Consider the following 56,601-nt stretch of genomic DNA (forward strand, 5'->3'; position numbering starts at 1 on the left):
CCGCTTTCCTGACATGCTACGGTCCCCTTTGTCTTTCGACTCCAGGTAAGTCATTCAGCCCAGGAATATTCTCCGAATTCCTCCCGGCTCAGCCGGGAATACATCAAGGCGCTTCCATGGCGCACTCCGCCCACACGGCTTTCCCCATGGGTCTGTCACTGACTCCCCACCGGCCGGCGCACAGAGTGTCGAGAATGAGCAAGCCGCGCCCGCGGCCGCGCAGCGCGGACTCGGGGCGTCTGCGCGGTCGGCGGCGGACCGGGTCGTGTACCTCGACACGCGTGCGGGCGTCGTCGGCATCGAGTACGAGGCGTACGAGATCAGCGGGTTCGGTAGCGGACCGAGTTGGTGACCAGTTCGGATGTGACCAGGAGACAGGTGTCGACGTGGTCGGCGCTCGCGGCTTGGACGTGCTTCTCCAGATGCTCGCGGACGAACTGGCGTGCAGCTCTGACGGATTGCGGCTCGCTCGCCAGAAGCAGCACGTGAGGAGACGCTGATGGCGACGCCGCCGGTGCCGGCAGGGCCCGCGGGCGTCGTTCGAGGCTCACCGCGTCCCCTCGGGCTGCGCGTCGGCGTGGCATCGGCGCTCATCGACGGCTGACAGGAACAGGGGTCCGCGGATTTCGCGCTGGTCGGTCATGGCCACCACCAGGCCACCTTTCGGGCTGAGAACGTTCGGGGTTCGCTGAAGAGGTAACCGCGGGGTCACCCTCCGCAGGTACCGTGGGAAGCCGGTGGAACCGTGAACGCCGTGAATGCCGTCGGGAGATGAGGCGTGACCACGAAGAAGCGCAAACCCAATCCCGCCCTCGCGGACCTGCTCGACCAGGCGGGACTGACGCGGACGCAGCTCGCACAGCGCGTGAACCGGCTCGGGGTGCAGGCGGGACTGGATCTCCACTACAGCCAGTCCAGCGTTTCGCACTGGATCGCCGGCGCGCGTCCGAAACCGCCGGTCAGATCCCTGATCATCGAGGTGCTCTCGGACCGGCTCGGCCGCCCCGTGACACACGCGGAAGCCGGACTCACCCCTGCCCCGTCCGTGCTGAGGCCCGATCCGGCCGACGCTGTCGAGGAGTTGGTGGATCTCGGAAGGGCGGACATGGACCCGTCACGGCGCGGCGTGCTCGCCGCGGGCGTGTTCTCGGCAGCGCTCGCCCTTCCCGGATTCTCCGGCCCCGCGCATGCCGGAGAACGGTCGGTGAGCCCCGGCAAAAGGACCATCCGGATCGGAGCCTCGCAGGTCCAGGCGGTGCGCACCATGACCGACCGGATCGCCGGGATCCTCGACGAACTGGGCGCGGGACACGCACGTCCCATGGCGGCCGCGTTTCTCGTCAACACCGTGGGGCCCTGGCTGCGCGCACAGGCGAGCGAAGCGGTACGCCTGGACATGCTGGCCGCCGCATCCGATCTCACGTATCTGACGGGGTGGATGGCCATGTACGAGAAGGCTCACGGTCTCGGCCAGACCTATTACGTCAAGGCGTTGAAGCTGGCGAACGAGGCGCAGGACCACGTGACCTACTGCCGGACGCTGCGCGGCATGAGTCTCCAGGCGTCCAACCTGCGATACGGCCGGAAGTCATTGGAGCTCGCCGACTCGGCGGCGGAAGCGGCGCCGGCGTCCGGGCCGAGGCTGGTCGCCTTTCTCCGGGGACAGCAGGCGCACGCGGCGAGCATGGTCGGTGACCGGCGCTTGGCGCACAACCGTCTGCGCGAGGCGGAGGCGGCGCTGTCCAGAGCGGACAGTCGGCGCGACGCGATCGGCGGGTACGACCGGACGGCGTGGCTGTTCCACGTTTCCCATGTGCTGTACGAGGAACGCGATCTCCCCGGCAGCATCAAGGCTCTGCGGCAGTCCATCAAGGTGCAGCCGGAGGTCGAACGGCAGGGGCGCGTGCACGCGTACGCACTACTGGCGCAGCGGCAGTACGAGTACGGGCATCTCGACGCGTCCTGTGCGTCGTGGGGACGGTTCCTCGACGACTACGAGCACGTCTCATCGGCCCGGGGCGACGACCATTTCGGGACGATGCTCAGCCAGTTGCGGAGGCACGCGAGCACCCGGCCGGCGCGAGACCTCGCGGGACGGGCGCGAGAGGTGGCGGCGCTGAAGAACTGAGTGGTGGATTCAACGGCCACAGTTGGCTTTGGAGTTCTATGCTGACGTTGTCATGGAACCTGTGAGTATTGGGGCCCGGCTCGCTTCGAGCATCGTGGCACCTCTGGTGAAGAAGCTGTTTGTGACCGACGGTCCGGGCGCAGGTCTGGTCGACAGGCCTGTACGCGTTTCGGATCTGGTGTCGTTCCGGGGTGAGAAGCGGACTCTCGGAAATGCGGAACTCCGCAAGATCGCGGAAGAGTTAGTGGAACGCGCGGCGCAGTCCACCGGCACGTCGGAGCGCCTTCCTGGTTTCGAGCAACATGCGGTGGTGAATGCGGTCGCGCACTCATTGGGTTCTCTGGGGCACCTGGACATGGACGACGTCCAAGCCGTCCAACTCGGCTATCTGGGGCTGTCTCGACACCTTCGGGCGGGTAATCAGGCAGCCACATTGGGGCTTTCGAGCGATGCCGTGCTGCTGCATGCGAATGTCATGGACACGGCCTGCCTGCATATTCTGCATTTCTTCACCACGAGATCCACGTTCGTGCCCCGTACGCTCGTCGAGCAGAGTCGCCGGATCGAGGAACTGTCCTCCAAGATCGACCTGCTGATCCTGCGGACACCCTCCCCGGCGGACGGCGGTTTCGAGGAGCGCTATGCGCGTTACATCTCGCGCAAGTACGGCAAGCTGACCATCTTTGGTCTTGATCTGCCCGAAGCCTCGGGGGTATGGCCTCTCGACGCCGCATATCTGAGCCTGGAGGCCACGAGCACCACGGCCGGGGACATGCCGGTGGTGCTTCCTGCCGAACAAGTTCTGTCCGGGCGTGACCGGGTTCTGTTACGAGGCGTGGCCGGCTCTGGCAAGACCACACTGGTGCAGTGGCTGGCCGTGAGCGCCGCTCGTAACGGTCTCGATGAAAGATTGCTCTACCTTCACGGTCTGGTGCCGTTCGTGCTCCCCATGCGGTCGCTGACCCGCGCCGGGGCGAGATTGCCCACCCCGGACGAATTCCTTGCGGCAGTCGGATGTCCGATCGCCCAAGCCCAGCCGACAGGCTGGTACGACCGGGTGCTGACCGCAGGGCGTGGATTGATGTTGATCGACGGGATCGATGAGATGCCCGAGGCGGAGCGTGAGGATGCCCGCAGTTGGCTGAGGGATCTTATCGACGCATATCCGAAGAACCGCTGGCTCGTCACTTCACGGCCCTCGGCCGTGCGGGAACACTGGCTGGCGTGCGAGGAATTCTCGGAACTGGACCTGGCTCCCATGAGCCGTGACGACGTTGCTGCGTTCATCAAACGCTGGCATCACGCGGCTGGCAGCGCAGACGTGTACGGCAAGGAACTGCTCTATGCCGTACGGGCCAAGCAGGAACTCGCCCGACTTGCCACCAATCCGCTCATGTGCGCATTGATTTGTGCGCTGCATCGCGACCGGAGGGGCTACCTTCCCGACGGACGCAAAGAGCTGTACGACGCCGCCCTGTCCATGCTCCTGTCCCGGAGAGACCGGGAGCGTGGCATTTACCGGACGGGTGACATGCGTATCGGCGAAACGCACCAGGTGCAGCTGATCCAGAAACTTGCGTACTGGCTGATCCGCAATGGCCGTTCGGAGATGGATGCGACGGATGTCCTGGACCTGCTGTCCCGAGCGCTGACGGCCATGCCACGCGTTGTCGAACAAGGCACGGTGGAGCAGATCTACCGGTATCTCCTGGTCCGCAGTGGACTGCTCCTCGAGCCTGTTGAAGGCACCATGCAGTTCATTCACCGGACCTTTCAGGACTACCTCGGAGCCAGGGCTGCCGTGGAGAGTCTCGATTTCGACTTCCTCGGCGGGAACGCTCACCTTGACCAGTGGGAGGACGTTATCCGGATGGCCGTGGCCCATGCCCGCCCTGCGGAACGGACACGGCTGCTCACCGGACTGATCACACACGGCGACGCTTCGAAAGACGCCCGTCACCGCCTCCATCTGCTGGCTGCAGCCTGCTTGGATGACGCAACCGAGCTCGATCCCGCCGTGCGAACCGAAGTCCAGCATCGTGCCGAGAAGCTCATTCCGCCCCGCTCGGTAGCCCAAGCCCGTGCCCTGGCAGACGTCGGCCCCGTGGTACTGGAGCTGCTGCAAGGTCCGGAGAACCTCACTCCCGATGAGGCATACTTCACGGTCCTCACCGCTGTCCGGGTCGGAACCGATGCCGCAATCCCAGTGCTCACTCGATTCCGGACCGTGAACGATCTTCGGGTGCGCACAGAGCTGGCTCTGGCCTGGAGCCGGTTCGACACCGACCGCTACGGCGAGGAGGTCATCGCGTATTTGGACGAGCAAGACCTCTATTTCGTCATTTCGAGCAGTCGAGAACTCTGTACTCTGCACCGTTTCGGTGGCAGGTCTTTCCTGAGGATCACATCCCCTCTCAGCCCGGAGGAGATCCAGCGCTTCTGCGTGCAGGACCGCCTCACGGGACTGTGCATCGCGGCAGATCTGCGTTGCTCCTGGGAGTGGCTTGCCTGGTTTTCCCGTCTCACCGAGCTAACCCTGGAGGCCCCGTCCCCCGAGGTCGATGTGAGTTCACTTCGGCGTGTGCTCTCCCTCCGCACGCTTCGGCTGCCCGCAGCAGCGAGGGTCGTCGGAGTGGAACAGTTGCCTCCGACGCTGAAAATCGTCCGCACAAGCTGACTGCGGCTGTTTCCACCCCGGCGATGAACCACTCCGGGGCTGATGGAGACTTCGACCAGCCCCGGGCTGCACAGGCTTCGGCATCTCCGGGGCCGAGTCTCCGCGCTGATCTCGAAGCCGTTCAGAGGTTGCGGTAGACGTCCCGTCGGTCGCCCACCTTGACGACGAGGATGAGAAGTTCCCCGTCGTTCACCTGGTAGGCGACCCGGTAGTTGCCGACATGGAGCCGGTAGAGGCCCGACGGGCCGGTGAGCTTCTTGACGTCGGCGCCCTCGCGGTACGGGTCGTCACCGAGCGCGGTCAGCGCGGTCAGGATGCGCATGGCGTCGGGTCGGCTGAGGGACCGGAGTTGCCGCTGTGCCGCCGAGGTGAACCGGAACGCGTACTTCACGCCGCGCCTTCACCGTGCTCGGTGAACAGATCCGCCAGCAGTTCGGCCATCGTCACGGTCGGACCGCCCTCGGCCAGGACGGCCTCGGCCTCCCGGGCCAGCATGACGTCGGCCGCATCCTCCAGGGCTTCGAAGTCTGCGATCGGCACCACGGCTGCCACCGGAGCACCGTTGCGAGTGATCACCGTCGGGGTGCCCTGCTCGGCCCGGTTGATGTGATCCGCAAGATGCGCGCGGGCTTCCCGTACGGTCACGGTGTTCTCCGTCATGGCCTCAGTGTACGCATCTTTGTGTACACAAGGGGAGGCTGGAGTGTGGCTTGGGGGTGTCTCGTAGTACGGCCCGGTCTCTCCGGGGGCCTCCCGTCCGCCGGCTCCCGCCACGGCTCTCGGCGGGCCCCGGCGAGCGCTCCCCGGGGCGGGGCGGCGGCCGGTTCGGGAGGGGGTCCGCGGCACTCCTGAGCAGGGCGGTCATCGGGTGAGCGGGGCCGGCGGGGCCTTGCGGGGGCCGAGCGCGACCTGGCGAAAAAGAGTTCGTGAAACTCTTCACATGAAAAAGTGGCGGTGGATGCGCCCGGAGGGCTGATAAACGCCGGATAAGGGCCCGCGAAGCCTCCGAGACGAAGGCGGGCGAGGCCGTGAAAGCGGGACGCCGGCGCCGGCCGGTCCCCGGCGGTTCGCTCGCCTCCGAGCGTACAACCGCAGCTCACCAGGGGTTTCGCCGCGGCCGGGCGGTGGGGCGGCCCGCCCGGAATGTCGGGACTCCTGCGGTGGGGCGCGGAGTGTAACACAGCACTGAGGAGTCCTTGTGAAGGGCCTCACGAGCACCCCCCTCCGGAGTGCTGGATACTCGAATCATGAGCACCACGGAGCGTCCACGGATCCTCGTAGTAGGCGGCGGTTACGTCGGCCTGTACGCGGCGCGCCGCATTCTCAAGAAGATGCGGTACGGCGAGGCGACAGTCACGGTCGTCGACCCGCGCTCGTACATGACGTACCAGCCCTTCCTCCCCGAAGCCGCAGCCGGCAGCATCTCCCCGCGCCACGTCGTGGTCCCGCTGCGGCGTGTGCTGCCCAAGGCGGAGGTCCTGACGGGCCGCGTCTCGTCCATCGACCAGGACCGCAAGACCGCCACGGTCACGCCGCTCGTCGGCGAGGCCTACGAGCTGCCCTTCGACTACCTGGTCGTGGCGCTCGGCGCCGTCTCCCGTACCTTCCCGATTCCCGGGCTGGCCGAGCAGGGCATCGGCATGAAGGGCGTGGAGGAGGCCATCGGCCTGCGCAACCACGTCCTGGAGCAGCTCGACAAGGCCGACTCCACGAACGATGAAGCCGTCCGCCGCAAGGCGCTGACCTTCGTGTTCGTCGGCGGCGGGTTCGCCGGCGCGGAGACGGTCGGCGAGGTCGAGGACATGGCCCGCGACGCGGCGAAGTACTACCCCAACGTCTCCCGCGAGGACATGCGGTTCGTGCTCGTCGACGCCGCCGACAAGATCCTCCCGGAGGTCGGTCCCGAGCTCGGCAAGTGGGGCCTGGAGCACCTGCAGAAGCGCGGTGTCGAGGTCTACCTCCAGACCTCCCTGGAGTCCTGCGTCGACGGCCACGTCGTGCTCAAGAACGGCCTGGAGGTCGACTCCGGCACCCTCGTCTGGACCGCGGGCGTCAAGCCCAACCCGGCGCTGGCCCGCTACGGCCTGCCGCTCGGCCCGCGCGGCCACGTCGACGCGGAGCCCACGCTCCAGGTCAAGGGCACCGACTACATCTGGGCCGCGGGCGACAACGCCCAGGTGCCGGACCTCGCCGCCCGTGAGGCGGGTGTCGAGAACGCCTGGTGCCCGCCGTCCGCGCAGCACGCGCTGCGCCAGGCCCGGGTCCTCGGCGACAACGTCATCTCCGCGCTGCGGGGCTTCCCGCAGAAGGAGTACAAGCACGCCAACAAGGGTGCGGTCGCCGGGCTCGGCCTGCAGAAGGGCGTCGCGGTGATCCGGCTGGGCAAGCGCGTGAAGATCAAGGTCAAGGGCCGTCCCGCCTGGTACTTCCACCGCACGTACCACGGCATGGCCGTGCCGACCTGGAACCGCAAGATCCGGGTGTTCGCCGACTGGACCCTGCAGATGTTCCTCAAGCGCGAGGTCGTGTCCCTCGGTGCGATGGAGAACCCCCGCGAGGAGTTCTACGAGGCCGCCCGCCCGGTGCCGGCTCCGGCCGACGCCCGGCCCGTGACGGCCGAGCGGTCGGAGAAGGCCAAGGCCTCCTGACCGTGCGGGGCCCGGCCCCGCGCACAGCAGCCCGAAGGGGCGTCCGCCGAATCCGTGGGGCGGGCGCCCCTTCGGCGTACCCGGCATGCGCCCCGGGGCCCAGCGGCCGGTGCCCGGCCCGCGGGTGCCCGGCCCGCGGGTGTTCGTGCGGCCGGCGACCGGCCCGGACCGCCGGCGCATCGGGCGCTGATCGCCCGGCACCCGATCACCGCCCCGTGACCAACCGCCCCGTGACCAACCGCCCCGTGATCACCCGGCCCGTGATCACCCGGCCCGTGATCACCCGGCCCGTGATCACCCGGCCCGGGTGTACGGGACCTCCGTCCCGGCGGCGCTGCCCCTCCCGTGTCCCGCAGGGGTCTGGGTTTCGGGCGGGACCGGTGCTTCCGTGGAGGCGTACGCGTTCACCGCTTCCCGCCCACGGAGGTGTACGAGATGGCTGACGCCGCGAGACGGCTCACCGCACTCGCCGAGGAACTGCTGGGCACCCCGTTCCCCCTGCGGATCCGGGCCTGGGACGGCAGCGAGGACGGCCCGCCCGGCGCGCCCGTCCTCTTCGTGCGCCACCGGCGGGCGCTGCGCCGGTTCCTCTGGCGGCCGGGCGAACTCGGCCTGGCCCGCGCCTGGGTGGCCGGTGAGCTGGACATCCTCGGTGATCTCTACGAAGGGCTGGACCGGCTGTCCGGGCTGTTCTGGGAGCGCGGGGCGGGCCCGGGGAGCGGCGGTGCCGGCGGCGTCCCGGCCGCGGTCGCGGCCTTGCGCGAGCCCCGCAAGCGCGCCGCCGTCCGCGAGTTGACCAGGCTGGCCGGTCCCGGGCTGCCCCCGCCGCCGCCCCGCGAGGAGGCGCGCCGCGTACGCGGCGGACCGCTGCACAGCCCGCGCCGCGACCGCCGGGCGGTGAGCCACCACTACGACGTCGGCAACGACTTCTACGCCCTCGTCCTGGGCCCCTCCATGGTCTACTCCTGCGCCTACTGGGCGGAGGGCGGCGATCTGGAGGCCGCCCAGCGCGACAAGCTCGACCTCGTCTGCCGCAAGCTGGCCCTGCGGCCCGGGGCGCGGCTGCTGGACGTCGGCTGTGGCTGGGGCGCGCTGGTGCGGCACGCGGCGCGCGAGTACGGGGTGCACGCCGTCGGGATCACCCTCTCCGCCGAGCAGGCCGCCCACGCCCGCAAGTGGATCGCCGAGGAGGGGCTGGCGGACCGGGTGGAGATCCGGGTGCGGGACTACCGCGAGGTCTCCGACGGCCCGTATGACGCCATCGCCTCGATCGGCATGGCCGAGCACGTCGGCTCGGCGCGCTACCGCGCGTACGCCGAGGTGCTCCACGGCCTGCTGCGTCCCGGCGGCCGGCTGCTCAACCACCAGATAGCCCGCCGCCCGGAGCCGCGGGAGGAGGCGTACCGCATCGACGCGTTCATCGACGCCTATGTCTTCCCGGACGGCGAGCTGGCCCCCGTCGGCTCCACCGTCTCCCGCCTGGAGGAGGCCGGCTTCGAGGTGCGGGACGTGGAGGCGCTCCGCGAGCACTACGCGCTGACGCTCCGTCAGTGGGTGGCGAACCTGGAACGGGAGTGGCCGCGTGCCGTGCGCCTGGTCTCGCCCGGCCGAGCCCGCGTCTGGCGGCTGTACATGGCCGCGTCCGCGCTCTCCTTCGAACGGAACCGGATCGGCGTCAACCAGATCCTCGCCGTCCGCACCCCGGAGGACGGTGCTTCCGGCCTCCCGCCGCGCCCCCGGGCGTGGACGGAGAGCTGACCGGCGTCGGCGGGTCCGGGCGCGCGCACACCGAGCCCCGGTCCGCGACGCATCGGTCGCGGACCGGGGCCCGGCGTTCGTTCCGGCCACCCGCCGGGGAGCCGGCCCGCCCCGGCTTCCCGTCCGGGAGGAGCCGGCCCGTCCCGGCCTACTCCGCCTTGATCGCCTCCAGCGCGTTGAGCCTGGCCGCCCGCCGCGCCGGCCAGAGCGCGGCCAGGACGCCGACCAGTCCGGCCAGGGCCAGGAAGGCCCCGATCCGCTCCCACGGGACGGTCATGGTGTACGTCGCCATCGAGTTGGCGATGGCCGTTCCGGCGGCCCAGGCGAGGAAGACCCCGAGCCCGATGCCGAGCACCGCGCCGAAGAGCGAGATCACGACCGACTCCAGCCGGATCATCCGCTTGACCCGCGAGCGGTCCATGCCGATCGCCCGCAACATCCCGATCTCGTGCTTCCGTTCGAAGACCGACATCGCCAGGGTGTTGATCACGCCGAGCACCGCGATGATCACGGCCATCGCCAGCAGCCCGTAGAGCATGTTCAGCAGCAGGCTGATCATCCCGCTGATCTCGTCGCTGATGGCCCGCTTGTCCTGGATCTTGATCGCGGGGTTCTTCCCGAGGGCCTCGGTGAGGGTCTGCTCGGCCTGTTCCGAGGGGCCGTCCTTCATCTTCACCATCACCTGGAAGTCCGTGATCTCCGCCAGATGGGGATCGACCACGTCCGTCGGGACGAAGATGCCGTCGATCATCTCGTTGCCGGTGTAGACACCGGCGACCTCCAGTTTCTCCTTCTTGCCGTCGTCGAACTCGAAGGTGAAGGTGTCACCGGTACGGAGCCCGGCCGCGTCGGCCGTCTCGTCGTCGACGACGGCGCCGTGGCCGCCGAGGCGGTCCAGTGAGCCGCTGGTGAAGTCCAGGGAGAGCACCTGGCCGACGGCCACGGGGTCCACGCCGGTCACCCCCGTCCACTCGCCGCCCACCGCGCCGTACGCGGCGCGCATCGGGCTGGTGGCCTCGACCTCCGGCAGGGCGTCCAGCTTCTTCCGGACGTCGGGGGAGAGGCCGGTGTAGCTCGCCATGCTCACCGCGTAGTCCGCCCTCATCAGGCCCACGGCCATCTTGTCGACGGCGCTCTGCACGGAGGTGGCGACCACCGTCAGACCGGTGACCAGGGTGAGCCCGATCATCAGCGCGGCGGCGGTGGAGGCGGTACGGCGCGGATTGCGCAGCGAGTTGAGGCGGGCCAGCTTGCCGGCCGTGCCGAAACGGTCCAGCAGGGGCGCGGCCGCGGTGATGACCGGACGGGACAGCAGCGGCGTCAGCACGATGACCCCGACCATCATCGCCCCGGCCCCCGCGGCGAGCAGCTGGTTCTTCTCCTGGGTGACGCCGAGGAAGAGCAACGCCCCGCCGAGGGCGGCGATGGCGGCGCCGATGCTGTTGCGGACCACCAGGCCGCGCGTCGTCGGAGTGGCGTGCACGCTGTTCATCGCGGCGACCGGCGGCACCTTCGCGGCCCGCCGGCCGGGCAGCCACGCCGCCAGCATGGTCACCACGACACCGATCACCAGAGCGGTCAGCGGGGTCTGCGGGGCGATGACGAGCGGGCCGTCCGGGATGGTCGCCCCCGCCGCGCTGATGCCGGCACGCATGCCGACTGCGATGCCGATACCGGCGCCGAAGCCGAGGACGGCGGCCACCAGTCCGACGAGGAACGCCTCGACGAGCACCGAGCGGGTCACCTGCCGGCGGGAGGCGCCGATGGCGCGCAGCAGTGCCACTTCCCGGGTCCGCTGGGCGACCAGCATGGTGAAGGTGTTGGCGATGATGAACACGCCGACGAAGAGCGCGATGGCCGCGAAGTAGAGCAGGACGTCGCCCATCTCCTTGGTCTCCGCGGTGATCTGCTCCGCCTGTTCGTCGGAGAGGACCTTGCCGGTGACGGCCTCGGTGCCCCGCGGCAGGATCTTCTCGACGGCCGCCTTGAGTTCGGTCTGGGAGGTGCCGGCCGCGGCCTGGACGGTGATCTCGTCGTACCCGTCGGAGCCACCGAAGAGTTCGAGGGCCGTGGTGTTGTCGAACAGCACCAGGGTGCCGCCGGCGGCGACGTTGCCGTCCGAGGTGTCGAAGACTCCGCTGACCCGCGGCGTCCGGACCGGGCCATTGACGGAGAGCCGTACGGTGTCGCCGGTGCGGTAGCCGGTGCGCTCGGCGGTGCGGCGGTCGAGGGCGACCTCGCCGGCCGTCTCGGGGGCGCGGCCGTCGGTGAAGGTGTAGCGGGGGTCCTTGCCGTCCGGGCCGGGCTGGTGGTTGCCGCCCTGGGTGGACCAGCCCTGGCCGACGAGTTTGCCGTCCTTGTCGGCGAGTGCGGCGAAGTCGGAGACGGCGCCCGTGGCCGACTCGGCGCCGGGCAGTTCCGCGGCCTTCTTCAGCAGGGCGTCGTCGAGCTTGGGCCCTTCCTCACCCTTCGGGACGCTGCCCCACCGGATGGCGACGGAGACATGGTCGAAGCTCTTGGCGGAGCTCTTCTTGAAGGCTTCACCGATGGTGTCGGTGAAGGCCAGGGTGCCGGAGACGAAGGCGACGCCGAGGAGGACGGCGAGCACGGTCATCAGCAGCCTGGCCTTGTGCGCGAGCACATTGCGCAGGGCGGTACGGAGCATGGTCCTGTCAATCCTGGTGAGGGGTGGGCGGGACGGCCGGGAGGCCGGGCCGGCGGGCGCGTACGGGACGGTCCGGCGCGGGGGTCGGGGTGGCGCGGGGCCGGGGTGGCGTGGTGCGCCCCGGGGCGCGCGGTGCGGGGCACGGGACGGGCGGTGATCCACTCTCGCCGCACCGGCGTTCGGGCCGTACCGGCACCGGGGAAGGGTTCGCGCGCCGTGCGCGGGGTGGTGCGGACGCCGTCGCACGCGGCGGGCCGCGCGCGGGCGCGGTTCAGGCGCCGGCGCCGGCTCCGGCCGCCCCGGTGGGCAGGGTGCGCATCCGGTCGAGGACGGCCTCGGCCGTCGGGTTCTCCAGCTCGTCGACGACGCGGCCGTCGGCGAGGAAGACGACGCGGTCGGCGTAGGCGGCGGCGACCGGGTCGTGGGTGACCATCACGATCGTCTGGCCCAGTTCGCGCACGGAGTTGCGGAGGAAGCCCAGCACCTCGGCGCCGGAACGGGAGTCGAGGTTGCCGGTCGGCTCGTCCGCGAAGATGATCTCGGGCCGCCCCGCGAGCGCGCGGGCGACGGCCACGCGCTGCTGCTGCCCGCCGGAGAGCTCGGTCGGCCGGTGCTTGAGCCGCCCCTCCAGGCCGACGGTCTTCACGACCCGGTCCAGCCACTCCGGTTCGGGTTTGCGGCCCGCGATGTCCATGGGGAGGGTGATGTTCTCCAGGGCGTTGAGCGTGGGCAGCAGGTTGAACGCCTGGAAGATGAAGCCGATCTTGTCCCGGCGCAGCTGCGTGAGCTGCTTGTCCTTGAGGGACGCCAGTTCGGTGTCGCCGATGCGGGCGGAGCCGGCGGATATCGAGTCCAGCCCGGCCACGCAGTGCATCAGCGTCGACTTGCCGGAGCCGGAGGGGCCCATGATCGCGGTGAACTCGCCCCGGCGGAAGTCGGCGGAGACCCCGTCCAGTGCGACGACCCGCGTCTCTCCCTGGCCGTAGACCTTGGTGAGGTCCGTGGCGCGGGCGGCGATCGCGGTGGGGCGGGTGGCGGTCCGGGCACCTGTGATGCTGGTGGTCACGGGGAACTGCTCCTGTCTGCACGCTGGCGGGCCATCGGCGGGGATGCCCGGGGACACCACCATCCTGGTGGCCGGAACACCCGGGGGAGTCAGCCCGCGCGCCCGTTTCCGTGGCCGCCCCGGGAGGTACCGCGAGGGGCTCATGTCATACCTGGGGATGACGGGAGCCCGGAGGGGGCCTCGGGGGCAGTCGAGATCGCGTCAATTCCGGGCACCGCGGACGCGGCCGTACGCGGGGCCCCGCGGGGACCAGCAGCACGTTCTCGCCATCCTGGTTCTGATGGACCTTCAGCTGCCCATAAAATCAGACAACCACCCTTCGGGAACGGGCTGTTCGGCATCGCGCACCCGGATAGGCTCGGAGGGCGCCATGGGGGGACCGCGAGCCGCTGGGAGCGGTCCCGCAAGCCTGACCAGCCCCATCGGCATCGTCATGGGGGATCCCGCCCGGATGGTGGAATGCAGACACGGTGAGCTTAAACCTCACTGGCCTAGAAGGCCGTGCCGGTTCAAGTCCGGCTCCGGGCACCCCCTGGCCCCCGGTCCGAGGCGGCAGGGGCAGCGCACCGTCCGTCGCTGAGTAGACCCCGCGCGGGAAGCCGGACCGAGCGCCCTCGCCGGACGGGCTTCCGGACGCCACCGCGCACGGCCGCCTCCGGCCTCCCGCCCCTCACCGCTGCTCTTCCGCTCCTCCTCCGCTTCCTCTTCCGGCGGCCGAGGCGGTGACGGGGCCTGCCCGGCGGAGAACCGGCGGGGCGGAAGGGCCCGGGAAGCGCGGACCGTGTCGGCCGGCCGCTTCCGGCGGGGGTGCGGGAGCGGGTCCCGGCGGAAAATCCCGGCGCTGTCCTGGTGCCGCCGGGCGCCGTCGCGGGAATGTGTAACCGGGCGATGCCGTTGACGGTGTCGCCTGCAAAGATCCTCCCTGAGCACTAGGGTGATTTTTTTGCTAACCCATTACTCTTGAGGCAAGGTCGCGCAGGGCGGCCACGGAGGAGTGAGATGAGGAGCAGCAACCCGGTCTTCTCGCGACGGGGATTCAGCCGCGACAACGGTTACGCGGGCTTCAACGCGGCACCGCAGGCCGGGGGCCCCGCCGCTGTCCAGACCGGCAACCCGTACGCGGGCACCAACCCCTACGCACAGCAGGCCCAGCCGCAGCAGACGTACGGCGCGCCGCCGCAGGCCGACCGGATGACGATGGACGACGTCGTCATGCGGACCGGCATGACGCTCGGCACCGTCGTCGTCGGTGCGGCCGTCGCCTGGCTCATGGAGATGCCGCTCGGCCTCGCCCTCGGCGCCGCGCTGATCGCGATGGTCTTCGGGCTGATCCAGGCGTTCAAGCGCAAGCCGTCCCCGCCGCTGATCCTGGCGTACGCGGCCTTCGAGGGACTCTTCCTCGGAGCGCTCAGCGGCTACATCAACCAGCGGTTCGACGGCGCTCCCATGCAGGCCGTGCTCGGCACGATGGCGGTCTTCGCCGGTGTGCTCATCGCCTACAAGACCCGGATCATCCGGGTGACGCAGCGGTTCTACCGCTTCGTGATGGCGGCCGCGATCGGCTTCGTGCTGCTGACCGCCGTCAACCTGCTGTTCATGGCCTTCGGCGGCGGTGACGGCCTCGGCTTCCGCAGCGGCGGCCTGGGCATCGTCTTCGGCATCGTCGGCATCGTTCTCGGTGCCGCCTTCCTCGCCCTGGACTTCAAGCAGGTCGAGGACGGCCTGGCGTACGGCGCTCCGCGCGAGGAGTCCTGGCTGGCCGCGTTCGGCCTCACGGTGACCCTGGTGTGGATCTACCTGGAGATGCTGCGACTGATCGCGATCCTGCGCGGAGACTGACGTCCCCGCGGCGGGCGGTGCGAACCGTCCCTTCGGTGATCCGCGTGACTCGACGAGGGGTCCGGAGGCGAGAGCCTCCGGACCCCTTTCGCGTCGTCGCGTCGGCGGCGCATCGCACGCCTCCCGTCGCGGCGGACGGAGACAGACCTCCCTCAGAGAAGCTTGCGCGCGGCGCGCCTCAGATCGTGTTCGTGAATGATCGCTTTGGCGTGGCCGTAGGCGAGATCGTGTTCGCCTCGCAGCCAGCTGACCTTCTCCTCGAAGCGGAAGAGAGCCGGGCCTTCGTCGACGGTGCGCAGCCAGTCGGAGATCTCGCGGCCGGTGCAATGAGGGATGCGGGAAAGCAGGTTCCGGTGGGTCTCTTCCGAGAAGACTTGGGACATCGGCGCCTCCGGGCGGTTCCAATGCTGGTCCTTCACGTCACCGTGCCTGAGCGTTCGCTCCTTGGCAATGGTCCGGAAGGCCCCATAGGCTCACCACGTGCTGGACACCACCCCTCTGGAGACCGCCGTCGACCGGCTCGCCGACCGCCTGCGCGCCGCCCCGCAGAGCAGGCTGCGCCGCGGTGCGGCGGCGCAGGGCCTGGAACTGGCCCGCGAGTTGGCGGTGCGCGCCCAGCGGATCGAGTTCCCGGAGCGGGAGCCGCTGGTGATGCCGGAGGCGGGGCTGTTCACGGTGGCCGACCAGGTCGCCGTCGCGGGACACGACCTGGCGGCGGCCCTGCGCGGCGCGGACGGCGGCCGCGGCGAGGCCGGTACGGGCGCCGGCGGCACGGCCGGCGAGGGCGGGACGGGCGCGGCCGGGCTGGCCGGGGCAGTGGCGCTTGTCCGGACGGCGGCGGAGCGCTGCGGCTGCTGAGCCGCGCGGGTCCCCGGTCGGCGTCGGCGCGTGCCGGGCTTCCTGCCCGGGCCCGGTGCCGTCAGAGGGAGGCGATGACCCGGTCCGCGAGGACGTAGATGCTCTCCTGGCCGCAGGCGAAGGTCAGGGCGTAGGCGCCGGAGACGCCCGAGCCACCGAGCAGGAAGGGGACGGTGCCCCGCTGCAGGGCGTCCACCAGGTGCTCGGCGGTCTCGCGGTGCCCCGGGGTCATGCAGACCGTGGTGCCGTCCGCGAAGACGTAGACATCGAGCGTGCCGAGCGGGCCGGGGCGGACGTCCACCAGGGGGATGCCGTCCTCGGCCAGTTCGGCGAGGAGCGCGATGGTGCGTTCGTGGTGGGCGGTGGCCGAGGTGTGCGGGGTGAAGTCGGGGTGGGAGGGGTGGCGGCGGCGGGCGGCGGCCAGCTCGGCGGACTCGGCCGGTTCCTCGATCTCCGCCTCCGCGTCCTCCTCCTCGCCGGAGTCGAGGGCGCTCAGGGCGTCCGCGGCGAGGAAGGACTCCAGGCCGGCGGGGTCGGGCTGGCGGGGGAGGAGGCCCGGGCCGTCCTCGCCGTATCCGGTGAGCCCGCTGAGCAGGGTGGCGTCGGCGGCGTCACGCGTCTCCTGGGCGGCCCAGAAGGCGCGGGCCTCGGCCAGTTCCCGTTCCCGCTCCTCGGCGAGGGCCTGGGCGACGGCCGCGCGTATCTCCTCGGCGGGGGTGGAGCGGGGGGCGGGCAACTGAGCGGTGCGGCCGGCGGCGGCCAGTTCGGTCCGCAGGGCGGCGATCTGCCGGCGCACACCGTGAGCGGCGTGCAGGGCCGCGGCCCCCGCGGCCGTGGCGGCGGACGCGGCGAGCAGCAGGGCGATGGACATGGCGCTCACTGACGTTCTCCCGGAATCGACGGCTCCCCAAGAATTCCTACCTCAGCTTGGTGGGGGTCCTGCCCGGACGTCAGTGCGGAACCTCACCAAACGGACCGCCCGGAGTGCCGATACGTTTCTGCTTCAACGGCCTGAGCTGCGCTAACGGTCTCTCACCGACGGCAGATCACATCCTGGGGGAGATTAGGTCACGACGGGGACAGCCGGGTGGCCGCGACCGCACCGTCCGTGACCGCGTTCCGCCGCGGCGGTGCGGCGGTCGTCGCGACGCGCGCGGCGGGGCCGGTCGTGCGGCTGTTACCCCGGGCCTCGCTCCCCGGTTCCCGTGCCCGGTTTCCGTTCCCGGGCCCCGTTTGAGCCCTGTTCACGGGCTGCCCGTTCCCGGGCCCCTGTCCGGGGGCGCCATTCCCGGGCCTCCGGTTCCGGGCCTCTGTGCGGGCTCCCGTTCCGGGGCTCCCGTTTCCGGGTGTTCTTCCCGTTTCCGGGTGTTCTTCCCGGTTCTGCTGCTCCGGTTCGCTTCCGCCCCGGCCGGGCAGCGCCTCCGGGCCGGCTCGTGGTCGGCCGGCCCGGAGGGCCGGACGGGTCAGCTCAGGCGCTCAATGATCATCGCCATGCCCTGGCCGCCGCCGACGCACATCGTCTCCAGGCCGAACTGCTTGTCGTGCCACTGCAGGGAGTTGATGAGCGTGCCGGTGATCCGGGCGCCCGTCATGCCGAACGGGTGGCCGACGGCGATGGCGCCGCCGTTGACGTTGAGCCGGTCCAGGTCGATGCCCAGGTCCTGGTAGGAGGGGATGACCTGCGCGGCGAACGCCTCGTTGATCTCCACCAGGTCGATGTCGCCGATGGACATCCCGGCCCGCTGCAGCGCCTGCTTGCTGGCCTCCACCGGTCCGTAGCCCATGATCTCCGGGGAGAGGCCGGAGACGCCGGTGGAGACGATCCGCGCCAGCGGCGTCAGGCCCAGCTCGCGGGCCTTGGTGTCGGACATGATCACCAGGGCGGCGGCGCCGTCGTTCAGCGGGCAGCAGTTGCCGGCCGTCACCAGTCCGTCGGGGCGGAAGACCGGCTTGAGGCCGGAGACGCCCTCCAGGGTCACGCCGGCGCGGGGGCCGTCGTCCTTGGACACGACGGTGCCGTCCGGGGTGGTGACCGGGGTGATCTCCCGCTCCCAGAAGCCGTTCTTGATGGCTTCCTCGGCGAGGTTCTGCGAGCGCACGCCGAACTCGTCCATCTCCCGGCGGGTCACGCCCTTGAGGCGCGCCAGGTTCTCGGCGGTCTGGCCCATCGCGATGTACGCGTCGGGGAGCAGGCCGTCCTCGCGCGGGTCGTGCCAGTCGGTGCCCTCCTGCTCGGCGCGCGCGGCGGTCCGGGCCTGCGCCTCGTCGAACAGGGGGTTCTGGGTGCCGGGCATCCCGTCCGAGGTGCCGTTGACCTGGCGCGAGACCGTCTCGACACCCGCCGAGATGAAGACGTCGCCCTCACCGGCCTTGATGGCGTGCAGGGCCATCCGGGAGGTCTGGAGGGAGGAGGAGCAGTAGCGGGTGACGGTGCAGCCCGGCAGGTGGTCCATGCCCATCTGCACGGCGACGATCCGGCCCAGATTGTGGCCCTGCTCGCCGCCGGGGAGGCCGCAGCCGAGCATCAGGTCGTCGATGTCGTGCGGGTCGAGCTCCGGGACCTTGGCGAGCGCGGCCTGGATGATCGTGGCGGTCAGGTCGTCCGGGCGGACGTCCTTGAGCGAGCCCTTGAAGGCCCGGCCGATCGGGGAGCGGGCGGCAGAGACGATCACGGCTTCGGGCATCACGGCTCCAAGAGGGGGCGAGAAGGCAGGACTGAGTGGGAAGTTACCTCCACGTACAGCCCGGGTCACGGTCTGGGGTGTGTGACACCGGCCTCTTTTCTAAGCGCTTGCTCAGCTCTCGCGGAAGGGCCCGGACCGGCACGTGTGCGGCTGCCCCGTTCCGCCCCCCGGCCCTTGGTATGGGCGCACAGCAGGCGTGGTGCGGGCGCCCGCCCGGGCGGCCGCACCCCCTCCGGGGCCTGCCGTGACGCCGTCGGAAACGCTCCTCGCACGGTGCCCGCACGGCACTCGCCCGCTCCTGCGGCCGGTCCGGCGCCGCTCCCGGGATCGCTCGTACGAGCGACCCGGCGGCCGCCGGGCGGCGGTCAGCCGGCCACCCGCCCGGCCGTCCGGTCCGGCTGGGGACGCGGCTCCCGCCGTGCGCCCTCCTCCCCCTCGCGCTCCGGCTCCGGGCCGGGCCGCCGCCCCCGCTCCGCCGCCGGGCTGCCGTCCTTCGGAAGCTGCCGCCGCCTCCGGTGCTTGAGCAGCGCCCACGGACCGCGCGCCACCCCCGCGCCCGCCGTGCGGCCCCCGGCCGAGGCCACCTCCGTACCGCCCTCGGACGCCGCCTGCGCCGCCGCCTCGGCGACCGGCAGGATGCCCTCGGCCCGCGCGACGTCCAGCCGCTCCTCCGGCCACAGCCCCAGCGCCGCGCACAGGGTCGGCAGCACGGCCATCGCCGCCGTGGCGTACCCCTCCGCCGAGGGGTGGTAGCTGTCCGGTCCGAACAGCTCGCGCGGATTGGCCTCGAACTCCGGGCCCAGCAGGGAGCCCAGGGAGACCGTACGGCCGCCCTGTTCGACCACGCCGATCGTCTGCGCCGCCGCCAGCTGCCGGCTGAGCCGGCGCGCCACCCAGCGCAGCGGCTGGTACACGGGTTCGATCGTGCCCAGGTCGGGACAGGTGCCCACCACCACCTGGGCCCCGGCCTCCCGCAGCCGCCGCACGGCCTCCGAGAGAAGCCGCACGGACCGGGCGGCCGGCACGCGGTGGGTGACGTCGTTCGCGCCGATCATGATCACGCAGATGTGCGGGACGTCCGCCGGGTCCGCCAGCAGCAGCGACACCTGCCGGTCCAGATCCCCGGACATCGCCCCCGACAGCGCCACGTTGCGCAGCCGCACCGGCCGCTCGGCCACCGCCGCGAGACCCGAGGCGAGCAGCGCTCCCGGGGTCTCGCGAACCCGGTGCACGCCCTGCCCGGCCGCCGTGGAGTCGCCGAGGAAGCCGAGTCGCAGCGGCTCCAGGTCGGACAGCAGCGCGAACGTGGCTCCGTAACAGCCGTCCGCCCGCGGCGGTTCACCGTCCGGGACGCCCACCAGGCGCCGCGCCCAGCGCATCTCCGCCAGCAGCAGCCCCACGGCGGCGCCGCCCAGGAGACCCGCGCCACCGCCCCCGTAAGCCGCCGCGGCAGCGATCCGCCGCGCCACCCTCGCCCTGGACACCGACATCTCCGCCCCGCTTCCCGGCGGCCGGCCGCCGGCACGCCTACCGGTTCCATGCCCCGCCGCGCCCCCTCCGCAACGCCCGCGCAGGGCGGGCGCGCCACCCGGAGCGCGCCATAGGCTGGGGGGACGGGCACCCGAACAGCGACCGCCCCCGATTGCGGAGACCCCGCCGAACCTGGAGACGTCGTGCAATATCACGATTCGATGATCGAGCTTGTCGGCAACACCCCGCTGGTGAAGCTCAACCATGTGACGGAAGGGCTGTCGGCGACGGTCCTGGCCAAGGTCGAGTACTTCAATCCCGGGGGGTCCGTGAAGGACCGGATCGCCCTGCGGATGATCGAGGCGGCCGAGGAGTCCGGCGAGCTCCGCCCCGGCGGGACGATCGTCGAGCCGACCTCCGGCAACACCGGGGTGGGGCTGGCCATCGTGGCCCAGCAGAAGGGCTACAAGTGCGTCTTCGTCTGCCCGGACAAGGTCTCCACGGACAAGATCAACGTGCTGCGGGCCTATGGCGCCGAGGTCGTGGTCTGCCCCACCGCCGTGGATCCCGGCCACCCGGACTCGTACTACAACGTCTCCGACCGGCTCGTCCGCGAGATCCCGGGCGCGTGGAAGCCCGACCAGTACAGCAACCCCCACAACCCGCTCTCGCACTACCACTCGACCGGCCCCGAGCTCTGGGAGCAGACGGAGGGGAAGATCACCCACTTCGTCGCGGGCGTCGGCACCGGCGGCACCATCAGCGGCACCGGCCGCTACCTGAAGGAGGTCTCCGGCGGGAAGGTCAAGGTCGTCGGCGCGGACCCCGAGGGCTCGGTCTACTCCGGCGGTTCCGGCCGGCCGTATCTCGTCGAGGGCGTCGGCGAGGACTTCTGGCCGGACGCCTACGACCGCGGCGTGGCCGACGAGATCGTCGCCGTCTCGGACAAGGACTCCTTCCGGATGACCCGGCGGCTCGCCCGCGAGGAGGGCCTGCTGGTCGGCGGTTCCTGCGGGATGGCCGTCGTCGGCGCGCTGGAGGTGGCCAAGCGGCTGGGGCCGGACGACGTGGTGGTCGTCCTGCTGCCGGACAGCGGCCGCGGCTACCTCAGCAAGATCTTCAACGACGAGTGGATGGCCGACTACGGCTTCCTGGAGGAGAGCGGCGGCGCCGCGCGCGTCGGCGACGTCCTGCGCGACAAGGACGGCGGGCTGCCCTCACTGGTGCACATGCACCCGGAGGAGACGGTCGGCGAGGCCATCGAGGTGCTGCGCGAGTACGGCGTCTCGCAGATGCCGATCGTGAAGCCGGGCGCCGGTCACCCGGACGTGATGGCGGCCGAGGTCATCGGCTCCGTCGTCGAACGGGATCTGCTCGACGCGCTGTTCACCCGGAGCGCCGATCTGAAGGACCCGCTGGAGAAGCACATGAGCGCGCCGCTGCCGCAGGTCGGCTCCGGCGAGCCGGTGGCCGATCTGATGACGGTACTGGAGAGCGCCGACGCGGCGGTGGTGCTCGTGGACGGCAGGCCGACCGGTGTCGTCAGCCGCCAGGACCTGCTGGCGTATCTGGCCAAGACCGCCAAGTAGGACGCCAAGTGGCCCTTCCCGCAGGGGAATTCGGCCGTTCCGGCAAAGGTACGCGGCGGACACGTGCCCGCATCACGCCCTTAACAGGCGCGGGCCACAGTGGTGGGTGTCGGCCGGAACACCGCGCAGGTGAACCAGCCGGCACCCCAACGGCGCCAGGACATCCGGAGCGGCTCCCGGACCTCCATGGTCGCCCGGACGCGGCCGCCCGGTCAGGCTTCGGCCGCGTCCCCGCGGGGACCGCCGTCGTCCCGCCCCTGGCGCTCGCGCCGGGGTGCGGCGGTCCCCGCCCAACGCTTCCTGCCGCGCTGTGCGCAGGTGTGCCGCGCACCACCGCGGTACCGGGCGGCTCGGCGGCAGCCGGACACCGCGACCGCCTTCCGCGCTCGCGGCCCGCGCCCCGCTCCTCATTCCCCACGGGGCGGGGCGCGCCGGGGCTGCCCGCGGGGCGGGGCCGGGGCCGGGCCGGAGGCGCGCCGGGCCGGTGGCGCGGGCGGACGGCGGGCCCGGGGGCGGGTGGCCCGGCCGGCAGCGGTCCGGTCGCCCGGGCGGCGGTCCGGTCGCGGAGCGGTCGTCAGCCCGGTCCCGGAGCGGTGGCCGTCCTGCCACCGCCCGGCCCGTGGCCCGGCGGTGGCCCGGTGTCCGTCACTCCCAGTCGGAGGTCTGCGGGGACTTCTCGCCGCGCCGGTCCCGGAACCAGGGCGCCCGGCCGCCGCCGTGGACGGCGGCGTTCACGCCGATGACGCCGAGCCAGGCGACGACCAGACCGGGCAGCCCCGCCACCCCGGCGCCGATGCCCGACAGCGGTACGGCCAGGACCAGCGAGATGATGCCGAAGCCGTAGCGGTCGCCGAAGCTCTCACCGCCCCTGCCGCGGGCTCCCGGCGGGCGGGAACCGCGGGCGACCACCATCTGGCTCTCGGCGAGCTGCCGCCGCACCCGGCGGTCCACCGCGCCGTCCAGCTTCTCCAGAAACGAGTCGACGAGTTCCGACTCGTACTCCGGCCCCAGTTCCCTGCGCGCGTGCAGGGTGGCGTCGAGCTCCTTCTTGAGCTCCGGGTCACGGGCTTCCATACGGACCACGCTAGAGAAGACGGACGCCCGGCACAGTGGGGATAACCCCCCGATCCGGGGCGGTGCGGGCACCGGGCACCATGCTGGTGCCGTCACCGTCACCGTCACCGTCACCGTCGTGGCCGGTCCCTGCCTCCGTGCCGCCGCTTCGTCCACGGCGTCGTGGCCGGCGGCCAGGCCGTCGCCGGCCCGGCACGCACCCGACCGGTGCTGCCGCGACACGGCGCCGCTTCCGTCCTCCGGAAAGGAACCCTCCTCGTGACCGAACCCCGCGCCGACCGTCCCGCGCCGCCTCCACCGAGCGGACCGCGGGACGGCGCCGACCGCGCCGCCGCGCCGCTGCTGTCCGCCCTGGCGCCCTCAGGAGGCCCGTCCGGCGGGGACCGCCCCGACGCGCTGACGGTCGACGGACGGCCCTGTTCCCGGGAGCGGCTGCTGGCCGCCGCGGGTGCGGTGGCCTCGCGGATCGCCGGGGCCCGCGCCGTCGCCGTGCACGCGGACACGTCGCTGGAGACGGTCGCCGCGGTGGTCGGCGGGCTGCTGGCGGGTGTGCCCGTGGTCCCGGTGCCGCCGGACGCCGGCCCCGCCGAACGCGGGCACATCCTGCGCGACTCCGGTGCCGAACTGATGCTCGGGCGGACGGGGACGGAAGAGGCCGCGGGCGCGGCGGCCGGTGGCGCGCCGGGCGGCGCGGAACGGGGTGCCGGGGCGGGCACCGGGCCGGCCGCGGGAGACCTGCCGTCCGTGCCGTCCGTGCCGTTCCTCCCCGTGGATCTCGCCGAGCGCTCGGACTGGAACGCGCCGGAGCCCGGCGCGGACGTCACCGGACTGATCCTCTACACCTCCGGCACCACCGGCGCCCCCAAGGGCGCGCTCATCCCGCGCCGCGCCGTCGCGGCCGGTCTGGACGGGCTCGCCGGCGCCTGGCAGTGGACGGCGGACGACACCCTGGTGCACGGGCTGCCGCTGTTCCATGTGCACGGCCTGGTCCTCGGCGTGCTGGGCGCGCTCCGCACGGGCTGCCGTCTCGTACACACGGGCCGGCCGCTCCCGGCGGCGTACGCGGCGGCCGGCGGCAGCCTGTACTTCGGCGTGCCGACGGTCTGGTCCCGGATCGCGGCCGACCGGGACGCCGCCCGCGCGCTGAGCGGCGCCCGGCTGCTGGTGTCGGGCAGCGCTCCGCTGCCCACCCCGGTCTTCCGGGACCTCGAACAGCTCACCGGGCAGCGGCCGGTGGAGCGCTACGGAATGACGGAGACGCTGATCACCCTGTCCACCCGCGCCGACGGCGAGCGCCGCCCCGGCTCGGTCGGCCTGCCGCTGCCGGGCGTGCGCACCCGGCTGGCCGCGGAGCCCGGGGCGGAGATCGGCGAACTGGAGCTGACCGGGCCGACGCTCTTCTCCGGCTATCTGAACCGCCCGGAGGCGACGGCCGCCTCCTGCACCGCCGACGGCTGGTTCCGCACCGGTGACATCGCCGCCATCGGCGAGGACGGCCACCATCGCATCGTCGGCCGGGCCTCCACCGACCTGATCAAGTCCGGCGGTTACCGGATCGGTGCCGGGGAGGTGGAGAGCGCCCTGCTGGACCACCCGGCGGTGCGGGAGGCGGCCGTGGTCGGGGCACCGCACCCGGACCTCGGCCAGCAGGTCGTGGCGTACGTCGTGGCCGACGGCCCGGTCACCGAGCGGGAACTGGCCGACTTCGTGGCGGGTCACCTCTCCGTCCACAAGCGGCCGCGGGCGGTCCGCTTCCTGGACGCGCTGCCGCGCAACGCCATGGGGAAGCCGCAGAAGAGACTGCTTCCGCCTCTGTGAGGCGGGGGCGGAGGGGCGGCCGGGGCCGGACGGCCGGGCCTCTGCATAGACTCATACAGAATCATGGTTCGTGAATGGCTCACGCCGAGGGCGCGGGCCCGACGGCGGGAGGCCCGATGTCCGGAACCGGCACCGGGAGGGTGGACGGCGGGGGGACCGCGGCCGGCGCCGCCGCCCGGCTGCAGAAGCTGTTCGAGGGGCATCGGCTGACCCCCACCCAGCGCCGGATCGCGCACTGCATGGTGCGGCGGGCGGCCGACGCGCCGTTCCTGTCCAGCGTGGAGCTGGCCGAACTCGCCGGGGTCAGCCAGCCCTCCGTCACCCGCTTCGCGGTCGCCCTGGGCTTCGACGGCTATCCGGCGCTGCGCCGGCACCTGCGGGACGTACCCGCCGCCGAGCACGCCCCCGCGACCGGCGCGTACAACGCCTACCAGCAGGCCGTGTACGCGGAGATGGAGAACCTGCGCCAGCTGGCGTCGCTGCTCGCCGACCCGGAGCCGGTGGAGCACGCGGGACGGCTGCTGGCCGCGTCGTGCCCGCTTCCGGTGCTCGGGCTGCGGGCTGCCTCCGCGCAGGCGCGCGGTTTCGCGTATTTCGCCGCCAAGGTGCACTCCGACGTCCGGCTGCTCGACGAGGGCGGCACGATGCTCACCGACCGCATCGACGCGGCCCGGCGCGCGGGCGCGAGCGCGTTGCTCTGCTTCGCGCTCCCGCGCCATCCGCGTGAGGTCACCGAGGCGCTCGATCACGCCCGCTCGGCCGGACTGACGGTCGTGACGGTCGCCGACAGCGCCTTCGCCCCCGTGGCCCGCCACTCGGACCTGCTGCTGCCCGCGGCCGTCGGCACCGGGCTGGCGTTCGACACCGCCTGTGCGCCCATGATGCTCGGCCGGGCCCTGCTGGAGGCGATGTGCGACGGGCTCCCCGACGCACAGGCCCGGCTGGAGGAGTTCGATGCCCGGGCCGCCGCGCGCGGGCTCTTCGCCGAGTAGCCGCCGGTCCTCCCGGCACCCGGCCGGGGTGCCGGAGCCGGGCGGGCGGTGTGGGTTTCCTTATCCGTTTTTCATGCCCCCTCACTACAATTCGCCCCTACCGAAACCACATTCGAGGTGACATCGAGCGACGAGGAGGCCGGCAGTGGGGCGCGAGGCGGCGACGACACTGGCACGTGTGGCGGTCATGGTGCGTGTGCCCGCGGTGTGGACGGGGTGGACCGGGCTGGTGACCGCGGCGCTGGGCGCCGCCGTCCCGGTGAGCCTGCTGGGGCGGCGGACCGGGCTGCTCGCGGGAACCGCGCTGCTGCTGCTCGCCGCGGTGGCCGCGTTCGCCGCGCGGCGCGGACGCTACCGGGAGCTGGCGGAGGGCGCGGCGCGCGCCGGGCGGCGTGACTTCCTGCAGGACCGCGCGGTCACCGCCCGGATCTGGCGGCGCGGGCACCGCTGGTGGCTGTGGGCGGCCGCGGCCGCGGCGCTCGGCTCCTCCTTCGTGGCGCCGGCGGCCGGCGGGATGCTGCTCGCCGGGGCCGGTGCCGGGCTGTGGGCCAAGGCCGTGTGGCTCGGCCGCTGGGAGCGGCGGCACGAGGCGCTGCTGTGGGTCCGTCCGGAGTGGGCCGGGCGCGGCCCGGCCGGCAGCGATGTCCGGGGCTACCGGACGACGGGGATCGCCGCGGGCGACGCCGCGCCGGGCGGCGGGAAGCGCAGGGCGGTGCCGGCCGCGGGACGCCCGGCGCCGGCCGCCGGCACCCGCAGGCGCACCGCGGCGGCGGCCTGACGCCGTGACCGGGGGCGGGTTCGCCCGGATGCGCACGGTGCCCCGTGCGGTTGGCGCCGCCGGCGCCGGCACGACACGGCAGGGCGTCGTGAAGATGTTGTGGCAGGGGACCGGGCAAGGAGCCACGAGCCGGTGCGCCCTCCCGGTCACGGCCCGGATGGCCGTCCCGCCCGGCGTCACTCCGGGCGGGCCCGCAGCACCAGCCGGTTGACGGCCCACAGGGCGATCCCGATCAGCAGCAGCACGCCGGCGCGGACGTAGACATCGGCCGCCCGGTCGGCGAGCGGGCCGGCCAGCAGCAGCGCGGTGACGGCGCCCACGACGGGCAGTGCCGTCGGCGTGCGGAAGTGCCGGTGCCCCACCCGGTCCCGGCGGAGCACCAGCACCGAGATGTTGACCAAGGCGAAGACGCACAGCAACAGGAACGCGGTGGTGTCGCCCAGGCCCTCGATCTCGCCCGTGGACACCAGCCCGAGGGTGAGCAGGGTGGTGAAGGCGATTCCGGTGACGGGGGTCCGGCGGATCGGCAGTACCCGTCCCATGGCCCGCGGCAGGATGCGCTCGTTGGCCATTCCGTAGACCAGCCGCGAGGCCATCATCATGTTGATCAGTGCCGAGTTGGTGACGGCGAACAGGGCGATCAGCGCGAAGAGTTCGGGCGGGAAGTCGACCCCGCCCGCCTTCACCACCTCCAGCAGCGGTCCCGTGGAGCCCTCCAGGACGCGGTAGTCGACGAGCAGTGAGGAGATGAGGGCCACGAGCACGTAGATGGTGCCGGTGACGGCGACGCCGATGAAGAGCGCCCGGGGAAAGGTGCGGACCGGGTTCCTGGTCTCCTCCGCCATGTTGACGGAGTCCTCGAAGCCGACGAAGGCGAAGAAGCCGAGCGCGGTCGCCCCCAGCACGCTCGTCATCAGGGCGAAGCCGGTGCCCTCGGCCTCGAACTCGCCCAGCCGGGAGGGCTCCCCGCCGCCCGACAGCACGGCGTACGCCCCGATCCCTATGATCACAAGCAGGCCGCTCAGCTCCACCAGCGTCAGCACGACGTTGGCCTTCACGGACTCCGAGACGCCGCGCAGGTTCAGCGCCGCCAGCGCCAGGACGAAGAGCACCGCGACCAGTGACGGCGGCACGTCGGCGAACTCGCTCATGTAGTCGCCGCTGAAGGCCCGGGCCGCCGCGCTCGCCGAGGACAGGCCCGAGGACATCACCATGAAGGCGACGATGAAGGTCAGGAAGGGGACCTTGAACGCCTTCTGGGTGTAGAGGGCGGCCCCCGCGGCCTTCGGGTACTTGCCCACCAGTTCGGCGTACGAGGCGGCCGTCAGCAGGGCGAGGACGAAGCCGATCACGAACGGCAGCCAGAGCGCGCCGCCGATCTTGCCGGCGACCTTGCCGGTGGTGGCGTAGATGCCGGTGCCCAGGATGTCGCCGACCACGAACAGGATCAGCAGCCTGGGTCCGAGCACCCTTCTGAGGGGTGCGGTGCCGTCCGCCGGACCGGGCGGCGGCGGGGCGGGCTGCCCCGCGGGCGGGCCGGAACTCTGCATGGGACAGGGACTACCCGCTCCGGCGCCGATCTCATCCGCCGTACCGGAGTCCGTGCGGGTGTGCGGGTGTGCGGGTGTGCGGCGGCGCCGTCGGTGCGGCAGCGCGTCAGGGCGGCAGGGCCGTCAGTGCGCCGGGCCGGTCGCCGCCGCTCTCGGCCACGATCTCGTCGAGCGTCTGGGCCGGGCGCACGAGGGCGAAACACACCTCCGAGGGCGTGCACAGAAAGCCGTGGACGGCGGGCCGCGGCAGGCTGTTGTACGCGAAGTGGTTGGAGAAGTAGTACGCGCCGGTGTCGAGCAGAGCGGCCAGATCGCCGCTCTCCAGCCGCGGCAGCGGACGTCCCCGGGCGACCAGGTCGCCGGCGAAGCAGCACGGGCCCGCGATGTCCTGTTCGACCGCCGTCCCGGTCTTCGGCCGCCCCTCCGCGTCGAACGCGGCGACCCGCAGAGGCCAGGAGGCCGGCGCGAAGACCGTGCGGGTGGCGAGCTGGGCGCCGGCGTGGGTGACGGCGATGGGCCGGCCGGCGGCCGTCTTGGTGTACTCCACCCGGGCCAGGACGGTGCCGTGCTTGGCGAGCAGGGACCGGCCGAACTCGGTGACCAGTCCGTACCGCCCGTCGAAGAGGCCGGGTACGGCACGCCGCAGGGCGTGCGCGTAGTCCCGGTGGGTGGGGTGCTCGTGGTCCGAGCCGAAGTTGACGGAGAGGCCGCCGCCGATGTCCAGGGTGGTGATCCGCCGCTGCCCGGCCTCGTCGTTGATCTCCTCCGCCAGCTCGTAGATCTCCCGCACCCCCCGGGCCATCAGCTCCGGCGGGATGCCCTGCGAGCCGACATGGGCGTGCAGGCGCGTCAGCCACGGACGGTCGAGGAACGCGCGGACGAGCCAGGCGCGGGCGCCCTCGTCGCGGAGCGGGACGCCGAACTTGGAGGTCTCCGTGGCGGTGGACAGCGCCTCGATACTGCCGCCGCCGACCTGCGGGTTCACCCGCAGCCCGAGGGGCGAGGAGACCGGTGCCCCGTGAACGAGGGCGTCGATGCGGGCCAGTTCCTCCGCGTTGTCGGCGTTGACGGCGACCCCGAGCGCCAGCGCCTCGCGGAGTTCGGCGACCGACTTGGCGGGCGAGTCGAGGACGATCCGGGAGGGCGGCACCCCGGCCGCGCGGGCCAGCGCCAGCTCGCCGGGGCTCGCCACCTCGCAGCCCAGGCCCTCGTCGGCGAGCAGCGCCAGCACGGGCACCAAGGAGGCGGCCTTGACGGCGAACGCGTGCAGCACCGGGGTGCCGGGCGCGGTGACCTCCTCGAAGGCGGCGCGCAGCCCGGCGGCCGAGGCCCGGATGCCGGCCACGTCCAGCAGCCCGACGACGGGGTGGCCCGGCCCGACCAGACCGTGCAGCACGGCGGCGCGCACGGCCCGGTCCCGGCGCGCGGCGGTCCCGGCGGCCGCCTCCTCGGCGGGGGACCGTCCGGCGCGGCCCGGTGCTGCGCCGCGCGGGGCGGCGTCCGCCGTTCCACGTGGCTCCTCGTGCGGGGGCTGCTCGTACCGCTCTCCGCCCGCCGCCGTTCCGGTGGTGTCACTGGAGGCCATGGCACCACTCCACCACCCGCGGCGGCTCCCTGCCCAGTACCGGCCCGACGGCGCCCTGCTGGGGGTGTGTGCCGGCGCGTGCCCGGGGGCGTGCGTCCGGGTACGCGTCCGGTGGGCGCTCGTCGCCGGCCGTTCGCTCACCCGGGGGGACCGCGGCCGGATGCCCACCCGCTGTTGACTACTTATATTCATGACGTGAGTATGTGAATGAATCAATCCAGTCGGGGCGGAAGCCCAGCAGGGAGGCAGGCCCATGGCGGGACCGCGACCCGTGCGCGCACCGCGCGGTACGGAGCTGAGCGCTCGGGGATGGCCGCAGGAGGCCGCCCTGCGGATGCTGCAGAACAACCTCGACCCGGAGGTCGCCGAGCATCCGGACCGGCTCGTCGTCTACGGCGGCACCGGCAAGGCGGCCCGCGACTGGGACTCGTTCGACGCCATGGTCCGCACGCTGCGCACGCTGGAGCAGGACGAGACGATGCTCGTCCAGTCCGGCCGCCCCGTCGGCGTGATGCGCACCCACGAGTGGGCCCCGCGCGTGCTGATCGCCAACAGCAACCTCGTGGGCGACTGGGCCACCTGGGAGGAGTTCCGCCGCCTGGAGGCCCTCGGCCTCACCATGTACGGCCAGATGACGGCCGGTTCCTGGATCTACATCGGCACCCAGGGCATCCTCCAGGGCACCTACGAGACCTTCGCCGCCGTCGCCGCGAAGCTCGCCGCCCGGGGGCGGGGCGACGGCAGCCTCGCCGGCACCATCACCCTCACTGCCGGCCTCGGCGGGATGGGCGGCGCCCAGCCGCTGGCCGTCACCATGAACGGCGGCGTCGCGATCTGCGTCGACTGCGATCCCCGCGCCATCGAACGCCGGATCGCGCACCGCTATCTCGACGTCCGGGCCGACAGTTTCGAACACGCCCTCCGGCTCGCCGTCGACGCCCGCGACCGGCGCGCGCCGCTCTCCATCGGCCTGCTCGGCAACGCCGCCGAGGTGCTGCCCCGGATGCTCGCCGAGAGTGCGCCCATCGACATCGTCACCGACCAGACCAGCGCCCACGACCCGCTCAGCTACCTCCCGCTCGGTGTCGCCTTCGACGACATGGCCGCGTACGCCGCCGAGAAGCCGGCCGACTTCACCGCCCGCGCCCGCGAGTCCATGGCCCGGCACGTCGAGGCCATGGTCGGTTTCCAGGACGCGGGCGCCGAGGTGTTCGACTACGGCAACTCCATCCGCGGCGAGGCGCGACTCGCGGGATACGGGCGGGCGTTCGACTTTCCCGGTTTCGTCCCCGCCTATATCCGCCCGCTCTTCGCCGAGGGGAAGGGACCCTTCCGCTGGGCCGCGCTCTCCGGTGACCCCCGCGACATCGCGGCCACCGACCGCGCCGTCCTCGACCTCTTCCCGGAGAACGAGTCCCTGGCCCGCTGGATCCGCCTCGCCGGGGAGCGCGTGCACTACCAGGGCCTGCCCGCCCGGATCTGCTGGCTCGGCTACGGCGAGCGCGACAAGGCGGGGGAGCGCTTCAACGACATGGTCGCCGCCGGCGAACTGGCCGCGCCGGTCGTCATCGGCCGCGACCACCTCGACTGCGGCTCCGTCGCCTCCCCGTACCGCGAGACCGAGGCCATGCGCGACGGCTCCGACGCCATCGCCGACTGGCCGCTGCTCAACGCCATGGTGAACGTCGCCTCCGGCGCCTCGTGGGTCTCCCTCCACCACGGCGGCGGGGTCGGCATGGGCCGCTCCCTCCACGCCGGGCAGGTCACCGTCGCCGACGGCACCCCGCTCGCCGGGGAGAAGATCCGGCGGGTGCTCACCAACGATCCCGGCATGGGCGTCATCCGCCATGCCGACGCCGGGTACGAGCGCGCCGAGGAGATCGCCGCCGAGCGCGGCGTCCGCATCCCGATGCGGGAAGGGGAGGAGCCCCGATGACGGCCGCGGCCGGCACCGCCCGCTGGACCCGCGGCGCCTCCTTCCCCGAGATGTGGCGGGATCTCGCCCCCATCGGCCGGCACTCCGCCACCGGCGGCTACCGCCGGCACGCCTGGACGGCCGCCGACGCCGACTGCCGCGCCTGGTTCGCCGGGCAGGCGCGCGCCCGCGGGCTCGTCTGCGAGACCGACCGCAACGGCAACCAGTGGGCCTGGCTCGGCGCCGCCTCACCCGCGGACGTCGCGCCCGGGAGCGCCGTCGTCACCGGCTCGCACCTGGACTCCGTACCGGACGGCGGCGCCTTCGACGGACCGCTCGGCGTCGTCTCCGCCTTCGCCGCCCTGGACGAACTCCTCACCCGCGGCGCCCGGCCCGCCAGGCCGCTGGCGATCGCCAACTTCGCCGACGAGGAGGGCGCCCGCTTCGGCCTGGCCTGCGCCGGCTCCCGCCTCACCACGGGGAAACTCACGCCCTCGGCGGCCCGGGAACTCCGTGACGCCGACGGCACCACGCTCGCCCGGGCCATGGAGCGGGCCGGACACGACCCGGAAGGCATCGGCCCCGACCCCGAACGCCTGTCCCGTATCGGCGCGTTCGTGGAGCTCCACATCGAACAGGGCCGCACGCTGGCCCGTACCGGCGACGCCGTCGGCGTGGCCTCCGCCATCTGGCCGCACGGCCGCTGGCGCTTCGACTTCCGCGGCGAGGCCAACCACGCGGGCACCACCCTCCTCGCCGACCGGCGCGACCCGATGCTCACCTACGCCCACACGGTGCTCGCCGCCCGCGAACAGGCGGCGCGCGCGGGAGCGCTGGCCACCTTCGGCAAGACCGCCGTCGAACCGAACGGCGTCAACGCCATCGCCTCCCTGGTGCGCGGCTGGCTCGACTCCCGCGCCGCCGACGAGGAGACCCTCGCCGCCGTCGTCACCGCGATCGAACGCGCGGCCGCCGAGCGTGCGGAGCTCGACGGCGTGACGGTCCACGTCACCCGCGAATCGTTCACCCCCGTCGTCGAGTTCGAACACGCGCTGCGCGACCGGGTCGCCGCCCTCCTCGGCGGTGCCCGCGTGCTGCCCACCGGCGCGGGACACGACGCCGGCATCCTCTCCGCCGACGTGCCGGCCGCCATGCTGTTCGTACGGAACCCGACCGGCGTCTCGCACTCGCCGGCCGAGACGGCGGGCGAGGACGACTGCCTCGCCGGAGTCATCGCACTCGCCGACGTACTGGAAGGACTGGCGTGCCGCTGACCTACTGGGCGGAGTACGCCTGGCTCGACGGCGCCGTCGCACCCGGCGTCACCATCACGGCGGGCACGGACGGACGCATCGCCGCGGTCGGGCGCGGCAACGGCGCGCCCGGCCCCGCCACCGGCCCCGCCACCGGCCCGGTCACCGCCCCGGCCGGTACTCCGCAGCCGCCGCCCGGGGCCGTGGTGCTGCGCGGGCTGACCCTCCCCGGCCTGGCCAACACCCACTCGCACGCCTTCCACCGCGCCCTGCGCGGCCGGACCCAGACCGGCTCCGGCCCGGAGAACGGCTCCCGGGACGGCGGGGCGCCGCGCTCCTTCTGGGCCTGGCGCGAGGTCATGTACCGGGCCGCCACCCGTCTCACGCCCGACAGTTACCACGCCCTCGCCCGCGCCGTGTACGCCGAGATGGCCCTGGCCGGCATCACCTGCGCCGGGGAGTTCCACTACCTCCACCACGCCCCCGGCGGCACCCGTTACGCCGAACCCAACGCCATGGGCGAGGCCCTGATCGCCGCCGCGGCCGACGCGGGCATCCGCCTCACCCTCCTCGACACCGCCTACCTGGCGGCGGGCTTCCCCGGGGGCACGGGAGGCGCGGGCCGCACCGGCACCCCCCTCGAAGGGCTCCAGCTGCGCTTCGGCGACGGCACCGCCGAGGCGTGGGCGGAGCGCGCCGCGGCCCTCAAGCCCGCGGGCCACGCCCGGATCGGGGCGGCGGTCCACTCCGTACGCGCCGTCCCGGCGGCGGAGCTGCCCGTGGTCGCCGCCTGGGCACGGGAGCGCGGGGCGCCGCTCCACGTCCATCTCTCCGAACAGACGGCCGAGAACGACGCCTGCCGCCGCGCCCACGGGTGCACGCCCGCCCGGCTGCTCGCGGACCACGGTGTCCTCGGCCCGGACACCACCGCCGTCCACGCGACCCATCTCACCGCCGGCGACATCGGCCTCCTCGGCGGCAGCCGCACGGGTGTGTGCATGTGCCCCACCACGGAGCGCGATCTGGCCGACGGCGTCGGACCGGCGGTCCGGCTGCGCGAGGCGGGCAGCCCGCTCTCCCTCGGCAGCGACAGCCACGCGGTCGTCGACCTGCTGGAGGAGGCCCGGGCCGTGGAGCTCGACGAACGCCTCACCTCCGGCACCCGCGGCCACTGGACCGCGGCAGCGCTGCTGCGCGCCGCCACCGCCGGCGGCCACGCCGCCCTGGGCTGGCCCGAGGCCGGCCGCATCGCACCGGGGGCGCTCGCCGATCTCACCACCGTCGCCCTGGACACCGTCCGCACGGCCGGTCCGCCACCGCGGCTGGCCGCGGAGACCGCGGTCTTCGCCGCGACGGCCGCGGACATCCGCCACACCGTCGTCGGCGGCCGCGAGATCGTCCGCGACGGCGTCCACCTGCTCGTGGACGATGTACCGCGGGCGCTGGCGGAGTCCGTGACCGCGCTGCTGGACGGGGACGAGGAGACACCATGAGCCGGACCGGAACGGGAAGCGGAACCGCCGGAGCGGACGGCCCCCGGGAACCGCGGGGACAGCACGGCCCGCGAGGCGCCGGGACGACGCCGGCCCGCGGTGCCGCCGGAACCGGCAGCACCGCCGTCACGGGCATCGCCGTGCTCGTCACCAACGACCCCGCCGCCGGGGAGGGCCCGCTCGGACTGGTGCGCGACGCCGCCGTGGTCCTCGACGGCGGACGCGTCGCCTGGGCCGGACCGTCCCGCCGGGCACCTGCCGCCGACGTCCGCGTGGACGCCGCCGGCCGCGCCGTCATTCCCGGCTTCGTGGACTCCCACTCCCATCTGGTGTTCGACGGCGACCGCACCGAGGAGTTCAACGCCCGTATGTCCGGCCGCCCTTACGCCGCCGGGGGCATCCGCACCACCGTCGCCGCCACCCGCGCCGCGACCGACGAGCGCCTGCACGCGAACGTCGCCCGCTACGTGGCCGAAGCCCTCCGCCAGGGCACCACCGTCATCGAGACCAAGTCCGGCTACGGGCTGACCACCGGCGAGGAGGCCCGCGCGCTGCGGATCGCCGCCGCCCACACCGACGAGGTCACCTTCCTCGGCGCGCACATCGTGCCGCCGGAGTACGCGGAGGACCCGGCCGGGTACGTCGGCCTCGTCACCGGGCCGATGCTCGACGCCTGCGCCCCGCACGCCCGCTGGATCGACGTCTTCTGCGAGCGGGGAGCCTTCGACGGCGAGCAGGCCCGCGCGGTCCTCACCGCCGGCGCGGCCCGCGGCCTCGTCCCCCGCGTCCACGCCAACCAGCTCTCCCACGGCCCCGGGGTGCGCCTCGCCGTCGAACTGGGGGCCGCCTCCGCCGACCACTGCACGCACCTCACCGACGAGGACGTGGACGCCCTGGCGCAGGGCGGGACGGTGGCGACCCTGCTGCCCGGCGCGGAGTTCTCCACCCGCGCCCCCTGGCCGGACGCGCGCCGGCTGCTGGACGCGGGCGCCACCGTCGCGCTCTCCACGGACTGCAACCCCGGCTCCTCCTTCACCAGTTCGATGCCGTTCTGCATCGCGCTGGCCGTTCGGGACATGGGCATGACGCCCGACGAGGCGCTGTGGGCGGCGACGGCCGGCGGCGCCGCGGCGCTGCGCCGCACCGACGTCGGCCGGATCGCCCCGGGCGCGCGGGCCGATCTGGTGCTGCTGGACGCGCCGTCACCGGTGCATCTGGCCTACCGGCCTGGCGTCCCGCTGGTCTCCGCGGTCTGGCGGCGCGGCGAGCGGGTCCACTGACCCGCGCCACCGCCGGCGGCCGCGTACGCTTCCGCGCCCGGCTCCGGGCCCGTCATGCCGAAGGGCCCGGCCCCGGGCGGGGACGAACCCTTCACGATGAGACCGCACGGCTCGGGCAGCGCCGGAACGCGGCGGCGGGGCGGAGCGGAGTGGGCGGGGCGGAGGGACCTCACGGCGAAAGGACCTCGCGGCGAAGGACCTCACGGCCGGACCGGGGCGGCCGGCCCGCGGCCGGGTCACTCCTCGACCATCAGCCCCTGGCGGAGCCGGCCCAGGGTGCGGGACAGCAGCCGGGAGACGTGCATCTGCGAGATGCCGAGCTCCTCGCCGATCTCGGACTGCGTCATATTGGCCGTGAAGCGCAGGGAGAGGATCTCCCGGTCGCGCGCCGGAAGTTCGGCGATCAGCGGCTTGAGCGACTCGATGTACTCGATGCCCTCGATGCCGTGGTCCTCGTAGCCGATGCGGTCGGCCAGGGTGCCCTCGGTGTCGTCCTCCTCGGGCTGGGCGTCCAGCGAGCTCGCGGTGTAGGCGTTGCTCGCGGCCATGCCCTCGACCACTTCGTCGTTGCTGATGTCCAGCCGCTCGGCGAGTTCGTCCACCGTGGGGGCCCGGTCGAGCTTCTGCGCGAGCTCGTCGCCCGCCTTGGCCAGGTCGAGCCGCAGCTCCTGCAGCCGCCTGGGCACCCGCACGGACCAGCTGGTGTCGCGGAAGAACCGCTTGATCTCCCCGATGATCGTCGGCATCGCGAAGGTGGGGAACTCCACGCCGCGGCTGAGCTCGAACCGGTCGATCGCCTTGATCAGGCCGATGGTGCCGACCTGGACGATGTCCTCCATCGGTTCGCTGCGGGTGCGGAACCGGCCCGCGGCGAATTTCACCAGGGCGAGGTTGAGCTCGACGAGCGTGCTGCGGACGTACGCGTGCTCGTGGGTGCCCTCCTCCAGCCCTTCCAGTCGCGCGAAGAGCGTCTTGGACAGGTTCCGCGCGTCCAGCGGCCCCACCGTCGCGTACGGCGAGGACGGGATCGCGGAGGACCCGGGCTGCCCCGGGAGCCCGGGCAGGGCGGTCGCGGGGGCGTACGGGGCGGGGGAGGGCGAGGAGTCGGCGGCGAACTCCGTACCGGTCACCGCCGCCGTCGCGACCGCCGCGATCCCGGATGTCTCGTGGACGAGGCCGTATGCCGGGGGGTCGTACACGGAATGCGCTTCGTCGAGCTGGGGTGACATGGTTCCTCCGTCTTTCATCGGCGTACGGCTGCCGAAGCCGATCTCTTCCTGCGGTGTGCGGCGCCTCCGAGCCGACCGTGGGCCTACCTGACTCTTCTAGCCCTACCCGCTTCCATGGGACCAAAGCAAGGACATATTGTCCGTATTTGTGCTTTTCGTGGGGAAGTTCGACTACCAGTCGATGTATCGAAGGCGTAGTCTTCGCCCTGCCGTCGCCATTAACGGAAGGGGTGCGCATGGACCGCGGGATGGTCGGCAGTACCAGCAAGGGCCGGCTGCATGTCGAGGTTCGTCACCACGGCCCCACCGCTGTCGTGACACCGGCGGGTGAGCTCGATCACCACACCGCCGAGGTGCTGCGGGAGCCGCTCGACGCATGCATCGACCAGGGGCGGGTCCGTCTGGTGGTCGACTGCTCCCAGCTGGAGTTCTGCGACTCGACCGGCCTGAACGTCCTGCTCGGTGCGCGACTCAGGGCGGAGGAGGCCGGAGGCTCCGTCCATCTGGCCGGAATGCTCCCCGTCGTGGCGAGGGTCTTCGAGATCACGGGTGCCGAGGCGGTGTTCGCCGTGCACGACAGTGTGGAGGAGGCGCTCGCCGACTCGCCCACCGACTGAACCCCCTTCCATTGCCCGCCTCATTCATGGGAGAAGTGTTACGCGCGTCACACCACGCGATTCGAATATCTCGAATAAGTGGGTGTTCCCCAGGAGAGGTCGGGCAGGAGACAGCTGAATCTGATGAGAGCGTCGGGTATCCATAACCTGTCTATCGGCGAACCGGTGAGGTGAAGCGCTGATGAGCACCACTCGCCCGTATTCGCCGGGCGATCATGGCCCGGATCCGGGCGATGCGGCCTCCACCCCTCTATCCGGCTTCGGACAGGTCCGCACGCTGCGCCTGGAAGGCGCCAGCGGCATTGTTCCGACCGCGCGTGACTTCACCCGCCAGGCCCTCCACGACTGGGGCTGGCTGCCGGCCGGCTCACCCGAGCAGCGGGCGGCCGCCGAGGACGTCCTGCTGGTCGTCTCGGAGCTGGTGACGAACGCCTGCCTGCACGCCGAGGGCCCGGAGGAACTCCGGCTCGGCAGCGCCGGCAAAGTGCTCCGGCTGGAGATCGACGACCGCGGTGAGGGCTCTCCCGAGCCCCGCACCCCGCACCGCGCGGGCCGTCCGGGCGGGCACGGCATGTTCATCGTCCAGCGGCTCTGCAAGCACTGGGGAGTCGAACGGAATCCCGATGGCGTGGGCAAGACCGTCTGGGCGGAGCTGACCGCTCCGCAGTGACTCCGGCACACAGCGCGAGGCCCGTACCACCCGAGGTGGTCCGGGCCTTTTCGTCGCGTACCGCAGCCCGCCGGGGGGCGCCGCACGGGGCCGCGCACCGCCCGGTGCCCCCGGCCCCCGGCCACCGGCCACCGGCTACCGGCCCCCGGCGACCGGCGGTGCGGACGGCCGCCGCTCAGGCGACCGGCCGCGCCGAGCCGCCGGCACCGCCGCGGCCGGAATGCCGCCGCCGGCTGCGGCCCTCGCCGCTGCGGCCGCGGTACGGGGCGCCGGCGGTGCCCCCCGTCCCGCCGGTGCGGCCGGCGCCGCCGGAGCGCGGCCCGCGCTTGCGGGCCGGGGCGGCCGGCTGGGCCGGGGCCTGGATGACGACGGCCCGGCCCGACGGCGGGCGCGCGCCCGTGATCCGTACCAGCTCCGGGTCGCCGGGCCGCACCCGCGCCGTGCCGGGGGAGATCCGGGCCTCCGTCATCAGCTTGCTCATGTCCCGCCGCTGGTCGGGGGTGACCAGGGTGACGACGGTGCCCGCCTCGCCGGCGCGGGCCGTGCGGCCGCCGCGGTGGAGGTAGTCCTTCGCCTCGGTCGGCGGATCGACGTTGACCACGAGATCGAGCCCGTCGATGTGGATGCCGCGCGCCGCGACGTTCGTGGCGATGAGCGTCGTGGCCTCACCGGTCCTGAACTGCTCGAGGGTCCGGGTGCGCTGCGGCTGCGACTTGCCGCCGTGCAGGGCCACGGCCCGGACCCCGGCGGCCAGCAGCTGCTTGGTGAGCCGGTCGGCGCCGCGCTTGGTGTGCACGAACATGATCGTGCGGCCCTCGCGCGCGGCGATCTCCGTCACCGTGGCCTTCTTGTCCGTGTCCTGGACATGCAGCACATGGTGCTCCATGGCCGTGACGGTGGCCGCCGACGGATCCACGGAGTGGGTCACCGGATCGACCAGGAAGCGGCGCACCAGCTTGTCCACGTTCCGGTCCAGCGTCGCCGAGAACAGCATCCGCTGCCCGTCCGGCGCCACCTGCTCCATGAGCCGGGTGACCTGCGGCAGGAAGCCCATGTCGGTCATCTGGTCGGCCTCGTCGAGCACGGTGACGGCGACATCGCCGAGCGAGCAGGCGCGGCGGTCGATCAGATCGGCGAGCCGGCCCGGAGTGGCGACGAGCACCTCGGCGCCCTTGCGCAGCGCCTCCGTCTGCCGGTTGATCGACATCCCGCCGACGACGGTGGTGATGCGCAGCCCGAGCGCCGTCGCGTACGGGGTCAGGGCGTCGGTGACCTGGGTCGCCAGCTCCCGGGTGGGGACGAGGACGAGCGCGAGGGGCCGCTTCCCGTCGGCCCGGCGGCCGGCGGTGCGGCTCAGCAGCGGCAGGCCGAAGGCGAGCGTCTTGCCGGAGCCGGTCCGGCCGCGGCCGAGGACGTCCCGGCCGGCGAGCGAGTCGGGCAGCGTCGCGGACTGGATGGGGAACGGGTCGGTGACGCCGTTCGCCGTGAGCGCGGTGAGCAGTGCCGGGTTCAGCGGCAGCTCCGCGAAGGTCGCGGCGGGCGGCCGCGGGGGAGTCCCGGGGGCCGCGGGGGCCGCCGGCTCGGTGGAGACGGCCGGGGCCGCCGGGGCGGCGGCCTTCCGGCCACCGGTCCGCGTGCCGTTCCCCGGGGTGTTCGCCGGCCTGCGGCCGCGGGAGCGCGGAGCGCGGCGGCCGGATCCGGTGCCGGAGCCGTCGCCGGGACCGTTGCCGGAGGCGGCGGAACCGCTGGTGGTGGGGCGGGGCATAGGGGAAGCCTTCCTGCTGCGGGTGAGCTCGGCGGCGTACGGAACGGGCGGCGCCGGGCGGCGCGGCCCCCGCGGCAGGGAGCTCGGTGGGGCACGGAAAGGGGCCCGCACCGGTGAGTGCGGGCCCCTGCCGTGAGATACGCGGTGGTCCTCAGCGCATCAGAGAGCGCGGATGTTCTCCGCCTGCGGGCCCTTGGGGCCCTGCGTGACGTCGAACTCGACCTTCTGGCCCTCGATGAGCTCACGGAAGCCCTGGGCGTTGATGTTGGAGTAGTGGGCGAAGACGTCGGGGCCGCCGCCGTCCTGCTCCAGGAAGCCGAAGCCCTTCTCCGAGTTGAACCACTTCACGGTGCCGGTTGCCATCATGCTCTCCTTCATGGGGGGACGTGCGGTGCGGCACTGCGCCGCTCCGAGTCGCTGAGATGTTCGCCCCAGTCCGGACATGCCTCCGGCAAAACAAAGAGCGCCCGGGATCACAATTTCCCAGGCGCGCACGTTCTTGGGTACCACAACTGCAACTCCGCCAACTTAGCACACACAGGGCGGAGGCGTTCATGTGTCCCCGGACACAGCGGGGCCCCGGCCCGCGCGGAGCCCGGCCCGCGCGGAGCGCGCCTCCTCCCGCCGGCCGTCCCGGTCCCGGTCCCCCGGACCGCCCCCGGCCTCGCGGTACCGCGGACTACCATCACTCCATGACCCGTGTACTGCTCGCCGAGGACGACGCGTCCATCTCGGAGCCGCTCGCGCGCGCACTGCGCCGCGAGGGATACGAGGTCGAGGTGCGGGAGGACGGGCCAGCCGCCCTCGCCGCCGGGCTGCGGGACGCCGTCGATCTCCTCGTCCTCGACCTGGGCCTGCCGGGCATGGACGGGCTGGAGGTGGCCCGCCGTCTCCGCACCGAGGGGCACACCTTCCCGATCCTGGTGCTCACCGCGCGCGCCGACGAGGTGGACACCGTGGTGGGCCTCGACGCGGGCGCCGACGACTACGTCACCAAGCCCTTCCGGCTCGCCGAACTCCTCGCCCGGGTACGGGCCCTGCTGCGCCGCGGCGTGGCCGAGCCCTCCCAGCAGCCGTCGGCCGCCCACGGCGTCCGGATCGACGTCGAGTCGCACCGGGCCTGGATGGGTGAGGAGGAACTCCAGCTCACCGCGAAGGAGTTCGACCTGCTGCGGGTGCTGGTACGGGACGCCGGCCGGGTCGTCACCCGCGACCAGCTGATGCGCGAGGTGTGGGACACCACCTGGTGGTCCTCCACCAAGACCCTCGACATGCACATCTCCTGGCTCCGCAAGAAGCTGGGGGACGACGCCGCCAACCCCCGCTACATCGCGACCGTCCGCGGCGTCGGATTCCGTTTCGAGAAGAGCTGACGGGGACCGCGCGGCCGTCCCCGGGACCACGCGAGACCCCCGCCCAGCCCCCGCCCCGGAGGGCACCGTGCGCCGTCGTCTGATCAACTCCACACTCGCCGTGGTCCTCGTCGTCATCGCCGTCTTCGGGATCTCGCTCGTCCTCGTGGAGACCCGCACCATCCGGGAGGCGGCGCAGGAGAGCGTGGAGTCCGACGCCGTCCGGCTGATGAGCGTGGTGGACGGGCGGCTGGCCGGCGGTGACCCGGTCGGCTCCGAGGTGCTGCGCGAGCAGGTGGCGGCGGGCCGCTACGCCCGGGTGGAGCTGGAGGGCGCCCCCGACCTGGAGATCGGTGACGATCCCTCCGGGGAGGTCATCGAGGCACGGGTCACCGGTGACATGGGGGAGCGGATCACCGTACGGGAATCGGGCGCCGTGGTGGGGGACGAGATCGGCCGTGCCGTCCTGATCATTCTCGGGGTCTCCCTGCTCGCCGTCCTGGCGGCCCTGCTGCTGGCCCTCTGGCAGGCCCGCCGGCTGACGGCGCCGCTCACCGACCTCGCCGACACCGCGGAACGGCTCGGTTCCGGGGACCCCCGGCCGCGCCACCGGCGGTACGGCGTCCCGGAACTCGACCGGGTGGCGGACGTCCTCGACGCCAGCGCCGAACGCATCGGCCGCATGCTGACCGCGGAACGGCGCCTCGCGGCCGACGCCTCCCACCAGCTCCGCACGCCGCTGACCGCGCTCTCCATGCGGCTGGAGGAGATCTCGGTCACCGACGACCCGGAGACGGCCAAGGAGGAGGCGGCCATAGCGCTCGGGCAGGTGGAGCGGCTGACCGACGTGGTCCAGCGGCTGCTCACCAACTCCCGCGACCCGCGCAGCGGCTCGGCCGTCTCCTTCGATCTGGACGAGGTGGTCAAACAGCAGGTGGAGGAGTGGCGCCCGGCGTATCGCAGCGCGGGGCGGGCGGTGGTCTGCTCGGGCAAGAAGGGACTGCGGGCGGTGGGTACCCCCGGCGCGGTCTCCCAGGTGCTCGCCACCCTGGTGGAGAACTCGCTGATGCACGGTGCGGGAACGGTCGCCCTGCGCACCCGGGTCACCGGCAACCAGGTCGTCGTCGAGGTCGCGGACGAGGGGCCGGGCGTCTCCCCGGCCCTGGGCGCCAGGGTGTTCGAGCGGACGGTCAGCGGCCGCAACTCCACGGGCATCGGCCTGGCGGTCGCCCGCGATCTGGCGGAAGCGGACGGCGGGCGGCTGGAGCTGCTGCAGCAGCGTCCGCCGGTGTTCGCGCTGTTCCTGAGCCGCGAAGCGGATCAGGCGTATGGAGGGGCCTGAGCCGCGGGACGGACGAGGTCCGGGGCGGGGCTCAGCCCCGCGGCTCCCCGGGCCGGGGGGTGTCCTCCGCGGGAAGGTTCCCGGCCGGGACGGCCTCCCGCACCGGGCGTCTCCGGAACACCCAGGTCCGGTACGACCAGAAGCGGAAGACCGAGGCGATGCCGACCCCGACGACGTTCTTCGCGATGTTGTCCGCCAGGGTCGAGGTGTAGCCGAGCCCGTAGTGGGAGAGGGCCAGGATGCCGTTCTCGATCACCAGGCCGATGCCGCTGAAGAACACGAACAGTCCCAGCTCCCGGCTCTGCCCGTCCTTGTCCCGGGCGCGGTACGTCCAGTGCCGGTTGCCCAGGTAGTTGGTGGCGATGGCGGCGACGGTGGCGATGACCCCGGAGCGGACGACGGCGAGTCCGAAGCCGTGCACGCAGAGGTTGAACACCAGGAAGTTGACGAGGGTGCCGACGGCTCCGACGGTCCCGAACTTCGCCGCTTCCCGGCTCACGCGCCGCACGCGGCCGCGCAGCGTCGGCCTTCCGGTCATGGGAATGGTCTGACTCCGTCGTTCGGCGGCCCGGAGGTCCGCGGTGGCCTGTGGGCGGCTGTGGGCGGTCGGTGCCTGGCTCCGGGCGGCCGCGGTGGCCCGCCGGCGGCCGGGCCACATCATGCTAACCACGCCCTCCCGCGTCCCGCGCGCGGTTCCCGGCCCGCCGGCTCGCCGCGGGTGGGGCCGGGTATGGAGGATCGTCCGAGGGACCGGGCGGCGGAGGCGCGGCGGCGGGCGGATACCCTGGTCCCTGTGACATTCCCGGTAGTCGGCATGGTCGGCGGCGGACAGCTCGCCCGAATGACCCACGAGGCGGGCATCCCCCTCGGCATCAGGTTCAAGCTGTTCAGCGACACCCCGCAGGACTCCGCGGCCCAGGTCGTGAACGACGTGGTCGTGGGGGATTACCGCGACCTCGGTACCCTTCGTGCGTTCGCACAGGGCTGCGACGTGATCACCTTTGATCACGAACACGTCCCGACCGAACATCTGCGCGCGCTGGAGGCGGACGGCATCCCCGTGCGCCCCGGACCCGGTGCCCTGGTCCACGCCCAGGACAAGGGCGTGATGCGGGCCGGGCTGGACCGGATCGGGATCCCCTGCCCGCGCCACCGGATCGTGACCGACCCCGCCGACGTCACCCGCTTCGCCGCCGAGGGCGACGGCTTCCCGGTCGTCCTCAAGACCGTCCGCGGCGGCTACGACGGCAAGGGCGTCTGGGTGGTGCGGGACGAGGCCGCGGCCGCCGATCCGTTCAAGGCGGGCGTCCCGGTGCTGGCCGAGGAGATGGTCGACTTCGCCCGGGAGCTGGCCGCGAACGTCGTCCGCTCCCCGCACGGCCAGGCCGTCGCCTATCCCGTCGTGGAGTCGCGGCAGGTGAACGGGGTCTGCGACACCGTGATCGCGCCGGCGCCCGGTCTCTCCGCGGAACGGTCCGCGGAGGCCCAGCGGATGGCGCTGGCCATCGCCGCGGAGCTGGACGTCACCGGCCACCTCGCCGTGGAGCTGTTCGAGACCCGGGACGGCCGGCTGCTGGTCAACGAACTGGCCATGCGCCCCCACAACTCCGGCCACTGGACCCAGGACGGCGCCGTCACCTCGCAGTTCGCCAACCACCTCCGCGCCGTGCTCGACCTGCCGCTCGGGGACCCGCGCCCCCGCGCGCCCTGGACCGTCATGGTCAACGTCCTCGGCGGCGACTACCCCGACATGTACGCCGCGTATCTGCACTGCATGGCCCGGGACCCGCAACTCAAGATCCACATGTACGGCAAGGACGTGAAGCCCGGCCGCAAGGTCGGCCACGTCACCACGTACGGCGACGACCTGGCCGAGGTGCTCGAACGCGCCCGGCACGCCGCCGGCTACCTCCGAGGGACGATCACCGAATGAGCGCCACCGCCCCAGCCGTCGGCATCGTCATGGGCTCCGACTCCGACTGGCCGGTGATGGAGGCCGCCGCCGAGGCCCTCGCCGAGTTCGGGATCGCCCACGAGGCCGACGTCGTCTCCGCGCACCGCATGCCGCACGAGATGATCGCCTACGGCGAGCGGGCCGCGGACCGGGGCCTCAAGGTGATCATCGCGGGCGCGGGCGGAGCCGCCCACCTCCCGGGCATGCTGGCCTCCGTCACCCCGCTCCCGGTCATCGGCGTCCCCGTCCCGCTGAAGCACCTCGACGGCATGGACAGCCTGCTCTCCATCGTGCAGATGCCGGCCGGGGTCCCCGTCGCGACCGTCTCCGTGGCCGGCGCGCGCAACGCGGGCCTGCTGGCCGTACGGATGCTCGCCGCCAACGACCCGGACCTGATGGAGCGGATGCGCGCGTTCCAGGAGAAGCTCAAGGAGCAGGCCACCGAGAAGGGCAAGCGGCTGCGGGCCAGGACCGGGGGAGCGGCGGGATTCGGCTTCGGGGGCTGATTCGTCCCCCGCCGCGCGCGGGCAGGGATGAGGTCATGACCGATCATGACCGGGCACCTGACGCCCACCTCGCCGAGGCCCGCGCGCTCCTCGCGGAGCACCCCGTCGCCGACGGCCACAATGACCTCCCCTGGGCCCTGCGCGAACAGGTCTTCTACGATCTGGACCGCCGCGACCTCGCCGCCGACCAGAGCGCGCATCTGCACACCGACCTCGCCCGGCTGCGGGCGGGGGGCGTCGGCGCGCAGTTCTGGTCGGTCTACGTCCGCTCCGACTACGACGGCGACCGCGCGGTCAGCGCCACCCTCGAACAGATCGACGTGGTCGGCCGGCTCATCGACCGCTACCCCGGCGACCTCCGGCGCGCCCTGACCGCCGACGACATGGAGGCCGCCCGCGCCGAGGGCCGGATCGCCTCCCTCATGGGCGCCGAGGGCGGCCACAGCATCAACTGCTCGCTGGGAACCCTCCGCTCCCTCCACCGGCTGGGCGTGCGCTACATGACGCTCACCCACAACGACAACATCGCCTGGGCCGACTCGGCCACCGACGAGAAGCGGATCGGCGGACTGAGCCGCTTCGGGGAGGAGGTCGTCCGGGAGATGAACCGCTGCGGGATGCTCGTGGACCTCTCCCACGTCTCCGCCGGCACGATGCGCGACGCGCTGCGCGTCACCGAGGCGCCCGTCCTCTTCTCGCACTCCTCCGCGCGCGCCGTCTGCGACCACCCGCGCAACATCCCCGACGACGTGCTGGAAGCGCTGCCGGCCAACGGCGGCACCGCGATGGTCACCTTCGTGCCGAAGTTCGTCCTGCCCGAGGCCATCGAGTGGACGCAGGCCGCCGACCTGAACATGAAGGCCCACGGCCTGCACCCGCTCGACACCACCGAGGCCGCTCTGCGGGTGCAGCGGATGTACGAGGAGCGGCACCCGCGGCCGGTCGCCACCGCCGCGGACGTCGCCGATCACCTCGACCACATGCGCGAGGCGGCCGGCGTCGACCACCTCGGCATCGGCGGCGACTACGACGGCACCGCCTTCACCCCGGCCGGCCTGGAGGACGTCGCCGGCTACCCGAACCTGATCGCGGAACTCCTCCGCCGCGGCTGGTCCCGGACCGACCTGGCCAAGCTGACCTGGCGGAACGCCGTCCGCACGCTGCGCGCCGCCGAGGACGCCGCCCGCGACCTCCGCTCCCGGCGCGGCCCGTCCAACGCCACCATCGGCGAACTGGACGGGCCCGACGGGCCGGAGGGGCCGGCCGGCTGAAACGCATGCCGGGCACCGGCCCGGCCGTGGCCGGCCGGTGTCAGGTGGCGAACGAGCCCTGGACGAGGCAGAAGGGGTGGCCCGCCGGATCGGCGTACACCCGGAAACCGCGCTTGCCGCCCTCGTCGTCGGTGTCCAGGGCCTTGGCGCCCAGGGCCAGCGTCTGCCGTTCGGCCTCCTCCACGGCGTCGACGTACAGATCGAGATGGATCTGCTGGGAGCGCTCGGCCGAGGGCCACTGCGGCGGCTGAAAGCCCTCGGCCCGCTGGAACGCCAGCCGCCAGCCGTCCTCGGTGGTGAGCTCCACCCAGCGGTCGTTGCTCTCCTCGACCTTCGGCTCGCCGCCCAGCAGCCCGGCGTAGAAGCGGGCGAGCGCGAGGGGGTCGGGGCAGTCGAGGACCACCCAGCCCTTGCGTGCGATGGGCATGCTTCCTCCCGGTATCCGATCGGTACCTCACGGCTGACCGTGAAGCGGCCGGGTGAAACCTGCCCGGCGGGAGCCCGGGAAACGCCGGGACGGTGCGGGTTTCGTCGCGGTGTTCCGCACCGGTGCCCGCGGCAGGACGAGGGCGTCCGGCCGGCCCACCGGGAACGGGCGCCGGGCGGTCACCCGTTCCGTGGCCCGGGAGAACCCCCCGGGGACTGGCCGGGCTTCGCCGCCAGGGTCAGGAACTCCGCGAGGTGGATCGCCCGGGCCCGGGAGCGCCGGCGCCGCAGCCCCTGCTGGACCTGGCGCAGGCAACCCGGGTTGACGGTGACGACGTAGTCGACGCCGAGCTGCTCGATGGCGTCCAGCTTCGGGTCCAGGACGGCCCTGCTGTCGTCGGGCCGGAGCATGGCGTAGGTGCCCGCCGCTCCGCAGCACTGGCCCGCGCCCGGCAGCTCCACGTAGTCGGCGACGGCCGCGATCAGCTCGCGGGGCGGCCGGGTGACGCCCAGTCCGTTGCGCAGATGGCAGGAGTCCTGGAGCACGGCGCGGGCCCGGCGGCCGCCGGCCGTGACCTCACCGGCCGGGGCGTACTCCGCCTCGCCGAGGTACTCGCTCAGCTCCCGCACCCGGTCCCGGCCGAGATGGTGGGCGAGATGCGCGGCGCAGCCTCCGGCCGTGGTCAGGATCGTGCCGGGCAGCTTCTCGCCGAGGGCGCGGGCCATCGCGGCGCCGGCGGCGGAGTCGCCGTTGTGGGCGTGGAGGGCACCGCAGCAGCCCTGCCCGGAGGGGACGGAGAGCTCGGGGCACAGCTTCCGGGCGGCGCGGGACACCTTGGGGTAGAGGCCCCGTTCGACGCAGCCGAGCATCAGTGAGACGGGCGGATTTGGTGCCGGCTGCCGCCTGTCCGGGGCAGCGGCCTGCCCGGCCGGTTCGGCGGGCCCGGCTGCCGCCGCCCCTTCCGCGGGGGACCGCTCCGGCTGCCCGTGGACTCCGCCCCGGCCACCGCCGCGGGCGTGGCGGCGTACCAGTCCCTGGAGCCGCAGCAGCGCGGGCCGTGAGACGAGGAGCATCAGGATCCGCGCGATCCACGGCCGGTCGCGGCCGCTCCACTGGTGGTCGCGCCACTGCTCCAGCAGTGAGCCGTACTCCACCCCGGCGGGGCAGACGGTCTCACAGGCGCGGCAGCCCAGGCAGAACGACGACTCCTCGGCCAGGGTCGGGTCGCCGGGAGGGAGCTGTCCGGTCTCCAGGGCCCGCATCAGGGTGATCCGGCCGCGCGGGGACGAGGTCTCCTCGCCGGTGAGGGCGTAGGTGGGGCAGGCGGGCAGGCAGAAGCCGCAGGAGATGCAGCGGTCGAGCAGGCTCTGGTCGAAGAGGCCGAGGTTTCCGCCCGGTCCGGAGGCGGGGGAGGGGGCGGGGGCGGAGACGGCGGGGCGGCGGCCGGATGCGGGATCCGCGTGGCGGCCGTGGCCGGGGCCCGCTGCCGCGTCGCCGTTCCCGGGACGCCCCGGCCGGTCGCCGTGTCCGGCGTTCTCACGGTCGTTCGTACGGTCGTTCATGAGCCGAGCTTTCCGGGGTTGAGGATGCCGGCCGGGTCGAAGGCCGTCTTGACGCGCCGCAGCAGGGCCATCTGGTCCGCGCCGATCTTGTCCGCCAGATACGGCAGCTTGGCCGCGCCCACGCCGTGTTCGCCGGTGATGGTGCCGTCCATGGCGAGGGCGGCGGCGAAGATCTCCGCGAAGGCGCGGTGCGCGCGGTCGGCGCCCTCGGTGTCCTCGGGGTCCAGTACGCAGGTGGGGTGGAGGTTGCCGTCCCCGGCGTGGCCGAAGGTGGCGATCAGCAGGTCGTGCTTCGCGGCGATCCCGTCGATGCGGTCGACCATCTCGGCCTGCCGGTGCCGCGGCACGGTGGCGTCCTCCAGGATCGTGAGCGAGCCGAGGCGGGAGAGCGCGGGGAGCGAGCAGCGGCGGGCCGCGAGCAGGGCGTCGGCGCGGGCCACGTCCTCCGCGAGGGTGGTCTCCAGTGCTCCGGCGCCCGCGCAGACGTCCTGGATGCGGGCCAGGTTCCCGGCCACGGCGCCGGGCGCGCCGTCGTCGCCGAAGAGCAGCAGCGCGCCCGCGTCCCGCCGCAGCCCGAGGCCGGCGAACTCCTCGACCGCCGCGATGCACTTGCGGTCGAGGAACTCCAGCGTGGCCGGGACGATTCCGGCGGAGATGACGTCCGCGACGGCCCGGGAGGCGTCGGCGAGGGAGTCGAAGTAGGCGACGCCGGTGCCGCTCTCCCCGGGGGCGGGCAGCAGGGCCACGGTGACCTCGGTGATCACCGCGAGGGTGCCCTCGGAGCCGGTGAGGAGGCGCGTCAGGTCGTAGCCGGCGACGTCCTTCCACAGCCGCCCGCCGGTCCGGATGATCTCGCCGGTGGGCAGGACCGCCTCCAGACCGAGGACGTAGTTGCGGGTGACCCCGTACTTCAGGCCGCGCAGCCCGCCGGCGCAGGTGGCCACATTGCCGCCGACCGTGGAGACGGTGCGGCTACCGGGGTCCGGGGCGTAGAGCAGCCCGCGGGCCGCCGCCGCGTCGGCCAGGGCGGCGGTGCTGACGCCCGGCTGCACCCGGGCCAGCAGCTCCTCGGGGCTGACCTCCAGGATCGTGTCGAGCCGGGTGAGGACGAGCACGATGCCGCCGGACAGCGGCACGGTGGCGGCGCACAGATTGGAGCCGGCGCCGCGCGGCACGACGGGGACGCGCCGCTCGGTGGCGTACCGCAGGACGGCCGCGACCTCCTCGGTGCTGCCCGGCAGCACCACGGCCTGCGGCAGGGCGTGGAAGAGGGGGGTGGCGTCGCGGCCGTAGGCGGTCAGCGCGCCGGCGTCCGTGCGGACGTGGCCGGGGCCGACGATGGCCGCGAGATCACGGGCGAGATCGGTGTCCGTGGTCATCGGCGCACCACCCTCCGGTCCGGTACGGGCGCCGGCCGCGGGGCGCACGGGGTGCGGACGGCGAGGGGCGGGGCCCCCGGAGGGCCGCCGTGCCCGGGACGTCCGCGGCGGGGTGGGAAGACCTGGTGGCAGGCAGCCATGACGCGCCCTCACCTCTCTGTATACCGGCCGGGGGCGCACGCCACTCCAGCCCAGGGGAACCCCGAGATTGTCAGACAACCAGACATGTCTGTCAACGGATCGCGTCCGGCGAGGGCCGGGGACGCCCGTGTGAGAATGAGGCCCCTGCCTGACGGAGGTGTGCATGGCTCCGGACGCCGCCCTTCGGCTGTCCACCGTCTCGGTCGTCGAGGCGCTCGCCGCGTCCCTGCGGGACCGGGTGCTCGACGGGCGGATCACGCCCGGCACCGCCCTCGCCGAGACCGAGATCGCGGCGGAGTACGCCGTCTCCCGGCCCACGGCCCGCAGCGCCGTGACCGCCCTGGTGCACGAGGGGCTGCTGCACCGCGAGGCCAACAAGGCGGCCTGCGTACCGCAGTTGACCCGGTCGGACATCGAGGACCTCTTCCTGGTCCGCACCCCCCTGGAGACGGCGGTCGTCCGCCTCCTGGTCGAGCGCGGCAGCGTGCCGTCGGCCGCCGCCGAGCGCGCCATCACGGACCTCGCCCGGCTCCCGGACGAGGCTCCGCACAGCGCCTTCGTCGAGAGCGACCTGCGGTTCCACCAGTCCCTGGTGGAAGCGGTCGGCAGCCCCCGGCTCAGCCGGCTCTACCGGGGCATCCAGGGCGAGGTCCATCTGTCGATGGTGCAGACGCGGCACACCCTGGGGCGCGAGCGCATCATCGCGGAGCACACCGCGGTCCTGGACGCCCTGCGCGCCGGGAACGCCGAGCAGGCCGTCCGCACCATGCGCACGCACCTGGAGGGCGCCTGCCACTCGCTGCGCGCGGTGGCCGGCGGCGGCAGCGGCTGACGGCACCGGCTGACGGCACCGCCACCGGACGGGCGGACCGCACCCCGGTCGCGGAGAACGCGGCCCGCGTGCGGCCGCGCACCGGCCCCCGGCGGACGGACCGGGCAGCCTCAGGCGTGGGGCCGCCCCAGGGCCCGGTACGTCCAGCCGGCCTCGCGCCAGGCATCCGGGGCGAGGGCGTTGCGCCCGTCCAGGAGACGGCGTTCGGCGACGACCTCGCCCAGCGCCACCGGGTCGAGCTCCCGGAACTCCCGCCACTCCGTGAGGTGCAGCACCACATCCGCGCCGCGCGCCGCCTCCAGGGCGCTCGGGGCGTACCCGAGCGTCGGGAAGACCCGGCGCGCGTTCTCCATGGCCTTCGGGTCGTAGACGGTGACCTGGCCGCCCTGGAGGTGGATCTGCCCGGCCACGTTGAGGGCGGGGGAGTCCCGGACGTCGTCCGAGTCCGGCTTGAAGGCGGCGCCGAGCACCGCCACCCGCACGCCGAGGAAGCCGCCGCCCACGGCCTCGCGGGCCAGTTCGACCATGTGACCGCGGCGGCGCATGTTGACCGAGTCGACCTCGCGGAGGAAGGCCAGCGCCTGCGGGGAGCCCAGCTCACCCGCGCGGGCCATGAAGGCCCGGATGTCCTTCGGCAGACAGCCGCCGCCGAAGCCGATCCCGGCCCGCAGGAACTTCTTGCCGATCCGCTCGTCGTGCCCGATGGCCTCGGCCAGCTTGGCGACATCACCGCCGGCGGCCTCGCAGACCTCGGCCATGGCGTTGATGAAGGAGATCTTGGTGGCGAGGAAGGAGTTGGCGGCGACTTTCACCAGTTCGGCGGTCGGGTAGTCGGTGACGACGAGCGGCGAGCCCTCCGCGAGCGGGGTCGCGTAGACCTCCCGCAGCTGCTTCTCGGCCCGCTCGCTCGCGACGCCGATGACGATGCGGTCCGGGTGCAGGGTGTCCTTGACGGCGAAGCCCTCGCGCAGGAACTCCGGATTCCAGGCGAGCTCGGCGTCCTCGCCCGCCGGGGCCTGCTCGGCGAGCAGGGCCGCGAGCCGGGCGGCGCTCCCCACCGGCACGGTGGACTTGCCGACGACGAGGGCGGGCCGGCGCAGATGCGGCGCCAGCGAGGTGAACGCGCTGTCGACGTAGCTCATGTCGCAGGCGTACTCGCCGTGCTTCTGCGGGGTGTTGACGCAGATGAAGTGGATGTCGCCGAACTCGCCCACCTCCTCGTACGAAGTGGTGAAACGCAGCCGGCCGCTGGAGCCGGGACGGCCCGCGACGTGCTTGCGGAGCAGCTCCTCCAGCCCGGGCTCGTACAGGGGGACGTTGCCCGCCGAGAGCGTCTCGATCTTCTCGGGGGAGATGTCGAGCCCCAGGACCTCGAAGCCGAGTTCGGCCATCGCCGCGGCGTGCGTGGCGCCGAGGTAGCCGGTGCCGATCACGGTGATCTTGGGTGCCATCGCTACTCCGTATGCGCGTGCGAGCGGACTGCGGCGAGCATATCCGCCCGCCGTGGAGCCCGCCGTCCGCCCCGTGGTCCGTCCCGCCGTGTGGTCCGTCCCGCCGTCACGCTGTCGCCAAACTCACCTGTACCCGGCGGGCCCGCGCGACTAGAATTAAGTTACTTAACGGTAGTTAGCAGCAGCTGGGAGTGAGGGCACCTTGTCGTCCACCGAATTCGACCTCTACCGGCCGTCCGAGGAGCACGACATGCTCCGCGATTCGGTCCGTGCGCTCGCCGAGGCGAAGATCGCGCCCTTCGCCGCCGAGGTGGACGAGGAGGGCCGCTTCCCCCAGGAGGCACTGGACGCCCTCACCGCGAACGACCTGCACGCCGTCCACGTCCCCGAGTCCTACGGCGGCGCGGGCGCCGACGCCCTCTCCGCGGTCATCGTCATCGAGGAGGTGGCCCGCGTCTGCGCCTCCTCCTCCCTGATCCCCGCGGTCAACAAGCTCGGCTCGCTGCCCCTGGTGCTCTCCGGCTCCGAGGAGCTGAAGAAGAAGTACCTGACCCCGCTCGCCAAGGGCCAGGGCATGTTCTCGTACTGCCTCTCCGAGCCGGACGCGGGCTCCGACGCCGCGGGCATGAAGACCCGCGCCGTCCGCGACGGCGACTCCTGGGTCCTCAACGGCGTGAAGCGCTGGATCACCAACGCCGGCGTCAGCGACTACTACACGGTCATGGCCGTCACCGACCCGGAGAAGCGCAGCAAGGGCATCTCCGCCTTCGTCGTCGAGAAGTCCGACGAGGGCGTCTCCTTCGGCGCCCCGGAGAAGAAGCTCGGCATCAAGGGTTCCCCGACCCGCGAGGTCTACTTCGACAACGTCCGCATCCCCGCCGACCGCATGATCGGCGCGGAGGGCACCGGCTTCGCCACCGCGATGAAGACCCTCGACCACACCCGCATCACCATTGCCGCCCAGGCCCTCGGCATCGCCCAGGGCGCCCTCGACTACGCCAAGGGCTACGTCCAGGAGCGCAAGCAGTTCGGCAAGCCGATCGCCGACTTCCAGGGCGTCCAGTTCATGCTGGCCGACATGGCGATGAAGATCGAGGCCGCCCGCCAGCTGACCTACGCGGCCGCCGCCAAGTCCGAACGCGTCGACGCCGACCTCACCTTCTTCGGCGCCGCCGCCAAGTGCTACGCCTCCGACGCCGCCATGGAAGTCACCACCGACGCGGTCCAGCTCCTCGGCGGCTACGGCTACACCCGCGACTACCCGGTGGAGCGCATGATGCGCGACGCCAAGATCACCCAGATCTACGAGGGCACCAACCAGGTCCAGCGCATCGTCATGGCCCGCAACCTGCCCAAGTAGCCCGGACGCGGCCCCGGTTGCCGCCCCGCCCTTGCACGCGAACGCCCCCCGGCCGGTCAGCGGGGGGCGTTCGTTCTGCTGCGGGGGGCGCCGGAGAAGCACCCGCTTCGCGACGCGGGCCGCGCTGTCCGCCACGGTGGAGACCCGGGGCAGCCGGCCCAGGACGCGGTCCGTCACTCCGTGACGGTGACCGGCTGGTCGTTCTTGAGTTCCGAGACGAGCTGCTTGACCTTCGGCATGTCCCACCTCAGCGAGCCGCCCGGGGCCGAGCCCGCGATCGGCATGTTCATCTGCTTGCCGCCACCGCCCGTGACGTCCTTCATCGCCCAGAACATGGAGGCCAGGTCGAACAGGCTCATGTCCTCGTCGACGATCAGGGTGTCGAGCCCGGCGCCCATCACCGGGTAGAGCTTGAAGGGGTTCAGGACCGTCGAGGGGCTCGCGGTCTGGGAGGCCAGCGCGGAGAGGAACTTCTGCTGGTTCTTGGTGCGGTCCAGGTCGCCGCCGGCCAGACCGTACCGCTGCCGGACGAAGGCCAGTGCCTGCTCGCCGTCGAGGGTCTGGCGGCCCTTCTTCAGGTCGATGCCGGAGTTCTTCTCCTTGAGGTCGCGCGGGATGTCCATCTCGACGCCGCCCACCGCGTCCACGATCTCCGCGAAGCCGCCGAAGCCGATCTCGGCGTAGTGGTCGATCTTCAGTCCGGTGTTGAACTCGACGGTGCGGACGAGCAGCGGAGCGCCGTCCTTGGAGTACGAGGCGTTGAGCTTGGAGGGCCCTGAGGCGGGGAAGTCCTTGCCGCTCTCCGAGCCGGTGAAGTCGGGGATGGTGACGTACGAGTCGCGCGGCAGGGAGACCATGGTGTTCCCGTTGTCGCCGACGTGCAGAATCATCATCGAGTCGGTGCGCTTGCCCTCGACCTTGCCGGTGTGCAGCCGCTTCTGGTCCTCCGGGGAGAGCCCTTCGCGGCTGTCGGAGCCCACGATCAGGTAGTTGGTGCCCTCGCCGGCCTCCGGGCGGTCCTTGACGATGCTGAGATCCACCTCACGGCGCAGCTTGGAGTCCGCCCAGAAGTAGGTGCCGATGCTCACCACCAGGGCTACCAGGACCAGTGTCACCAGACCGCGTTTGATGCGGCGGCCCCAGTCCGGGGCCGGGCGGCCGTACGGGTCGCCGCCGTATCCGCCGCCACCGCCGTAGACCTGGCCGGTGTTGTATCCGTCACCGTCGGCGTAGTAGTCGTCGTAGCCCTGCGACTGCTGGGCGGGCACGCGGCCGTACGGCGGTGCGGGGTGGTCCGGTATCGGTCCGGCCGGCTGCGCGCCGCGCCGCATGTGGGGCATCCGCCGTGTCGGCTCCGGTCCGGGCACCGCGTTGCCGCGTCCGTAGCCGTCACCGTCCGCGGTCCGCCCTGGGGGCCAGTCAGTCATAGGGGGAAGTGTGCATCCCGGAGGGGGCCGGGTCCCAGGGCGGGTGGCGGATACACACAATGCTGTAGCAGAGCTGATGCAGAAACGGTGCTGGTCAGGCCATGAAGATCGGGCGCATACAGTGGAAGACATGACCGATCAGGCCCTATCCGCGCACCAGAACGTTCCGAGCAAGCCCACCAGTGCCTCGCGTACCACCCTGTCCCACATCATGACCGCACATGACACCAATCTTCTGGGCACGGTGCACGGTGGCGTGATCATGAAGCTGGTGGACGACGCCGCGGGCGCGGTCGCCGGGCGTCACTCGGGCGGTCCGGCCGTCACGGCCTCGATGGACGAGATGGTCTTCCTGGAGCCGGTGCGCGTCGGCGACCTGGTGCATGTGAGAGCGCAGGTCAACTGGACCGGCCGGTCCTCGATGGAGGTCGGCGTCCGGGTCATGGCGGAGCGCTGGAACGAGTCGACGCCGGCCACTCAGGTCGGCAGCGCCTACCTCGTCTTCGCGGCGGTCGACGCCGAGGGCAAACCGCGGCCGGTGCCGCAGGTGGTCCCCGAGACCGAGCGCGACGAGCGCCGCTACCAGGAGGCGCAGATCCGCCGGACGCACCGGCTGGCGCGGCGCCGGGCCATCAGGGAGCTGCGCGAGAAGCGCGCGGCCGAGGGCATCGACGACTGAGGCGGCTGACCGGACCCTTCCGGTGCCCGGCAGGCGCGGAGCTCAGGGGCAGACGACCTCGTCGCCCCGGACCGGACCCGGAGCCGCACCGCCCGGCTGCGGCGGGCTCTCCGGGCTCTCCGGGCCCGCCGGGCTCTCCGAACTCTCCGGGCCCGGGGTTGCGGAGGACGGACCGGTGTCCGGGCCGCCGCGCCGCGTGGCCGGGCCCGTTTCCGCGGGGTGGCGGGCGGAGTCGTCGTGGCGGCCGGAGTGCCCGTTGGCGCCGGTCAGCGGCCGGTCCTCGCGCAGGGCTTCGAACAGTGCCCCGGCCCGCGGTTCGTCCCAGAGAACGGTGGAGCCGATGCCGGGGACCCTGTGGTCCGGGTCGGCCACCGGCACCGACACGAACTCCGACGACGCCGGTGTGAAACCGCGCATGGCACGGCCGAGACCGATCAGTTCCTCCGGGCCGAGGCCGTGGTCGGCCCGGACCGAGCGGAGCAGTTGGCCGGCGGCCCGGTCGAGTTTCACCGGGTTCAGCAGCAGGCCGCTCTCCGCGGCCCGGTCCACGAGGGCGGCCAGGAAACGCTGCTGGCGCCGCATCCGTCCCAGGTCGCCCTCGGCGTCGAGATGGCGGGCCCGGACGTAGGCCAGGGCCTCCCCGCCGTCCAGCCTGCTGGTGCCGGCGGGCAGGTCGAGGCCGCTGCGCGGGTCCCGGAGCGGGCGGGGGGTGCAGATGTCCACGCCGCCGAGGAGGTCCACGGTGCGGATGAAGCTGCTGAAGTCGACCTCCACGTAGTGGTCGATGCGGACCCGGGTGAGCTTCTCGACCGTCCGCACGGTGAGCTGCGGACCGCCCTCGGCATAGACCGAGTTGATCTTGACGGGGCGGCCGCCGTCGCCGTCGCCGTCCCCTGCACCGCTCCCGTCCCCGGCCCCGCTCCCGGCTCCGGTGCCGTCCCCGCCGTTCTCCGGGGCCGGGGGCAGTTCCGTGTAGGTGTCCCGGGGGATGCTCACCACGCTGGCCCGCCGCCGGTCGGCGGAGAGGTGCACCAGCAGGATGGCGTCGGTGCAGTGGCAGGGCTCACCGCCGAGCCGGTACCTCCGCCGCTGCTCGGCCGTGATCCGGTCCCGGCCGTCCGTGCCGACGAGCAGGAAGTTGAGCGCGTCGCCGCCGCCCGCCCGCGCGGGCCGGTCCGGCAGCCCGGCGAAGGGGTCCACCCGTTCGATGGCGGTGCCCAGGCCGCCCACCACCGCGTGCCCCGCCCCGGCGGCCGACAGGACGACCGCGGAGACGCAGAGCGCGAGCCGCGTTCCCCACCGGGACCGGCGGGACCGGCGGTCACCGCTCCGGCCGGCGGACTCGGGGCTCGGGCCGGGGGCGGGGGGCGTCGTCATCGGGTGGTACCTCCGCGGGGCCGGGGCGGGCTGAACACGGGCCGCCGCAGGGGCGGCCGGAGGCCGGCGCGAAGCCGGCGGGAAGGTGTCACCGTAGGCCCGTACGATCAGCGCACCGCGCCCCCACGCCGCCCGGCGGG

At 72.9% G+C, this 56,601-nt stretch carries 45 protein-coding genes, 1 tRNA gene and 1 pseudogene; 25 read left to right on the forward strand and 22 right to left on the reverse strand.

Going from position 1 to position 56,601, the window contains the following annotated elements; all coding sequences use genetic code 11:
* Positions 1-103 precede the first annotated feature (103 nt).
* A pseudogene (locus KBZ10_RS22080) lies at positions 104-584 on the reverse strand (ATP-binding protein).
* Positions 585-778: 194 nt separating this feature from the next.
* On the opposite strand from KBZ10_RS22080, the gene KBZ10_RS22085 reads away from it, so the two are divergent.
* The gene (locus tag KBZ10_RS22085; protein WP_210989438.1) at positions 779-2,128 is read left to right on the forward strand and encodes a hypothetical protein; all 1,350 of its coding nucleotides are present in this window, start codon (positions 779-781) and stop codon (positions 2,126-2,128) included.
* Between the two features lie 52 nt (positions 2,129-2,180).
* Complete coding sequence (locus KBZ10_RS22090) at positions 2,181-4,805, forward strand: NACHT domain-containing protein (RefSeq protein ID WP_210989439.1); 2,625 nt, start codon at positions 2,181-2,183, stop codon at positions 4,803-4,805.
* A gap of 121 nt (positions 4,806-4,926) precedes the next feature.
* Here KBZ10_RS22090 and KBZ10_RS22095 read toward each other — a convergent pair whose 3' ends face one another.
* Positions 4,927-5,196: a type II toxin-antitoxin system RelE/ParE family toxin gene (locus KBZ10_RS22095; RefSeq protein ID WP_210989440.1), complete on the reverse strand. Its 270-nt coding sequence runs from the start codon at positions 5,194-5,196 to the stop codon at positions 4,927-4,929.
* A complete protein-coding gene (locus KBZ10_RS22100; RefSeq protein WP_210989441.1) occupies positions 5,193-5,465 on the reverse strand; it encodes a type II toxin-antitoxin system Phd/YefM family antitoxin in 273 nt (90 codons plus the stop codon). The genes KBZ10_RS22095 and KBZ10_RS22100 overlap by 4 nt, the downstream gene beginning before the upstream one ends.
* A gap of 587 nt (positions 5,466-6,052) precedes the next feature.
* Between KBZ10_RS22100 and KBZ10_RS22105 the strand changes: the two genes are divergently transcribed.
* Both KBZ10_RS22105 and KBZ10_RS22110 read left to right on the forward strand, forming a co-directional pair.
* Positions 6,053-7,453, forward strand: coding sequence for an NAD(P)/FAD-dependent oxidoreductase (locus KBZ10_RS22105; RefSeq protein ID WP_210989442.1), 1,401 nt, complete (start codon positions 6,053-6,055; stop codon positions 7,451-7,453).
* A gap of 435 nt (positions 7,454-7,888) precedes the next feature.
* Positions 7,889-9,211: a class I SAM-dependent methyltransferase gene (locus KBZ10_RS22110; protein WP_210989443.1), complete on the forward strand. Its 1,323-nt coding sequence runs from the start codon at positions 7,889-7,891 to the stop codon at positions 9,209-9,211.
* A gap of 148 nt (positions 9,212-9,359) precedes the next feature.
* On the opposite strand, the gene KBZ10_RS22115 is transcribed toward KBZ10_RS22110, so the two are convergent.
* Together KBZ10_RS22115 and KBZ10_RS22120 are read right to left on the reverse strand one after the other, a co-directional pair.
* The gene (locus tag KBZ10_RS22115; protein WP_210989444.1) at positions 9,360-11,876 is read right to left on the reverse strand and encodes an ABC transporter permease; all 2,517 of its coding nucleotides are present in this window, start codon (positions 11,874-11,876) and stop codon (positions 9,360-9,362) included.
* Positions 11,877-12,147: 271 nt separating this feature from the next.
* Positions 12,148-12,930, reverse strand: a complete 783-nt coding sequence (locus KBZ10_RS22120; protein WP_210989498.1) for an ABC transporter ATP-binding protein — start codon at positions 12,928-12,930, stop codon at positions 12,148-12,150.
* 457 nt (positions 12,931-13,387) lie between these two features.
* On the opposite strand from KBZ10_RS22120, the gene KBZ10_RS22125 reads away from it, so the two are divergent.
* Positions 13,388-13,470, forward strand: a tRNA-Leu gene (locus tag KBZ10_RS22125).
* A 471-nt stretch (positions 13,471-13,941) separates the two neighbouring features.
* Positions 13,942-14,781, forward strand: coding sequence for a Bax inhibitor-1/YccA family protein (locus tag KBZ10_RS22130; RefSeq protein ID WP_210989445.1), 840 nt, complete (start codon positions 13,942-13,944; stop codon positions 14,779-14,781).
* Positions 14,782-14,933: 152 nt separating this feature from the next.
* Here the strand turns inward: KBZ10_RS22130 and KBZ10_RS22135 are convergent, their stop codons facing one another.
* On the reverse strand, positions 14,934-15,164 hold the full coding sequence (locus KBZ10_RS22135; protein WP_098752248.1) for a DUF4287 domain-containing protein: 231 nt from the start codon (positions 15,162-15,164) through the stop codon (positions 14,934-14,936).
* Between the two features lie 97 nt (positions 15,165-15,261).
* Here KBZ10_RS22135 and KBZ10_RS22140 point away from each other — a divergent pair, with 97 nt between their 5' ends.
* Complete coding sequence (locus KBZ10_RS22140) at positions 15,262-15,639, forward strand: hypothetical protein (RefSeq protein ID WP_210989446.1); 378 nt, start codon at positions 15,262-15,264, stop codon at positions 15,637-15,639.
* Positions 15,640-15,700: 61 nt separating this feature from the next.
* Here the strand turns inward: KBZ10_RS22140 and KBZ10_RS22145 are convergent, their stop codons facing one another.
* From KBZ10_RS22145 to KBZ10_RS22155, 3 genes are all read right to left on the reverse strand, one after another.
* The gene (locus KBZ10_RS22145) at positions 15,701-16,510 is read right to left on the reverse strand and encodes a hypothetical protein (protein WP_210989499.1); all 810 of its coding nucleotides are present in this window, start codon (positions 16,508-16,510) and stop codon (positions 15,701-15,703) included.
* 592 nt (positions 16,511-17,102) lie between these two features.
* Positions 17,103-18,323 carry an acetyl-CoA C-acetyltransferase gene (locus KBZ10_RS22150; protein WP_210989447.1) on the reverse strand — a complete coding sequence of 407 codons (1,221 nt, stop codon included), beginning with the start codon at positions 18,321-18,323 and terminating at the stop codon, positions 17,103-17,105.
* Between the two features lie 365 nt (positions 18,324-18,688).
* Complete coding sequence (locus KBZ10_RS22155; RefSeq protein ID WP_210989448.1) at positions 18,689-19,813, reverse strand: SGNH/GDSL hydrolase family protein; 1,125 nt, start codon at positions 19,811-19,813, stop codon at positions 18,689-18,691.
* 183 nt (positions 19,814-19,996) lie between these two features.
* Here KBZ10_RS22155 and KBZ10_RS22160 point away from each other — a divergent pair, with 183 nt between their 5' ends.
* Positions 19,997-21,382, forward strand: a complete 1,386-nt coding sequence (locus KBZ10_RS22160; RefSeq protein ID WP_210989449.1) for a cystathionine beta-synthase — start codon at positions 19,997-19,999, stop codon at positions 21,380-21,382.
* A 645-nt stretch (positions 21,383-22,027) separates the two neighbouring features.
* Here the strand turns inward: KBZ10_RS22160 and KBZ10_RS22165 are convergent.
* The gene (locus KBZ10_RS22165; RefSeq protein ID WP_210989450.1) at positions 22,028-22,456 is read right to left on the reverse strand and encodes a hypothetical protein; all 429 of its coding nucleotides are present in this window, start codon (positions 22,454-22,456) and stop codon (positions 22,028-22,030) included.
* Positions 22,457-22,807: 351 nt separating this feature from the next.
* Between KBZ10_RS22165 and KBZ10_RS22170 the strand changes: the two genes are divergently transcribed.
* The 3 genes from KBZ10_RS22170 (at position 22,808) to KBZ10_RS22180 (ending at position 26,044) form a co-directional block, all read left to right on the forward strand.
* Positions 22,808-24,274 (forward strand): acyl-CoA synthetase, encoded by a 1,467-nt coding sequence (locus KBZ10_RS22170; protein WP_374223400.1) that lies wholly within the window; start codon positions 22,808-22,810, stop codon positions 24,272-24,274.
* A gap of 116 nt (positions 24,275-24,390) precedes the next feature.
* Complete coding sequence (locus tag KBZ10_RS22175) at positions 24,391-25,266, forward strand: MurR/RpiR family transcriptional regulator (protein ID WP_210989451.1); 876 nt, start codon at positions 24,391-24,393, stop codon at positions 25,264-25,266.
* 187 nt (positions 25,267-25,453) lie between these two features.
* Complete coding sequence (locus KBZ10_RS22180) at positions 25,454-26,044, forward strand: hypothetical protein (protein ID WP_210989501.1); 591 nt, start codon at positions 25,454-25,456, stop codon at positions 26,042-26,044.
* A gap of 176 nt (positions 26,045-26,220) precedes the next feature.
* Here the strand turns inward: KBZ10_RS22180 and KBZ10_RS22185 are convergent, their stop codons facing one another.
* The gene (locus KBZ10_RS22185) at positions 26,221-27,594 is read right to left on the reverse strand and encodes an APC family permease (RefSeq protein ID WP_210989452.1); all 1,374 of its coding nucleotides are present in this window, start codon (positions 27,592-27,594) and stop codon (positions 26,221-26,223) included.
* A 106-nt stretch (positions 27,595-27,700) separates the two neighbouring features.
* Positions 27,701-29,179, reverse strand: coding sequence for a diaminopimelate decarboxylase (locus tag KBZ10_RS22190; protein WP_210989453.1), 1,479 nt, complete (start codon positions 29,177-29,179; stop codon positions 27,701-27,703).
* A 253-nt stretch (positions 29,180-29,432) separates the two neighbouring features.
* On the opposite strand from KBZ10_RS22190, the gene hutU reads away from it, so the two are divergent.
* From hutU to hutI, 4 genes are read left to right on the forward strand one after another with little or no spacing between them, the layout of a single operon-like run.
* Positions 29,433-31,115 carry a urocanate hydratase gene (gene hutU, locus KBZ10_RS22195; protein WP_210989454.1) on the forward strand — a complete coding sequence of 561 codons (1,683 nt, stop codon included), beginning with the start codon at positions 29,433-29,435 and terminating at the stop codon, positions 31,113-31,115.
* A complete protein-coding gene (locus KBZ10_RS22200) occupies positions 31,112-32,368 on the forward strand; it encodes an allantoate amidohydrolase (protein WP_247702789.1) in 1,257 nt (418 codons plus the stop codon). The genes hutU and KBZ10_RS22200 overlap by 4 nt, the downstream gene beginning before the upstream one ends.
* Positions 32,359-33,840, forward strand: a complete 1,482-nt coding sequence (locus KBZ10_RS22205; RefSeq protein ID WP_210989455.1) for a formimidoylglutamate deiminase — start codon at positions 32,359-32,361, stop codon at positions 33,838-33,840. The genes KBZ10_RS22200 and KBZ10_RS22205 overlap by 10 nt, the downstream gene beginning before the upstream one ends.
* A complete protein-coding gene (gene hutI / locus KBZ10_RS22210) occupies positions 33,837-35,120 on the forward strand; it encodes an imidazolonepropionase (protein WP_210989456.1) in 1,284 nt (427 codons plus the stop codon). Before KBZ10_RS22205 ends, hutI begins: the two co-directional genes overlap by 4 nt.
* A 236-nt stretch (positions 35,121-35,356) precedes the next feature.
* Here the strand turns inward: hutI and KBZ10_RS22215 are convergent, their stop codons facing one another.
* A complete protein-coding gene (locus tag KBZ10_RS22215) occupies positions 35,357-36,349 on the reverse strand; it encodes an RNA polymerase sigma factor SigF (RefSeq protein WP_247702790.1) in 993 nt (330 codons plus the stop codon).
* Between the two features lie 236 nt (positions 36,350-36,585).
* On the opposite strand from KBZ10_RS22215, the gene KBZ10_RS22220 reads away from it, so the two are divergent.
* Complete coding sequence (locus tag KBZ10_RS22220) at positions 36,586-36,966, forward strand: STAS domain-containing protein (protein ID WP_210989457.1); 381 nt, start codon at positions 36,586-36,588, stop codon at positions 36,964-36,966.
* Between the two features lie 181 nt (positions 36,967-37,147).
* The gene (locus tag KBZ10_RS22225; RefSeq protein ID WP_210989458.1) at positions 37,148-37,636 is read left to right on the forward strand and encodes an ATP-binding protein; all 489 of its coding nucleotides are present in this window, start codon (positions 37,148-37,150) and stop codon (positions 37,634-37,636) included.
* 175 nt (positions 37,637-37,811) lie between these two features.
* Here KBZ10_RS22225 and KBZ10_RS22230 read toward each other — a convergent pair whose 3' ends face one another.
* Together KBZ10_RS22230 and KBZ10_RS22235 are read right to left on the reverse strand one after the other, a co-directional pair.
* The gene (locus KBZ10_RS22230; protein ID WP_210989459.1) at positions 37,812-39,401 is read right to left on the reverse strand and encodes a DEAD/DEAH box helicase; all 1,590 of its coding nucleotides are present in this window, start codon (positions 39,399-39,401) and stop codon (positions 37,812-37,814) included.
* Between the two features lie 159 nt (positions 39,402-39,560).
* Entirely contained in the window at positions 39,561-39,764 is a 204-nt protein-coding gene (locus KBZ10_RS22235) for a cold-shock protein (RefSeq protein WP_210989460.1), read from the reverse strand.
* A gap of 329 nt (positions 39,765-40,093) precedes the next feature.
* Here KBZ10_RS22235 and KBZ10_RS22240 point away from each other — a divergent pair, with 329 nt between their 5' ends.
* Positions 40,094-40,774 (forward strand): response regulator transcription factor, encoded by a 681-nt coding sequence (locus KBZ10_RS22240; protein WP_210989461.1) that lies wholly within the window; start codon positions 40,094-40,096, stop codon positions 40,772-40,774.
* A gap of 67 nt (positions 40,775-40,841) precedes the next feature.
* Entirely contained in the window at positions 40,842-42,095 is a 1,254-nt protein-coding gene (locus KBZ10_RS22245) for an ATP-binding protein (protein ID WP_210989462.1), read from the forward strand.
* A 31-nt stretch (positions 42,096-42,126) separates the two neighbouring features.
* On the opposite strand, the gene KBZ10_RS22250 is transcribed toward KBZ10_RS22245, so the two are convergent.
* Positions 42,127-42,633: a GtrA family protein gene (locus KBZ10_RS22250; RefSeq protein WP_210989463.1), complete on the reverse strand. Its 507-nt coding sequence runs from the start codon at positions 42,631-42,633 to the stop codon at positions 42,127-42,129.
* 255 nt (positions 42,634-42,888) lie between these two features.
* Between KBZ10_RS22250 and KBZ10_RS22255 the strand changes: the two genes are divergently transcribed.
* Genes KBZ10_RS22255 through KBZ10_RS22265 form a run of 3 tightly spaced genes read left to right on the forward strand, consistent with a single transcriptional unit; the run spans position 42,889 to position 45,826 of the window.
* Positions 42,889-44,028 carry a 5-(carboxyamino)imidazole ribonucleotide synthase gene (locus tag KBZ10_RS22255; RefSeq protein WP_307847559.1) on the forward strand — a complete coding sequence of 380 codons (1,140 nt, stop codon included), beginning with the start codon at positions 42,889-42,891 and terminating at the stop codon, positions 44,026-44,028.
* Entirely contained in the window at positions 44,025-44,555 is a 531-nt protein-coding gene (purE, locus tag KBZ10_RS22260; protein WP_210989465.1) for a 5-(carboxyamino)imidazole ribonucleotide mutase, read from the forward strand. Before KBZ10_RS22255 ends, purE begins: the two co-directional genes overlap by 4 nt.
* 35 nt (positions 44,556-44,590) lie before the next feature.
* Positions 44,591-45,826 (forward strand): dipeptidase, encoded by a 1,236-nt coding sequence (locus tag KBZ10_RS22265; protein WP_210989466.1) that lies wholly within the window; start codon positions 44,591-44,593, stop codon positions 45,824-45,826.
* Positions 45,827-45,866: 40 nt separating this feature from the next.
* Here the strand turns inward: KBZ10_RS22265 and KBZ10_RS22270 are convergent, their stop codons facing one another.
* From KBZ10_RS22270 to KBZ10_RS22280, 3 genes are all read right to left on the reverse strand, one after another.
* Positions 45,867-46,253, reverse strand: coding sequence for a VOC family protein (locus KBZ10_RS22270; RefSeq protein WP_210989467.1), 387 nt, complete (start codon positions 46,251-46,253; stop codon positions 45,867-45,869).
* A gap of 179 nt (positions 46,254-46,432) precedes the next feature.
* Positions 46,433-47,815 carry a (Fe-S)-binding protein gene (locus KBZ10_RS22275; RefSeq protein ID WP_210989468.1) on the reverse strand — a complete coding sequence of 461 codons (1,383 nt, stop codon included), beginning with the start codon at positions 47,813-47,815 and terminating at the stop codon, positions 46,433-46,435.
* A complete protein-coding gene (locus KBZ10_RS22280; RefSeq protein WP_210989469.1) occupies positions 47,812-49,194 on the reverse strand; it encodes an FAD-binding oxidoreductase in 1,383 nt (460 codons plus the stop codon). Before KBZ10_RS22280 ends, KBZ10_RS22275 begins: the two co-directional genes overlap by 4 nt.
* 304 nt (positions 49,195-49,498) lie before the next feature.
* Here KBZ10_RS22280 and KBZ10_RS22285 point away from each other — a divergent pair, with 304 nt between their 5' ends.
* On the forward strand, positions 49,499-50,167 hold the full coding sequence (locus KBZ10_RS22285) for a GntR family transcriptional regulator (RefSeq protein WP_210989470.1): 669 nt from the start codon (positions 49,499-49,501) through the stop codon (positions 50,165-50,167).
* 110 nt (positions 50,168-50,277) lie between these two features.
* Here KBZ10_RS22285 and KBZ10_RS22290 read toward each other — a convergent pair whose 3' ends face one another.
* On the reverse strand, positions 50,278-51,618 hold the full coding sequence (locus KBZ10_RS22290) for a UDP-glucose/GDP-mannose dehydrogenase family protein (RefSeq protein WP_210989471.1): 1,341 nt from the start codon (positions 51,616-51,618) through the stop codon (positions 50,278-50,280).
* A 202-nt stretch (positions 51,619-51,820) separates the two neighbouring features.
* Between KBZ10_RS22290 and KBZ10_RS22295 the strand changes: the two genes are divergently transcribed.
* Positions 51,821-52,978, forward strand: coding sequence for an acyl-CoA dehydrogenase (locus KBZ10_RS22295; RefSeq protein ID WP_282107866.1), 1,158 nt, complete (start codon positions 51,821-51,823; stop codon positions 52,976-52,978).
* 173 nt (positions 52,979-53,151) lie between these two features.
* Here KBZ10_RS22295 and KBZ10_RS22300 read toward each other — a convergent pair whose 3' ends face one another.
* Entirely contained in the window at positions 53,152-54,405 is a 1,254-nt protein-coding gene (locus KBZ10_RS22300; RefSeq protein WP_210989472.1) for an LCP family protein, read from the reverse strand.
* A gap of 130 nt (positions 54,406-54,535) precedes the next feature.
* Between KBZ10_RS22300 and KBZ10_RS22305 the strand changes: the two genes are divergently transcribed.
* Entirely contained in the window at positions 54,536-55,084 is a 549-nt protein-coding gene (locus tag KBZ10_RS22305; RefSeq protein WP_210989473.1) for an acyl-CoA thioesterase, read from the forward strand.
* Between the two features lie 42 nt (positions 55,085-55,126).
* Here the strand turns inward: KBZ10_RS22305 and KBZ10_RS22310 are convergent, their stop codons facing one another.
* Positions 55,127-56,461: an LCP family protein gene (locus KBZ10_RS22310; protein WP_210989474.1), complete on the reverse strand. Its 1,335-nt coding sequence runs from the start codon at positions 56,459-56,461 to the stop codon at positions 55,127-55,129.
* Positions 56,462-56,601 lie beyond the last annotated feature (140 nt).

Source organism: Streptomyces sp. F63 (genome assembly GCF_018070345.1).
Taxonomy (GTDB): domain Bacteria; phylum Actinomycetota; class Actinomycetes; order Streptomycetales; family Streptomycetaceae; genus Streptomyces.

What these genes read in the sequence shown, in the direction of transcription:
- KBZ10_RS22115 (WP_210989444.1), bottom strand. Translation starts at nt 11,876, where the DNA reads ATGCTCCGTACCGCCCTGCGCAATGTGCTCGCGCACAAGGCCAGGCTG.
- KBZ10_RS22225 (WP_210989458.1), top strand. Translation starts at nt 37,148, where the DNA reads ATGAGCACCACTCGCCCGTATTCGCCGGGCGATCATGGCCCGGATCCG.
- KBZ10_RS22110 (WP_210989443.1), top strand. Translation starts at nt 7,889, where the DNA reads ATGGCTGACGCCGCGAGACGGCTCACCGCACTCGCCGAGGAACTGCTG.
- KBZ10_RS22270 (WP_210989467.1), bottom strand. Translation starts at nt 46,253, where the DNA reads ATGCCCATCGCACGCAAGGGCTGGGTGGTCCTCGACTGCCCCGACCCC.
- KBZ10_RS22135 (WP_098752248.1), bottom strand. Translation starts at nt 15,164, where the DNA reads ATGTCCCAAGTCTTCTCGGAAGAGACCCACCGGAACCTGCTTTCCCGC.
- hutU (WP_210989454.1), top strand. Translation starts at nt 29,433, where the DNA reads ATGGCGGGACCGCGACCCGTGCGCGCACCGCGCGGTACGGAGCTGAGC.
- KBZ10_RS22250 (WP_210989463.1), bottom strand. Translation starts at nt 42,633, where the DNA reads ATGACCGGAAGGCCGACGCTGCGCGGCCGCGTGCGGCGCGTGAGCCGG.
- KBZ10_RS22300 (WP_210989472.1), bottom strand. Translation starts at nt 54,405, where the DNA reads ATGACTGACTGGCCCCCAGGGCGGACCGCGGACGGTGACGGCTACGGA.
- KBZ10_RS22220 (WP_210989457.1), top strand. Translation starts at nt 36,586, where the DNA reads ATGGACCGCGGGATGGTCGGCAGTACCAGCAAGGGCCGGCTGCATGTC.
- purE (WP_210989465.1), top strand. Translation starts at nt 44,025, where the DNA reads ATGAGCGCCACCGCCCCAGCCGTCGGCATCGTCATGGGCTCCGACTCC.
- KBZ10_RS22100 (WP_210989441.1), bottom strand. Translation starts at nt 5,465, where the DNA reads ATGACGGAGAACACCGTGACCGTACGGGAAGCCCGCGCGCATCTTGCG.
- KBZ10_RS22265 (WP_210989466.1), top strand. Translation starts at nt 44,591, where the DNA reads ATGACCGATCATGACCGGGCACCTGACGCCCACCTCGCCGAGGCCCGC.
- KBZ10_RS22235 (WP_210989460.1), bottom strand. Translation starts at nt 39,764, where the DNA reads ATGGCAACCGGCACCGTGAAGTGGTTCAACTCGGAGAAGGGCTTCGGC.
- KBZ10_RS22215 (WP_247702790.1), bottom strand. Translation starts at nt 36,349, where the DNA reads ATGTCACCCCAGCTCGACGAAGCGCATTCCGTGTACGACCCCCCGGCA.
- KBZ10_RS22285 (WP_210989470.1), top strand. Translation starts at nt 49,499, where the DNA reads ATGGCTCCGGACGCCGCCCTTCGGCTGTCCACCGTCTCGGTCGTCGAG.
- KBZ10_RS22165 (WP_210989450.1), bottom strand. Translation starts at nt 22,456, where the DNA reads ATGGAAGCCCGTGACCCGGAGCTCAAGAAGGAGCTCGACGCCACCCTG.
- KBZ10_RS22105 (WP_210989442.1), top strand. Translation starts at nt 6,053, where the DNA reads ATGAGCACCACGGAGCGTCCACGGATCCTCGTAGTAGGCGGCGGTTAC.
- KBZ10_RS22090 (WP_210989439.1), top strand. Translation starts at nt 2,181, where the DNA reads ATGGAACCTGTGAGTATTGGGGCCCGGCTCGCTTCGAGCATCGTGGCA.
- KBZ10_RS22230 (WP_210989459.1), bottom strand. Translation starts at nt 39,401, where the DNA reads ATGCCCCGCCCCACCACCAGCGGTTCCGCCGCCTCCGGCAACGGTCCC.
- KBZ10_RS22290 (WP_210989471.1), bottom strand. Translation starts at nt 51,618, where the DNA reads ATGGCACCCAAGATCACCGTGATCGGCACCGGCTACCTCGGCGCCACG.
- KBZ10_RS22275 (WP_210989468.1), bottom strand. Translation starts at nt 47,815, where the DNA reads ATGAACGACCGTACGAACGACCGTGAGAACGCCGGACACGGCGACCGG.
- KBZ10_RS22240 (WP_210989461.1), top strand. Translation starts at nt 40,094, where the DNA reads ATGACCCGTGTACTGCTCGCCGAGGACGACGCGTCCATCTCGGAGCCG.
- KBZ10_RS22155 (WP_210989448.1), bottom strand. Translation starts at nt 19,813, where the DNA reads ATGTCGGTGTCCAGGGCGAGGGTGGCGCGGCGGATCGCTGCCGCGGCG.
- hutI (WP_210989456.1), top strand. Translation starts at nt 33,837, where the DNA reads ATGAGCCGGACCGGAACGGGAAGCGGAACCGCCGGAGCGGACGGCCCC.
- KBZ10_RS22190 (WP_210989453.1), bottom strand. Translation starts at nt 29,179, where the DNA reads ATGGCCTCCAGTGACACCACCGGAACGGCGGCGGGCGGAGAGCGGTAC.
- KBZ10_RS22200 (WP_247702789.1), top strand. Translation starts at nt 31,112, where the DNA reads ATGACGGCCGCGGCCGGCACCGCCCGCTGGACCCGCGGCGCCTCCTTC.
- KBZ10_RS22130 (WP_210989445.1), top strand. Translation starts at nt 13,942, where the DNA reads ATGAGGAGCAGCAACCCGGTCTTCTCGCGACGGGGATTCAGCCGCGAC.
- KBZ10_RS22175 (WP_210989451.1), top strand. Translation starts at nt 24,391, where the DNA reads ATGTCCGGAACCGGCACCGGGAGGGTGGACGGCGGGGGGACCGCGGCC.
- KBZ10_RS22180 (WP_210989501.1), top strand. Translation starts at nt 25,454, where the DNA reads ATGGTGCGTGTGCCCGCGGTGTGGACGGGGTGGACCGGGCTGGTGACC.
- KBZ10_RS22310 (WP_210989474.1), bottom strand. Translation starts at nt 56,461, where the DNA reads ATGACGACGCCCCCCGCCCCCGGCCCGAGCCCCGAGTCCGCCGGCCGG.
- KBZ10_RS22280 (WP_210989469.1), bottom strand. Translation starts at nt 49,194, where the DNA reads ATGACCACGGACACCGATCTCGCCCGTGATCTCGCGGCCATCGTCGGC.
- KBZ10_RS22150 (WP_210989447.1), bottom strand. Translation starts at nt 18,323, where the DNA reads ATGCCCGAAGCCGTGATCGTCTCTGCCGCCCGCTCCCCGATCGGCCGG.
- KBZ10_RS22185 (WP_210989452.1), bottom strand. Translation starts at nt 27,594, where the DNA reads ATGCAGAGTTCCGGCCCGCCCGCGGGGCAGCCCGCCCCGCCGCCGCCC.
- KBZ10_RS22145 (WP_210989499.1), bottom strand. Translation starts at nt 16,510, where the DNA reads ATGTCCATCGCCCTGCTGCTCGCCGCGTCCGCCGCCACGGCCGCGGGG.
- KBZ10_RS22305 (WP_210989473.1), top strand. Translation starts at nt 54,536, where the DNA reads ATGACCGATCAGGCCCTATCCGCGCACCAGAACGTTCCGAGCAAGCCC.